This is a genomic window from Deinococcus roseus (assembly GCF_014646895.1).
GTDB classification, from domain to species: domain Bacteria; phylum Deinococcota; class Deinococci; order Deinococcales; family Deinococcaceae; genus Deinococcus_C; species Deinococcus_C roseus.
In genome coordinates this window covers 168,986-219,189 of the sequence record NZ_BMOD01000007.1, presented here as the reverse complement: position 1 = coordinate 219,189, position 50,204 = coordinate 168,986, and the positions used below count along the sequence as shown (strand labels likewise).

Annotated in this window: 51 protein-coding genes, 4 tRNA genes and 1 pseudogene (1 of these 56 cut by a window edge); 30 read left to right on the top strand and 26 right to left on the bottom strand. The window is 56.5% G+C overall.

The genetic code is table 11. From position 1 onward, the window contains the following. Positions 1-230: 230 nt before the first annotated feature. Positions 231-482, bottom strand: a complete 252-nt coding sequence (locus tag IEY52_RS11875) for a DUF6959 family protein (RefSeq protein WP_189002897.1) — start codon at positions 480-482, stop codon at positions 231-233. 10 nt (positions 483-492) lie between these two features. Continuing rightward, positions 493-1,251: a polymorphic toxin-type HINT domain-containing protein gene (locus IEY52_RS11870; RefSeq protein ID WP_229684752.1), complete on the bottom strand. Its 759-nt coding sequence runs from the start codon at positions 1,249-1,251 to the stop codon at positions 493-495. 12 nt (positions 1,252-1,263) lie between these two features. Between IEY52_RS11870 and IEY52_RS11865 the strand changes: the two genes are divergently transcribed. The 5 genes and pseudogenes from IEY52_RS11865 to IEY52_RS11855 all read left to right on the top strand — a co-directional run bounded on the left by IEY52_RS11865 (position 1,264) and on the right by IEY52_RS11855 (position 4,451). Continuing rightward, on the top strand, positions 1,264-1,863 hold the full coding sequence (locus IEY52_RS11865) for a PadR family transcriptional regulator (RefSeq protein WP_189002896.1): 600 nt from the start codon (positions 1,264-1,266) through the stop codon (positions 1,861-1,863). Beyond that, a complete protein-coding gene (locus IEY52_RS11860) occupies positions 1,860-3,068 on the top strand; it encodes an FAD-dependent oxidoreductase (protein ID WP_189002895.1) in 1,209 nt (402 codons plus the stop codon). The genes IEY52_RS11865 and IEY52_RS11860 overlap by 4 nt, the downstream gene beginning before the upstream one ends. A gap of 96 nt (positions 3,069-3,164) precedes the next feature. Then, positions 3,165-3,299 carry a hypothetical protein gene (locus IEY52_RS26955; RefSeq protein WP_268239724.1) on the top strand — a complete coding sequence of 45 codons (135 nt, stop codon included), beginning with the start codon at positions 3,165-3,167 and terminating at the stop codon, positions 3,297-3,299. A gap of 15 nt (positions 3,300-3,314) precedes the next feature. Then, positions 3,315-3,662: pseudogene (locus IEY52_RS26950) on the top strand (TerD family protein); the annotation flags it as partial. 78 nt (positions 3,663-3,740) lie between these two features. Beyond that, positions 3,741-4,451: a vWA domain-containing protein gene (locus IEY52_RS11855; protein WP_268239726.1), complete on the top strand. Its 711-nt coding sequence runs from the start codon at positions 3,741-3,743 to the stop codon at positions 4,449-4,451. A 17-nt stretch (positions 4,452-4,468) separates the two neighbouring features. Here the strand turns inward: IEY52_RS11855 and IEY52_RS11850 are convergent, their stop codons facing one another. Continuing rightward, positions 4,469-5,116: a hypothetical protein gene (locus tag IEY52_RS11850; RefSeq protein WP_189002893.1), complete on the bottom strand. Its 648-nt coding sequence runs from the start codon at positions 5,114-5,116 to the stop codon at positions 4,469-4,471. Between the two features lie 359 nt (positions 5,117-5,475). Here IEY52_RS11850 and IEY52_RS11845 point away from each other — a divergent pair. Together IEY52_RS11845 and IEY52_RS11840 are read left to right on the top strand one after the other, a co-directional pair. Next, positions 5,476-5,548, top strand: a tRNA-Met gene (locus IEY52_RS11845). Between the two features lies 1 nt (position 5,549). Next, a tRNA-Arg gene (locus IEY52_RS11840) sits at positions 5,550-5,618 on the top strand. Positions 5,619-5,709: 91 nt separating this feature from the next. Here IEY52_RS11840 and IEY52_RS11835 read toward each other — a convergent pair. Continuing rightward, positions 5,710-6,009, bottom strand: coding sequence for a hypothetical protein (locus IEY52_RS11835; RefSeq protein WP_189002892.1), 300 nt, complete (start codon positions 6,007-6,009; stop codon positions 5,710-5,712). Beyond that, a complete protein-coding gene (locus IEY52_RS11830; protein ID WP_189002891.1) occupies positions 6,009-6,965 on the bottom strand; it encodes a HEAT repeat domain-containing protein in 957 nt (318 codons plus the stop codon). The genes IEY52_RS11835 and IEY52_RS11830 overlap by 1 nt, the downstream gene beginning before the upstream one ends. A gap of 39 nt (positions 6,966-7,004) precedes the next feature. On the opposite strand from IEY52_RS11830, the gene IEY52_RS11825 reads away from it, so the two are divergent. The 4 genes from IEY52_RS11825 to IEY52_RS11810 all read left to right on the top strand — a co-directional run bounded on the left by IEY52_RS11825 (position 7,005) and on the right by IEY52_RS11810 (position 9,774). Continuing rightward, positions 7,005-7,075, top strand: a tRNA-Cys gene (locus tag IEY52_RS11825). 8 nt (positions 7,076-7,083) lie between these two features. Next, positions 7,084-7,158 (top strand) — tRNA-Ala (locus IEY52_RS11820). Positions 7,159-7,182: 24 nt separating this feature from the next. After that, complete coding sequence (locus IEY52_RS11815) at positions 7,183-8,577, top strand: SDR family NAD(P)-dependent oxidoreductase (protein WP_189002890.1); 1,395 nt, start codon at positions 7,183-7,185, stop codon at positions 8,575-8,577. Between the two features lie 36 nt (positions 8,578-8,613). After that, positions 8,614-9,774, top strand: coding sequence for a leucine-rich repeat domain-containing protein (locus tag IEY52_RS11810; RefSeq protein WP_189002889.1), 1,161 nt, complete (start codon positions 8,614-8,616; stop codon positions 9,772-9,774). Positions 9,775-9,798: 24 nt separating this feature from the next. On the opposite strand, the gene IEY52_RS11805 is transcribed toward IEY52_RS11810, so the two are convergent. Together IEY52_RS11805 and IEY52_RS11800 are read right to left on the bottom strand one after the other, a co-directional pair. Beyond that, positions 9,799-10,632, bottom strand: coding sequence for a hypothetical protein (locus tag IEY52_RS11805; protein WP_189002888.1), 834 nt, complete (start codon positions 10,630-10,632; stop codon positions 9,799-9,801). A 58-nt stretch (positions 10,633-10,690) separates the two neighbouring features. Further along, complete coding sequence (locus IEY52_RS11800; RefSeq protein ID WP_189002887.1) at positions 10,691-11,806, bottom strand: YaaC family protein; 1,116 nt, start codon at positions 11,804-11,806, stop codon at positions 10,691-10,693. 403 nt (positions 11,807-12,209) lie between these two features. Between IEY52_RS11800 and IEY52_RS11795 the strand changes: the two genes are divergently transcribed. Together IEY52_RS11795 and IEY52_RS11790 are read left to right on the top strand one after the other, a co-directional pair. Then, a complete protein-coding gene (locus IEY52_RS11795; protein WP_189002886.1) occupies positions 12,210-12,566 on the top strand; it encodes a hypothetical protein in 357 nt (118 codons plus the stop codon). Positions 12,567-12,747: 181 nt separating this feature from the next. Continuing rightward, complete coding sequence (locus tag IEY52_RS11790; RefSeq protein ID WP_189002885.1) at positions 12,748-13,758, top strand: helix-turn-helix transcriptional regulator; 1,011 nt, start codon at positions 12,748-12,750, stop codon at positions 13,756-13,758. Positions 13,759-13,909: 151 nt separating this feature from the next. Here IEY52_RS11790 and IEY52_RS11785 read toward each other — a convergent pair whose 3' ends face one another. After that, positions 13,910-14,617, bottom strand: coding sequence for an N-acyl homoserine lactonase family protein (locus tag IEY52_RS11785; RefSeq protein ID WP_189002884.1), 708 nt, complete (start codon positions 14,615-14,617; stop codon positions 13,910-13,912). A 132-nt stretch (positions 14,618-14,749) separates the two neighbouring features. Here IEY52_RS11785 and IEY52_RS11780 point away from each other — a divergent pair, with 132 nt between their 5' ends. Then, positions 14,750-15,391, top strand: a complete 642-nt coding sequence (locus tag IEY52_RS11780) for a LexA family protein (protein WP_189002883.1) — start codon at positions 14,750-14,752, stop codon at positions 15,389-15,391. 78 nt (positions 15,392-15,469) lie between these two features. Here the strand turns inward: IEY52_RS11780 and IEY52_RS11775 are convergent, their stop codons facing one another. Beyond that, a complete protein-coding gene (locus IEY52_RS11775) occupies positions 15,470-16,588 on the bottom strand; it encodes a serine hydrolase domain-containing protein (protein ID WP_189002882.1) in 1,119 nt (372 codons plus the stop codon). Positions 16,589-16,775: 187 nt separating this feature from the next. Between IEY52_RS11775 and IEY52_RS11770 the strand changes: the two genes are divergently transcribed. Then, the gene (locus IEY52_RS11770) at positions 16,776-17,870 is read left to right on the top strand and encodes an ROK family transcriptional regulator (RefSeq protein WP_189002881.1); all 1,095 of its coding nucleotides are present in this window, start codon (positions 16,776-16,778) and stop codon (positions 17,868-17,870) included. Positions 17,871-17,989: 119 nt separating this feature from the next. Further along, complete coding sequence (locus tag IEY52_RS11765; protein WP_189002880.1) at positions 17,990-18,205, top strand: hypothetical protein; 216 nt, start codon at positions 17,990-17,992, stop codon at positions 18,203-18,205. A gap of 107 nt (positions 18,206-18,312) precedes the next feature. Here the strand turns inward: IEY52_RS11765 and IEY52_RS11760 are convergent, their stop codons facing one another. The 4 genes from IEY52_RS11760 to IEY52_RS11745 all read right to left on the bottom strand — a co-directional run bounded on the left by IEY52_RS11760 (position 18,313) and on the right by IEY52_RS11745 (position 21,450). After that, on the bottom strand, positions 18,313-19,224 hold the full coding sequence (locus IEY52_RS11760; RefSeq protein WP_189002879.1) for a DMT family transporter: 912 nt from the start codon (positions 19,222-19,224) through the stop codon (positions 18,313-18,315). Between the two features lie 77 nt (positions 19,225-19,301). Next, positions 19,302-20,123 carry a GAF domain-containing protein gene (locus IEY52_RS11755; protein ID WP_189002878.1) on the bottom strand — a complete coding sequence of 274 codons (822 nt, stop codon included), beginning with the start codon at positions 20,121-20,123 and terminating at the stop codon, positions 19,302-19,304. 251 nt (positions 20,124-20,374) lie between these two features. Next, the gene (locus IEY52_RS11750; protein ID WP_189002877.1) at positions 20,375-20,731 is read right to left on the bottom strand and encodes a hypothetical protein; all 357 of its coding nucleotides are present in this window, start codon (positions 20,729-20,731) and stop codon (positions 20,375-20,377) included. A 206-nt stretch (positions 20,732-20,937) separates the two neighbouring features. Then, complete coding sequence (locus tag IEY52_RS11745; RefSeq protein WP_268239725.1) at positions 20,938-21,450, bottom strand: serine hydrolase domain-containing protein; 513 nt, start codon at positions 21,448-21,450, stop codon at positions 20,938-20,940. Positions 21,451-21,731: 281 nt separating this feature from the next. Between IEY52_RS11745 and IEY52_RS27090 the strand changes: the two genes are divergently transcribed. The 3 genes from IEY52_RS27090 (at position 21,732) to IEY52_RS11730 (ending at position 23,598) form a co-directional block, all read left to right on the top strand. Then, positions 21,732-21,962 (top strand): IS66 family transposase, encoded by a 231-nt coding sequence (locus IEY52_RS27090; protein WP_189002876.1) that lies wholly within the window; start codon positions 21,732-21,734, stop codon positions 21,960-21,962. Positions 21,963-22,280: 318 nt separating this feature from the next. Beyond that, positions 22,281-22,781, top strand: coding sequence for a GyrI-like domain-containing protein (locus IEY52_RS11735; protein WP_189002875.1), 501 nt, complete (start codon positions 22,281-22,283; stop codon positions 22,779-22,781). 28 nt (positions 22,782-22,809) lie between these two features. Continuing rightward, a complete protein-coding gene (locus IEY52_RS11730) occupies positions 22,810-23,598 on the top strand; it encodes an alpha/beta fold hydrolase (RefSeq protein ID WP_229684750.1) in 789 nt (262 codons plus the stop codon). Positions 23,599-23,653: 55 nt separating this feature from the next. Here the strand turns inward: IEY52_RS11730 and IEY52_RS11725 are convergent, their stop codons facing one another. Both IEY52_RS11725 and IEY52_RS11720 read right to left on the bottom strand, forming a co-directional pair. Then, positions 23,654-24,193, bottom strand: a complete 540-nt coding sequence (locus IEY52_RS11725) for an SRPBCC domain-containing protein (protein WP_189002874.1) — start codon at positions 24,191-24,193, stop codon at positions 23,654-23,656. A 24-nt stretch (positions 24,194-24,217) separates the two neighbouring features. Next, positions 24,218-24,649: an ArsR/SmtB family transcription factor gene (locus IEY52_RS11720; RefSeq protein ID WP_229684749.1), complete on the bottom strand. Its 432-nt coding sequence runs from the start codon at positions 24,647-24,649 to the stop codon at positions 24,218-24,220. Positions 24,650-24,955: 306 nt separating this feature from the next. On the opposite strand from IEY52_RS11720, the gene IEY52_RS11715 reads away from it, so the two are divergent. Further along, positions 24,956-25,627: a hypothetical protein gene (locus IEY52_RS11715; RefSeq protein ID WP_189002873.1), complete on the top strand. Its 672-nt coding sequence runs from the start codon at positions 24,956-24,958 to the stop codon at positions 25,625-25,627. A gap of 300 nt (positions 25,628-25,927) precedes the next feature. Here the strand turns inward: IEY52_RS11715 and IEY52_RS11710 are convergent, their stop codons facing one another. The 6 genes from IEY52_RS11710 to IEY52_RS26945 all read right to left on the bottom strand — a co-directional run bounded on the left by IEY52_RS11710 (position 25,928) and on the right by IEY52_RS26945 (position 33,534). Next, a complete protein-coding gene (locus IEY52_RS11710; protein WP_229684748.1) occupies positions 25,928-27,781 on the bottom strand; it encodes a glycogen debranching N-terminal domain-containing protein in 1,854 nt (617 codons plus the stop codon). A 57-nt stretch (positions 27,782-27,838) separates the two neighbouring features. Further along, positions 27,839-29,410 carry a carbohydrate ABC transporter permease gene (locus IEY52_RS11705; RefSeq protein WP_189002871.1) on the bottom strand — a complete coding sequence of 524 codons (1,572 nt, stop codon included), beginning with the start codon at positions 29,408-29,410 and terminating at the stop codon, positions 27,839-27,841. After that, positions 29,407-30,558: a carbohydrate ABC transporter permease gene (locus IEY52_RS11700; protein ID WP_189002870.1), complete on the bottom strand. Its 1,152-nt coding sequence runs from the start codon at positions 30,556-30,558 to the stop codon at positions 29,407-29,409. Before IEY52_RS11700 ends, IEY52_RS11705 begins: the two co-directional genes overlap by 4 nt. Positions 30,559-30,810: 252 nt before the next feature. Then, entirely contained in the window at positions 30,811-32,034 is a 1,224-nt protein-coding gene (locus tag IEY52_RS11695; protein ID WP_189002869.1) for an extracellular solute-binding protein, read from the bottom strand. A 44-nt stretch (positions 32,035-32,078) separates the two neighbouring features. After that, positions 32,079-33,050, bottom strand: coding sequence for a LacI family DNA-binding transcriptional regulator (locus IEY52_RS11690; RefSeq protein ID WP_189002868.1), 972 nt, complete (start codon positions 33,048-33,050; stop codon positions 32,079-32,081). A gap of 349 nt (positions 33,051-33,399) precedes the next feature. Then, positions 33,400-33,534, bottom strand: a complete 135-nt coding sequence (locus IEY52_RS26945; RefSeq protein WP_268239723.1) for a hypothetical protein — start codon at positions 33,532-33,534, stop codon at positions 33,400-33,402. A 560-nt stretch (positions 33,535-34,094) separates the two neighbouring features. Between IEY52_RS26945 and IEY52_RS11685 the strand changes: the two genes are divergently transcribed. Beyond that, positions 34,095-34,331, top strand: coding sequence for a hypothetical protein (locus IEY52_RS11685; protein ID WP_189002867.1), 237 nt, complete (start codon positions 34,095-34,097; stop codon positions 34,329-34,331). A gap of 63 nt (positions 34,332-34,394) precedes the next feature. Continuing rightward, positions 34,395-34,661 (top strand): hypothetical protein, encoded by a 267-nt coding sequence (locus IEY52_RS11680; RefSeq protein WP_189002866.1) that lies wholly within the window; start codon positions 34,395-34,397, stop codon positions 34,659-34,661. A gap of 48 nt (positions 34,662-34,709) precedes the next feature. On the opposite strand, the gene IEY52_RS11675 is transcribed toward IEY52_RS11680, so the two are convergent. Further along, a complete protein-coding gene (locus tag IEY52_RS11675) occupies positions 34,710-35,702 on the bottom strand; it encodes an aldo/keto reductase (RefSeq protein ID WP_189002865.1) in 993 nt (330 codons plus the stop codon). A gap of 375 nt (positions 35,703-36,077) precedes the next feature. Between IEY52_RS11675 and IEY52_RS11670 the strand changes: the two genes are divergently transcribed. Both IEY52_RS11670 and IEY52_RS11665 read left to right on the top strand, forming a co-directional pair. Next, positions 36,078-36,290, top strand: a complete 213-nt coding sequence (locus IEY52_RS11670) for a hypothetical protein (RefSeq protein WP_189002864.1) — start codon at positions 36,078-36,080, stop codon at positions 36,288-36,290. A 132-nt stretch (positions 36,291-36,422) separates the two neighbouring features. Beyond that, entirely contained in the window at positions 36,423-37,820 is a 1,398-nt protein-coding gene (locus IEY52_RS11665; protein WP_189002863.1) for a C1 family peptidase, read from the top strand. Between the two features lie 50 nt (positions 37,821-37,870). Here the strand turns inward: IEY52_RS11665 and IEY52_RS11660 are convergent, their stop codons facing one another. Then, positions 37,871-38,791 (bottom strand): LysR family transcriptional regulator, encoded by a 921-nt coding sequence (locus tag IEY52_RS11660; protein WP_189002862.1) that lies wholly within the window; start codon positions 38,789-38,791, stop codon positions 37,871-37,873. Between the two features lie 110 nt (positions 38,792-38,901). On the opposite strand from IEY52_RS11660, the gene IEY52_RS11655 reads away from it, so the two are divergent. Then, complete coding sequence (locus IEY52_RS11655) at positions 38,902-39,741, top strand: inositol monophosphatase family protein (RefSeq protein ID WP_189002861.1); 840 nt, start codon at positions 38,902-38,904, stop codon at positions 39,739-39,741. Continuing rightward, entirely contained in the window at positions 39,738-40,409 is a 672-nt protein-coding gene (locus IEY52_RS11650; protein WP_189002860.1) for an NADPH-dependent F420 reductase, read from the top strand. The genes IEY52_RS11655 and IEY52_RS11650 overlap by 4 nt, the downstream gene beginning before the upstream one ends. A gap of 79 nt (positions 40,410-40,488) precedes the next feature. Here IEY52_RS11650 and IEY52_RS11645 read toward each other — a convergent pair whose 3' ends face one another. The 3 genes from IEY52_RS11645 to IEY52_RS11635 all read right to left on the bottom strand — a co-directional run bounded on the left by IEY52_RS11645 (position 40,489) and on the right by IEY52_RS11635 (position 45,553). Then, positions 40,489-43,239, bottom strand: a complete 2,751-nt coding sequence (locus IEY52_RS11645) for an AbfB domain-containing protein (protein ID WP_189002859.1) — start codon at positions 43,237-43,239, stop codon at positions 40,489-40,491. Positions 43,240-43,394: 155 nt separating this feature from the next. Continuing rightward, positions 43,395-44,321 (bottom strand): glycosyltransferase family A protein, encoded by a 927-nt coding sequence (locus IEY52_RS11640; protein ID WP_189002858.1) that lies wholly within the window; start codon positions 44,319-44,321, stop codon positions 43,395-43,397. Between the two features lie 269 nt (positions 44,322-44,590). Beyond that, a complete protein-coding gene (locus IEY52_RS11635; protein WP_189002857.1) occupies positions 44,591-45,553 on the bottom strand; it encodes an ArsR/SmtB family transcription factor in 963 nt (320 codons plus the stop codon). Positions 45,554-45,948: 395 nt separating this feature from the next. Here IEY52_RS11635 and IEY52_RS11630 point away from each other — a divergent pair, with 395 nt between their 5' ends. From IEY52_RS11630 to IEY52_RS11615, 4 genes are all read left to right on the top strand, one after another. Beyond that, entirely contained in the window at positions 45,949-46,920 is a 972-nt protein-coding gene (locus IEY52_RS11630) for an ABC transporter substrate-binding protein (RefSeq protein WP_229684747.1), read from the top strand. A gap of 78 nt (positions 46,921-46,998) precedes the next feature. After that, positions 46,999-48,540, top strand: a complete 1,542-nt coding sequence (locus IEY52_RS11625) for a sugar ABC transporter ATP-binding protein (RefSeq protein WP_189002856.1) — start codon at positions 46,999-47,001, stop codon at positions 48,538-48,540. Further along, on the top strand, positions 48,527-49,525 hold the full coding sequence (locus tag IEY52_RS11620) for an ABC transporter permease (RefSeq protein ID WP_308425014.1): 999 nt from the start codon (positions 48,527-48,529) through the stop codon (positions 49,523-49,525). Before IEY52_RS11625 ends, IEY52_RS11620 begins: the two co-directional genes overlap by 14 nt. A gap of 1 nt (position 49,526) precedes the next feature. Continuing rightward, positions 49,527-50,204, top strand: partial view of an ABC transporter permease gene (locus IEY52_RS11615; protein ID WP_189002855.1) — the 5' portion only. It continues 312 nt past the right edge of the window; 678 of the gene's 990 nt are visible here — the first part of the coding sequence; it begins with the start codon at positions 49,527-49,529; its stop codon lies off the right edge, out of view.

The following is a 50,204-nucleotide window of genomic DNA, read 5'->3' as shown; positions in this document are numbered from 1 at the left end:
TCATCAGGCTTACCGACTCGAGGGGGCATGACAGGTCCATTCTCCCACCTGGGAGCCTGGCCTAACACACAATCATCTCAACAAACCACCCCTGGACTAGAATTATTGCAGAATCACTCCACGGGTCGGCTGAAGCTCATGCCACAGCTGGGAAGTCCCTCGACTGGAGGTCGGCTGGGTCTTCGGCTGGAAGCAAAGGGAAAGCCCTCCCGTTTGGGAGGGCCTTAACACTATTTCTCTTCACCAAATTGATTATATATGTCGTTTAAACGTCCCACAACATTATAAATGCGATCTATAAGATAGGATGCCTCATCAATATCAATATTATTAGCATCGATCATTTCCTTCAGCTCCTCAATATTAAAATATAGCAATGAGAGGGTATCACCTTGGAGTGCAATACTGGGGAATCTCCTAAGAGCCGACTTGAACACAATGCCATCTGATTCATGATACAGAATCTCAACTTCGGTCTTCATATCATCCTTTCTACTTCACTTTGGGGGTAAAGACAATGTGCGGCCTATCATCAATGCTCCAGCCTTTCTTCTGGAACTGTTCGGTTGACCACGCATCTATGCCCGATTCTCTTCCATTTTCTATTTGCCCTCCCCCAGTACCCCTAGGTAGCTTGTAAGGAGATTGTCTATCAAGAGCTTTCTTTCTGTCAGCACTGTTTGAGCCTGGCAAGTAGTAATCAAAATCCGATTTGGCACTTACTGGATCTCCAGTGGTGTAGGACTTACCACTAGCTTTGCTGCCAAATAGATAAACAGGTTTACCTGTTTTATCAGCATAAGCTTGGATCCGCTTTATCTCTTCTTCTGTAAGATGCTCTAGAGTGGCACCATTAGCGGTTTTGGGTCCGCAGTTATGCACCAACCAGCCCTGGGTTCCAACGAAGAAGGTGTGGGCCTCCTCAACCTCCAGATTGTACATCGTCCTGGTTTCCTGGATGGTGTTGACGTAACGGACTTCCCCCAGGGTGCCATCGGCCTGTTTGAGTTTGTCTCCCACGCTCAGGTGTCCTGCCCCCACCCACTTGTCGCTCAGGTCCGGGTGGCCTTCGGGTTTGGGTCTGGGTTCACTGTCTGAACGCTCCGTGACGTAGAAGGGGTGTTCTGGGAAGGTGATGATAAATCCCATCTGAACCGGAAGAAGACAGATTGACTGCAATCCGCCAGCGTGATCAAAGCCCTTCCCAAAATAGTTGATATCGAGTATTTGATTTCGTATATTTAAAATCAATCAAGGAGGCGTATGCCCCAGAAACGCAAAGTCAGCAACCTGCTGGCGCTGGCCGTGCTGTCTTACCTCAGCCGCCAGCCCATGCATCCCTACGAACTCAGCCGCACGCTCAAACAGCACCAGGACGACCGCAGCATCAAATTCAACCCTGGATCCCTTTACATGGTGGTCGAGCAACTGCACAAAGCAGGCTTCGTGCAGGAACTGGGAACCGACCGGGCCGGGAACCGACCGGAGCGCACCACCTACCAGATCAGCGACAGTGGACGCACAGAACTCTACAGCTGGCTGAAAGAAATCATCGAAACGCCTCAGCCCGAATACCCCCAGTTCATGACGGCTCTGGCCCTGATTGCTGCCCTGCCGCCTGCAGAAGTGCTGGACTTGCTGGGAAAACGCCTGATTCACCTGCAGGAGCAACACCAGCAGACTGTTCAGTACAGAACCCAGACCCTGCAATCCGGGGTGCATCCCCTCTTCCTGATTGAGGAGGATTACCGTCTGGTCCTGCTTGAAGCCGAAATCCAGTTCGTGAGGCAATTCATCCCCCAGGTCAGAGAATGGCAACACCCCTGGGAACAACTGCAATCTGAGAACAGGGAGAAACCATGAAACCAGACACCCTCATCATCGTGGTGGGCGCAGGTATTGCTGGACCCACCCTGGGCATGGCTTTGCAGCAGGCAGGTTTTCAGCCCACCCTTTATGAATCCTCTGCAGAAACCGCAGAGGGCATCGGGGCTTTCCTGACGCTCAGCACCAACGGGATTCAGGCGCTCAGGGTCATTCGGGCAGACCTTCCGGTGCTGAAAAGAGGTTTTGCCACCCCGGAGCTGACTTTGCGCAGCCACACCGGAAAGTTTCTGGGAAAAACCAGCACAGGGACCCCACTTCCAGACGGCACCTCCAGCCACACCCTCAAACGCGCAGATCTGTATGAGGCCCTTTATCAGGAAGCCTTGCGGCGAGGCGTTCGCTTTGTGCACGGCAAGCACCTTGTCGATGCCACCGAAACCCCGGAAGGGGTCACAGCCCACTTCTCAGATGGCAGCACCGCCACAGGAGACCTTCTGATCGGCAGCGATGGGGTGCATTCGGTGCTCAGAAGTGTGATTGATCTTCACGCGCCCAGACCGACCTATTCGGGTCTGCTCACCACGGGTGGTTATGTCCAGAACGTGAAAGTGGATGTTCCAGTGGGCAGCTATGAAATGATTTACGGCCAGAAGGGCTTTTTTGGATATGCCCCTGCACCCAATGGCGAGGTGTGGTGGTTTGCCAACGTGCCCTGGCCCAGAGAACCCGCCAGGGGAGAGGTGGAATGCCTGGGCAGCGAACACTGGAAACAGCACCTGCTGCAGTTGCACGCAAAAGACCAGGGGCCCATCCTGGATGTGCTGCACCACACCGATCACCTGATGACCATGAAAGCCATCCACATGCTGCCCCACCTGCCCCACTGGCAGAAAGGCCGCATGCTGGTGATCGGAGACGCTGCCCATGCCCCATCCCCCAGCTCTGGACAGGGTGCCGCACTGGCCATCGAGGATGCCGTGGTGCTGGCCCAGTGCCTGCGCGACGCAGAGACCGCAGAGCAGGCCTTTGCCCTCTTTGAAAAAACCCGCCGCCAGCGCATCGAACGCATCATCCGCTGGGCCGCCCGCATCAACAACAGCAAAGCTGCAGGCCCCCTGGGAAGCTGGTTTCGGGATTTGCTCATGCCCACCGCCATGAAATGGCTGGAAAAATCAGACAGCCAGCGCTTCATTTTTGACCACCAGATCCACTGGGACACCCGCATGAACCCCACCGTCTGATGTGACCTCAGGCCACCCCGGTCCTGCTCTGGTTGCGTACAATCAAACATGCTCCAAAAGGCATAAATTGAATTTGCGTTTTCCAGAGAGGACCCCATGCAAAACTTCAGCAGAGGACAGAAAATCCCCCTGTCACAGCTCACTTCCAGCCAGGAATTGACGGTGACCCTGGTTTTCCAGAACCCCCAGAACCTGACCCTGGATGCCACCCTGTTCGGGGTGGACGCCTAGGACCAGCTTTCAGACGATGCCTACTTCTGTTTCTTCAACCAGCCGGAAAGCCCAGCAGGTGCGCTGAAACTCCTGCCCGGTCAGATGGGAGAGCTGCAACGCTTTGCAGTGAACCTTGCCCGTTTGCCAGCCAGCATCAAAAAACTGGTGTTCACCGTCAGCATCGATGGTGCAGGCACCATGCGGGATGTGCCAGAAGGCACCTTCACCCTGAAGGCTGGAAACCAGGACATCCTGAAATTCAGGGTTTCTGGAACGGACTTCCAGCAGGAAAAAGCCCTGATTTTTCTGGAAATCTACCTGAAAGACCAGTGGCGGGTGGGGGCGGTGGGACAGGGTTTCTCGGGAGGCCTGGGGGAACTGCTCAGGCATTACGGCGGAGAAGAAATCGAAGCACCACCTGCCCCCACTCCTCCTGCTCCCCCTCCATCCAGCAAAGGGGTGGACCTGGAGAAAAAAGTGCTGGCCCACCCGGAAGGACAGCGCCTGATCAGCCTGGTGAAAACCGTCAATGTCACCCTGCAGAAAAAAGGCGTGGCAGACGTGCATGCCCAGGTGGTGCTGGTGATGGACGCCACCGGCAGCATGAAAAACGCCTACCGCAGTGGCACCGTGCAGGCGGTGGTGGACCGGGTGGGGGTGCTGGCCATGCGCCTCGATGACGACGGCAAACTGGAAACCTGGTTTTACGCCCACGACTTCCACCACACCGCAGACGTCACATTGCAGAACATCAGCGGTTACGTGGGACGCACGGTGCTGGACAGATCCGGTGGGTTCCTGCTGGGTCTGGGCCGCGCCAACAACGAGCCCCCCGTCCTGAGCGCACTGGTGGAACGGCACAGAAACAGCCGCGTTCCCGTGCTGATCCTGTTCATTTCAGATGGCGGGGTCAGCCAGAACGCCGAAATCAAACGCATCGTCAGCGAAGCCGCGCACTTCCCGATGTTCTTCCAGTTCATCGGTCTGGGAGGCAGAAATTACGGGGTGCTGGAGAAACTGGACACCCTGACGGGACGGGTGGTGGACAACGCCAGTTTCTTTGCCATCGATGACCTCTCCAGCATCAGTGACGAGGAGCTGTACAGCCGCATGCTGGCAGAATTTCCCCTCTGGCTCAAAGCGGTGCGGGAAAAGGGCATCCTCAGGTAGAGTGGGCCTGCACCCAATCAATCCAGCAGCAAGCGCCTCAGAACCGCCACGTCGGGCAGCCAGTACAGGTTCAAAAGGTGCTGCAGGCGCACCTGTACGCCTCTGGTCTGCAATGAGGGGTCGTCTGCAGGAACGGCTTTCAGCAAGGTCAGGGCATCCTGTCGGCAACGGGTGCTGCAGGCGCAGATTTCCAGCAGCAATTCCAGAGATGGGCTTGCAGGAGGGATGCCGGCAAGGGCCTGCACTGCAAATTGCAGGTCTGGCAGGCGGTCATCTGCAGGCAGGAAAACCCATTTCCCATCTTGTGTTTCCATAAAACGCTCTGCAGGCAGGACTTCACGCAGCACCCTGGGGATTTTGTTGGCCAGATGCTGCACGGCTTTGAGGTTGCGTTTCGCCACCACATACCGGGCCGTTTCGATCCTGCGCTCTGGACGCCAGCCCAGTTTTTTCAGCAGCCTTGCCCCCCCTTCACGCACCAGAGGGTCTCTGGATTGCAGCAAGGGAACCAGCTTCTCACGGTGTTCTTCTTTCAGCTTCTCCTGCAAAGTCAAACTGAACAGGTGAGCCACCCCAGTCCAGGGGCTTCCTGGCAGCACATCCCACCAGCGGGGCAGGTCCAGCAAACGCACCAGATCAGCATGCAAGCGTTCAGGCTGCTCCATGCCCCACTCCCTTAAAACATGTAGGGTTCTGAGGGCCACATGCGGGTCTTCCAGGTCTTTCAGTGAAACCGAGAGTTCATCCCAGCGCCTTGGATCACTCCAGGGCCTGTATTGCAGAAGGCCCCGGATGGCATACGCACTCTGAAGGGCTGCTTTGCTGAGGGGAGGAGCTGGTTTTTGGGGTTGAAAGGGGAAGATGGTCTGGCTGACCTGTGCTTGCTGGACCTGAAGGTTTGTTTGTAACCCAGCAGACTGGGGCACAACTTTCGGTTGCTGCCCCTTTTGAAAAAGGTGTTTGAGGGCATTCAGTCGCTTCTTTATGCTCCCACTATACGGGGACCAGATGCTATGGTAAAGGCGGAACCGTGGTCCAACTGGAAAGACGGGTGGACTCATAATCCCCAGTTGCAGGTTCAAGTCCTGCCGGTTCTGTGGGCGCTGGTGCAATGGAAGCACGCCATTCTACGGGAATGGCCCTGTGGGTTCGAGTCCCACCCGCCCTGCCTGCTTCTGGTTGGACAGGTGTAAATGGATGCATGTGGCCCTGTCAAGGCCAAGGCGGGGTTCGATCCCCCATCCACCAGGATCAGGTTTCAAATCTTGTGACGGTCCAGCAGCATTCTGGCGCGTTCATGGTGTTTTCCATGCAGGCTGGCAATGCGTTCCACCATCCATCGGTCAAACAAGGCTGGCACCTTCTCCATGACCTGCAGCAAATACAGGATGTCTGGCTGATCGTAACGTTTCCGCAATCCTGCCCAACAGCGGTCCTCCTGAGGGGGCGTCACAATCACTTGCAGGGCCACCCGCATTTTGTCCTGCAAATGTTTCACGGCTTTCAGTTTGCGTTTTGCCACCAGATAAGCCGCAGTTTCGCTCAGGTGTTTTTGCATCAATTTGAATTCTGCTGTTCCAGCAATGTTCTGGCCCTCTGGCCGTATTTGCTGCTGTAACGGGCAATCAGGGCCACCTTTTCCCAGGATTTCTGGGGGATGTTTTCCATCACGGCCACAAAGAAACCCATTTCTGGGGCATTGAAGGCCTCAAAATCTGCTGCGGTGTACAGGCTCTTTGGGTTGGGAAACCGCACCACCGAAATGGCGTGCTGCATTTTGCTGGCCAGATGGGGAATGGCTTTTTCGTTGCGCAGGGCCACCGCCATGCGGGCTTGCTGCGACCGGGTTGCGGGTTTCCAGCCCAGGTTCAGCAGGGTGCGGGCGGCCTGTTCCCGAACCTCCCCGTCTGGGGCTTGTAGAAAATTTTGCAGGTAACGCAGGCATTCAGGGTGCTGGATGGGCTGCGCTGCCACCACCCAGAATTCAGCCTGCTTGCGGACAGATCCATAAGACTTCCACCGGCTCCAGTCTGGATGGTTGAGGGCTGCCAAAAGCGCATCTGGATGGTGCTGCAGGCCCCACTGGTACCACACCGGGAAGATGCAGGCTGCCCCTTCATCCGGGATGTAATGCTGCAGGTGGTTGAGCAGGGCCAGCCACACCCCCTGGTGAAAAGGGCGTGCAAAGGTGAGGGCCTGCAGCAGAAAAATCCGGGTCTTTTCGCGCTGTTCCTCAGGAAGCTCACGGATCCAGTTGTGCAGGGTGTCCGAGTCTACCGGGGCCAGAGAAGCCATCAGGGCCAGTTGCACCAGTCCCTGTTCCATCGGTGAAAAATCGTGCTTGTGACGCTGGTAAGGCTCAATGTAATGGGGGAACCTGTCGTGTTGCCGGACCACTCTGGCAAGGTGTTCTTGCAGGGTGGTTTCTGTGGGCAGCCTCATTCCTGCTTCCAGATGGTATGTGATCAGGTTCTCATTGAGGAACCAGAGGTTCAATGGGTTTTTCAAAGTCATGCAGCCATGATATAAAACCACATGCTAGAATTCTGGTCAGGCAGTCTGGTGTAAAGAAGCATGGTGCCCTGCACAGGCACACGGTGCAGGTTCAAGTCCTGCTGCTGCCCCAAAACATGCAGGTTCTGGTCCAATGGAAAGGCGCGCTGCTTTGCAAGCAGTGAGATGTGGGTTCAAGTCCCACTGGCCTGCATGTTTTTGACTTTGGTGACCTGACATGGACCAGAAGCTCCCTTTTACAGAAGAAGAATGGAAGGCCTGCATCCGGGTCCTGAAGGTGCTGGCCCGCGATCCTTTTTGCAGCCCGGACAACCAGACTTTAAAAACCCTGGTCAGCAAGATTTACAAGGCAGCCAAAAAAGAAATCCGCAACCAGAACCAGCAGCAGATCCGGGAGCATGACCGTTTGCTGCAAGAAAAAACCGTGGTGTTTCAGGTGAATGACGCCTCGGTTCCCCTGACCCTCCAGGCCCTCCCTGCCACACCTGCCACTGACACGGTGGGGGAGCGCATCCAGCCTGAGCGCTGTTACGTGTGCAAGAAACCCTACCGCGAAGTGCACTTTTTTTACCACCTGCTCTGTCCAGCGTGCGCCCGCCTGAACCACCAGAAAAGGCTGCAGCGGGCAGATCTCACGGGCCGCATAGCACTGATCACGGGTGGACGCATCAAAATCGGGTACCAGCTGTGCCTGAGGTTGCTTCGGGATGGCGCGCGGGTGATCGTCACCACCCGGTTTCCGCAGGACGCCGTGAAGCGTTTCGCTGCAGAGGAGGATTTTGCGGTGTGGGCAGACCGCCTGGAGGTGCATGGGCTGGATTTCCGCAACCTGATCCAGCTGGAGGCCTTCATTGCAGACCTCAAAAAACGCCTGCCCCACCTGGACATCCTGATCAACAATGCCGCCCAGACGGTGCGCCGCCCATCTGAGTTCTATGCGCATTTGCAACCTCTGGAAAACCTGCCCCGTGCGTCTTTGCCAGAAAGCTGGCAACAGGTGTTGCGGTTTGCAGAAACTGGACCTGCAGCGCTGGAATTTCGGTCTGCAGCAGCGCTTCCGCAGGTGCTCAGCCCTTACTTTCCAGCAGGAGAGCTGGACCAGGACGGTCAGCAGCTGGATTTCCGACCCCAGAACAGCTGGACCCACACTGCCGATCAGGTGGGCACCCTGGAGATGCTGGAGGTGCAACTGGTCAGCAACGTGGCCCCCTTCATGCTGGTGTCGCAGTTGCGCTCCCTGCTGAAAAAATCCCCTTTTGAGCGGCGTTTCATTGTGAATGTCAGTGCCATGGAAGGGCAGTTTGCCCGGGAAAGCAAAACCGAATTCCACCCGCACACCAACATGGCCAAGGCCGCGCTGAACATGCTGACCCGCACCTCTGCCCAGGATTATGTGCGGGACCAGATTTACATGACCTCCGTGGACACCGGATGGATCACCGAGGAGAACCCCCACCCCAAGAAATCCCGCCTGCGCGAAGGGGGATTTGTGACCCCGCTGGACGTGCTGGACGGCATGGCCCGCGTGTACGACCCGATTGTGCAGGGTTTGCAGGGGGCCATGCCTTTCTCGGGTTGTTTTCTGAAAGATTACCAGCCGTATCCCTGGTGAAAGGGCAAAATGGTGAAAGGCAAAGAGGGTGAACCCATGGAAGAATTCCCGATTCACTGTCCGGTTCAGGACACTGCACACGACCTGCCTTACCCGGCTGCAGAATTGCAGCCCCTGCTCAATCACCTGCTGGGGAATCACGCTGCGCCCCAGCGTTTCCCAAGAGGCACCGTCACCGAAGATGGACGGCTGGACCTCTGCAAACAGGATTTGGGTGTGGAGGGCTGCAGGCACATCAAAGAAGCTTTGCTGGCAAACAACGTGATTCACACGCTTTTGCTGGGCACGGATGCCATCGGGGATGAGGGGGTGGCCATGGTGGCCGAACTGGTTGCGCAGAATTCCACCCTGCACACCCTGTACCTGGGGTGCAACCACATCACGGAAGCAGGCATGCACACCCTCGGTGAGGCCATTGCTGCCCAGGACCACATCGAGGCCCTGTGGCTGAAACGCAACCCCATTGGTGAGGGGGGCGCAAAAGCGGTGGCCAGCATGCTGCAAAAGACCCCTTCTTTAAAAGTGCTGGATCTGGTGCAGGCCCTTCCGGACCGCAAAGGCCTCACTGACATCCTGGAGGTGTTGATCCAGCAAAACCGCACGGTGGAACGCCTGCACCTGGGCGGCAACCACCTGGGACCCGCAGAGGCCGAACAACTGGCCCAGGTGCTGAAAGCCAACCCGACCCTGCGTTCCCTGATGCTGGGGGTGGGTCAACTGGGAGACGAAGGGGCCATCGTGCTGGCAGAAGCCCTGCAACACAACACCACCCTGCAAGAACTGGGGCTGGCCAGCAACGGCATCGGAAAAGATGGAGCGAGAGTGCTGTTGCAGACCCTCAAAAATCATCCCTCGCTGGAGGTGCTGGACCTGGGTTACGCCCCATCCACACGGGTGCTGAATGCCCAGGGCAATGTGCTTGGTGACCGGCTGGCACCAGAGCTGGGCCAGTTGCTGCAGCACAACACCACCCTCAGAAGGCTGGATGTGACCCGCACAGGACTGACCTTGCAGAGCCTCCCCACCTTGCAGGCCGCTTTGCAGGAGAACCACACTTTGCTGGAATTGCAGGTGGAAAAAGCCCTGCTGCGACCCCTGATGCCTCTGCTGGAACGCAACAGAGCACAGGCTGAACCCTGGGAAGTCCCCGCAGAGCTGCAACGCATCCGCAGTGTGTACCGCACCAGGGTGCTCTGAAGGCCCTTCTGGCTGGGGCGTTTTTCAGGGACGGTAAAGGATGTTGCGGCTCTCCTGGTAAATGGAGCCGTCTTTCAGGCGCACCGTCCGCAGAACCCAGTTGTTTCGGGTGTCCAGCACATAATCCACCTGTTCAAATCCGGCAGGCACCTGCAAGCCCTGCTGGTCGTAGCGGTAGCTTTCTGCATACAGGGCTCCGCTTTCAGATGTTTCGGTCCATTCCACCAGTCGGCCTGCCGGGTCATAACGGTAGGTGTTCTCGTGGGCAAACACGAACTGCTGCTGATCAAAGAACCACAGGGTGCGCTGCACCAGCCGCCCGTTCTGGTAAACATGCTCTGCTTTCCAGAGGGCTTCTTGCACCCTGGGATGGTCCTTGAGCGGGTGGCTGTACACTTCGGTCATGGTGTTCGCTCCATAAAAACAGCGGTCCGACACCCTGCCCCCTGCCCCGTAATACCTGGAGGGCAATTGCGTGGTGTCCACCTGTGTGACCCTGCCTTGCACATCGTAGAGGGGTTTGCTTTCGCTGCTCAGCTCCCCGTGCGAGTAAAAACGGGAGTTCACCAGCCTGTCCCGGTCATATTGGTACTCCTGGCGAAACACCTCTGCTCCATCTGGCAGGTGGCGCAGAAAAAAAGCCTTCACCTGTCCGTTCTCGAACACCCAGTTTTTGCTCTCTGCAGCCGCCCTGAGGGTGCCGTCGGCATCGGTGACGTTCAACCGGTGGTCTGAAATGGCCTGCACGTCTGGCACGGCTTTCAAACCCTGCAAGGCCAGGTCTTCAAGGGGCAGGGTCAGGCACTGGGCAAATCCAGCAGACGACAGGGCCAGCAGCACCACCACGAGGCATTTCATGCTTTGATTTTCCCACAACCTGCTGCACCTGGGGAACTGCCGTGTTGCGGTGAACCTTTCAGTTTCCAGACTGACCCGGTGCAATGATGTTGAGCCTCACCTGCCCGATTTTTTCCAGGGCAATCTGCGGCACCACCCGCAGGAACACCCCCTGGTAGTACTTGATCAGGGCAAAGTAATCGTCCAGTGCACCCTCACTGATCTCCCGCCACAAACTGGGACGGTAACGCACCAGGATGCTGAGCTGATACATCAGGCAGTAATGCATGGCCAGCACATCGTTGATGGACTCCAGCAGGGGTTGCACGTAATGCGGCAGGGCCATGGCCGAGCGGTACAGGTTCTGGCCCTGCAAGGTTTCGCCCTGGGCATCCACCAGTTCGGTCAGGGAGAGGTTCTTGCTGAGGGGTTGCAGCAGCTGGAAGGTGCTGAGAAACCCGTCCTGCTGCCTGATCAGGTTGACCTGACCCTGCTGGCCCGGCTGATCCTGCTTGAAATCGGGCTGCACCCCCTGCCATCCAGCACTGAGCGGAGGTGTGACCCCGGAAGGCCGCGCTGCAGTGGACAGGGGTGTTTTGCCTGTCACCTCCTGATAGAATTCTCCAAGCTCCACAATGCTGGCCAGCAAAGTGTCCAGGGAAATCAGCTGGCTGCACTGCTCGGGGGTGAGGGAACGCAACTCACGCACCCGCCCGGTGATGGCCAGTTTGCGGGGGTTCAGGCCCAGCCAGGACAGGTAACGCACCAGCAAACCATCTTCGGTGATGTAGATTTTCTGGCCTTCCGGGAAATTCAAGAGGGGGTCGTCGATGTTGTTGAGGCCGTGCCCCATCTTGGTGGCCTCCTCGAATTTGCCCAGGTCGTAAGGGCTTCTGGGGTCGGCAATCAAAACCGCACCCACCAGGGCCATCAGGCCGTAATAGCCGTTCAAGACGCGCTTGCTCCAGGATGACCCCGGTTCATGCAAATATTCCCTTGCGTTCCTGAGGCAGTAAGCCACCCCTCTGGCCTTGTTGCGCAGGCGCTGCTGGCTGTCTGCCGAATGGTGCTCAAGTCCGGATTGCTGGGCGCGTTCTTCAATGAGTTTGTAAGCCAGGGTGGTGCTTTCCCACTTCATCAGGTGCAGCCACACCTGCTCGATGGGGTTTTCCGACATGATGTTGATCTGGCGCATGGCTGGGTTCATGGTACTGGAAAAGGGTGAGAAACCACAGTCCTGGGTTGATGTGTTTTCAGCGGCCCAAAAGGTCCTTGTGGATGTGGAGAATTTGATTTGCTGATCTCAGTAAAAATCGTTTAAACCCATTCCAATGTCCTGACCTTTTCCAATGTCCTGACCTTTTCCAATGTCCTGACCTTTTCCAATGTCCTGACCTTTTCCAATGTCCTGACCTTCATGCTCGCTTTGCTCGGCAAAAGTCTGTCAACCAGATTTTTGCTGAAAGCGACAGACTGGCTCAAGTCCTTTTGTTTTCAATTCATTTCATGTTGAAGGTGTTTGCTTTCAACAGAAGGACAGGAGAATTGTATGAATCGCACCCAAATGAAAGCCCCTTTTTCCTTGCGTTCTGGCGGACTTGCCCTTATCTGTCGGAACCACCTTCAGCGCCACCATCACCCTGACCAATGGCAAGTCTGCTGTGATGTCCCTGCAGAAAGACCCTGAGAAAGTGGCTGCCAACAAAGTGGCCCAGAACCTCCTGATTGCCATGGGTGCTGTGGAAACCAGCAATGGTGCTTCCAGTGGTGCAGATGCCACCTGCATTTATGACAGTGGGCAGCAAAAAGTGTTTGTGCAGTCAGGACCTGAATCCAGTGAGGTGTCTGCTCCCGCTCCGGTGAACAGTGTTTCTTGCAGCAGTTCCCTGACCCAGTTTGATGCCACCGTCACCACTTCAGGCGGGGTTTCCGTCACACGCTCCCTGATAAAGTGAAGTTCAGAGGATTCAAGGGCCAGTGCATCTGGCCCTTTTTGCTGTTCAGAGAGAGGGTTTGTGGTGCATCGGTGAAATGCCTGCTCTGCCATTTTCTTTTCGCCCTGCGTCAAAAGCTGTCGCGCCTGCTGTTTACACTGAACCCACCCAACCACTCCAAACCTGCTGGGAGGAAAACACTGTGAATTTGTCTGGTCGCACCATCCACAAAAGCGAACGCCTCATGCGCATCCTGGAGATCCTCAAGCACACCGCCCTCAGCAGCCATGAACTCAGAAAGCGCCTGGGGCTTCCTGAAACCCAGATCCGCACCCTGCAACGCGACCTGGAACTGCTGCTCGAACGGGATGATCTGGTGCGGCGCACGGATGGCCGCTACACAGCCAGAGACCGCAAGCCTGCCCCCCTCAACCCTGCAGAGGCGCTGGCGGCTTACTCTGCAGCAAGGCTTTTGTTTCACCACGCCTCGGAGTACAACGAGCATTACCTGACCACCCTGGAAAAACTCACCTGCAATTTGCCTGAACCGGTGCGCAAGGTGGCAGAGCAGATGAACCAGCAGTTCAGCGAACGCCCCAACCGCAGGCAAAGCCGCAGCCTGGAACACTGCTCGATGGCCTGGCTGGAAAGCCGCTGGCTGAAATTTGATTACCATGCCCCCTCTACGGGCAAGAACCGCACAGTGGAACTCGCCATTTGCTTCATTGAGATCAACCCACACAACCGCTCTGCTTACGCCATTGGATTCGAGCGCACCAGCAAGAAGCCCTCCATCCGGGTGTTCAAGGTCTCTCGCATGCGCAGCACCCTGGTGCTGAATGAACCCTGCGAGATCCCCGAGGATTTCAGTGCGATGGGCTTCATGCAGCATGCCTGGGGGGTGAGTGTGGGAGATCCGCAAAAGCTGGTGTTGCGCTTCAGACCAGAAGCCCGTGAGCGCCTGCTGGAAGAAAACCTGGAGGCCCGATCAGACCGCTTTGAACTGCTGGAAGACGGTCACACCTGTGTGGAACTGACGGTGGCCAACGTGTGGGAGGTGGTGCCCTGGATCAAAGGCTGGGGGGCCTGGGTACGCCTGGAGGAACCGGCATTTTTGCGGGACGAATTGATCAAACAGTTGCAGGAAGCCCTGCAGTATTACAGCGGTTTTGAGCCGCAAATTCAGGTTCTTTCTGAAGTTCGGGGCGTTTGACAGAAGGAGAAGGACAGGGGGCTCTCTTCTGGTTGTATGTTTCTGGAACAGAAGGATTCTTTTAAAGCCTCCCATTCCAAACAACATCAACCCTGGCAGTCACCTCTTGTTCTTCTGTCAAAGGCTCTGAAGTTCCTGCAGCTGGCTTTTCTCAGTCGTAATGCTCTGGCAGCTGCTTCAGGTTTTGCCACTGCGCCTGGTCATGCCCGAAAATCACCAGCGGGATCTGTTCCCGTTCTGCCAGGTCCAGCAGTTTGAGGGTGCTGGCCTGGGCCTTTTCAGGGTCTGGTTGCCTTTCATCGGGCGGCACATCACGGGTGAAGCCCTCCGCAAAATTCACAGCGTCCACCGTCAGCAAAACCAGGCCTGTTTTGGGCAGCCGGAGCAGCACCGACTGGTGTCCTTTCACGTGCCCACTGGTCTCGATCAGGTGCAGTCCGGGCAAAAGTTCCGTGTCCCCATCAATCAGACGAATGCGCTCCAGGGGCTGATCCCACTCGGGCTGCAGGGGAGCAAACCGGGGGTTGCCCGCCACAGCATCCTGATGGTGTGCGCGCTGAACCACATACTCTGCCCTGGTGAATGCTGCGTGCCTTCCAGCATGATCGATGTCGTAGTGCGTGGAAACCACCATGTCAATGTCCCCGGGTGTCAGGCCGATGCTGGCCAGTTGCTGGATCACGTCTTTGCCGTTCTCAAAATCGGTTTCCTCTGCAGGCATGGTTTCCGGGAGGCCCGTGTCTATCAGGATGTTCTTGCCGTTTTCTGTTTGCACCAGATAGCACACAATGGGAATGTGGTATTCGGGCATGTCTCCCACTTGCATCAGATAAAGACGGTTTACAGCAGTCTCGCTCATGTTTCCCCCTCAGGTGGAATGTGCATTTTTGGTGATGCACCCCTCCATGCATCTCATGTGCAATGGCCATTTTTTGGCGTATCAACCCTGACTATACTTGACGACCTGACACGTATCAAGTAGTTTCGGTTCATGCCCCCCAGAATCACCGAGATTCGCAAAAAAGTCCTCACCTGCTTGCTGAAACTCTCCCGGAAAGGGCCCGTCACCTCCGCTGAACTCGCCCGTCACCTGAACGTCACCCCCCAGGCCATGCACCAGCACGTGAGGGCGCTGGAAGAACTGGGTTTCGTGCAGGTGCACCGACTCACCAGTCGCAGCGCCACCCTCACCCTGTCTGAAAAAGCGGAGCTTGAACTGGGTTTGGGGGGATTGCCCATTGCCGGTCCCATCGCCGCAGGTTTTCCCCTCATGCCCAGCGACCACCCCCAGGGCTTCATGGACCGCCTTTCAGACTTTTTTGATGTCCGGGAGGGAGATTTCCTGCTGAAGGTCGAGGGCAGCAGCATGGTTGGCGTGGGGATTTTCCCCGGAGACTTGGTGGTGGTGCGTCCAGCAAAAGACATTGCAGAAGGCGAAATTGCAGTGGTGCTGATCAAAAGTGAAAACCTGGTCACCTTGAAGCGCTGGTATCTGGAAGGGGATGGCATCGTGCTGGTCAGTGAGAATCCACAGGTGGACCCCATGCTTTACCACAAAGAAGACATCGAGCTGCAGGGACACCTCATCGGTCGTCTGGGGGGGAAGCTTCCCCGCAAAAACCGCCACAGCTGAAGGATCACCCCAGCGTTTTTACACCCCCGGATCCAGCAGCACCAGGGGACGCCCCGGCCCGAACCGACACACCGGCTTTCACTTCAGCAGGGCGTCAAAGGCCAGATTCACACCCTGGTGCACGGCTTCTGCAGCCACCTCTCCGATGTTGCTGGTCACCACCACCCCAAGGCGTTTTTCGGGAAGAATCCACATGCTGGCGTAATTCAGGGTGTTGCTGCCATCGTGGGTGAAAAAAGTGCCCCGCTGGTCTTTGTAGACGTTCCAGCCGTAAGCGTATTTGTCTCCGTGGTGGTCTTTGTGCAATTCCTGAAAGGTGGAGGCTTTCAGGATGCTGTCCTGGCCATTTTGACCGTTCATGTGGGCCTGCAGGTACTTTGCCAGATCGGGCAGGGAGCAGCGCACATTGTCTGCCCCATTGATCGCTTCGGTGTTGCCCGCCAGCACCTTGCCATTGGCTGCCGTTGGGAACACAGGAAGCACAGCAACGGCCTTCCCGCCGTCCATTTTGTGGGGCCAGGGCTGGCTGACGGTGCGGGTGTCCCAGGTGAAACCCACACTGCATGAATTCATGTGCAGGGGGCCAAAAATGTGTTGTTGCAAAAGCTGGCTGTAGGTCTGCCCGGTGGCTTTTTCAGCAGCCATGGCCGCCAGTGCATAACCCACATTGGAATACAGAAAAACCGTGCCGGGTTTTCTGAAGGGTGGGGTGCCCAGCACGGTTTTCAGCACATCGTCCCGGCGTTCTTGCAAGGGGATGGTGTTGTCCCACCAGTCCATGTTGTCGGGCAGGTTGGCCATCAGGCCCGAGCGGTGGGACAGCAACTGGTCCAGGGTGATGTTCTGCAGATCAGGATGGATGGTCAGCTTCGGGAACAATTCTTTGAGGGTGCTCTGGAAACCCAGCTTCTTTTGTTCCACCAGCACCCCCAGCAGGGTTGCAGTAAAGGATTTGCTGATGGATCCGAGGTGATGAACGTCTGTGACCGTGACTTTTTCAGGCGTGCCGATTTTGCGCACCCCACCGACCCCTTGCCCCAGCACTTTCTGGTCATCGAACAGCACCACACTGAGAGAAGGCAAGTTGTGCTGGGTGACCAGCCTGGACATCTGGGTGTTCCATGGATTGGCAAACTGGGCGTGAACCACAGGACCGAACAGTGCAACCGTCAAAGGCAGGAAAAAAACGCTTTTCATGCCTCACTGTACGGTTCAGCAGGCAGGGGCGTTCCCAGTGTGCGGTTTGAGGCCGTCCTGAAGCTTCACGGATACAGGCAGAAACTGATTTGAGCAGAAACGGATTTGATAAGTGAACTTTGTTAAAACTCACATCCTGGGTACAATGGAGGCAGCAGAACCACAGCAGTGGCCCTGAATCCGTGAGGTGACTTTGAATATCTCTGCTCCATCCACATCTGCCCGTGAACGGGTGTATCAGGCCCTCAAGCAGGGTTCGGCCACCCGTCCTGAACTCGCAAAACGCACGGGCCTCAGTGGCGTTGCCGTGATCACCGCTGTGGAGGAATTGCAGCAGGCCAGACTGGCTGCGCTGGAAGACACCCCCCTTCCTGGCAGCAGGGGACGCCCGGCCACGCAGGTGCGTTTGTTGCTGGAAGAAGCCCGCATCACCGCTCTGGATCTGGGAGGGGCGCAGGTCAGCACCGGAGCCTTCAATTTGCTGGGAGAGCGCCTGGGTTCCGCGCTGCATGGACCCCCTCAGCAGCAGATTTCTGAGGATCCCGCGCAGAATGTGGCATGGCTGGCAGATCTGTTGCAACGCCAGGGGCAGGCACACCAGTCGGTGATCGGGGTGCTGGGCCGGGTGGATCCTGAAACCCGCAGGGTGACCAGCCGTCCCCTGAAACTGCAGGATCATCCACTGGAACAGGAACTGTCTGAGCGGCTGGGCTGGCCGGTGCGGGTGGAGAACGACGCCAATCTGTCGGCGTGGCACCACTGGAAAGTGCTGAACCTGCGCCCGTCAGATCCGCTGGTGTTTTTGAATTTCAGCTTTAACATCGGGCTGGGCATGGTGCTGGGCGGGCAGGTGTATTCCGGGGCCAGAGGGGCTGCCGGAGAAATCCAGTACGCTGCAGATCCCAACCGCACCAACCCTACAGAAATGATGGGATTGCGCTTGCTGGGTCACCTTCAATGGCTCTCTCCCAACGGTTCCACAGCAGATGTGGCCCTGATGGGGCACCAGGGCCACCGGGCTGCCCAGCGGGCTTTGCAGCGTTTCAATCAGGATCTGGCGGTGCACCTCACCTCGGTGATGGCGGTGCTGGCCCCCAGGGTGCTGGTGCTGCAAGATGTGCCGCTGGCTTCTGAACTCCTCAGGGATGAGGTGCGTTTCACATTTGCAGAACTGGGTTTTGACACCCGGGTGATGATCAGTCCGCTGGGACCGATGGCAGGTCTGGTGTCTGCAGGGGTGTACGGGGTGAAGGTGCTGGAACGCACACGGCTGGGTCTCTGAACAGCAGGACATTTGTCTTTCTGGCAAGAAAAGTGCTGTTTCAGATGATGTTTTTAAGATTTGATTTGCACACCATAATTTGATAAGCTGACTTCATAAAAGAAAGGCAGGCAGATGCCATGGACCTCAATTCCTGGACCCCAAAAGACATTTCCCGCAGGCTCGGCATCATGGTGGGCTTCTTTGCAGGGGCCTTCACCAGCATGATCCTGATGACCGATGGGGGCTGGAATCCGTGGCTTGCCATCCTGGCTTGCATCCCACTGGGGCTTTTCGCTGGCTGGCTGACCCGTGTGCTGTCCCTGCAGCATTACCGCAGCAAAGGCAAGACCTGAACGCGCAGCAGGACATCAGATGGCCCAGCAGGCCCGCAACTTCGGCCTGCAGCAGGGATTGCTGAACCTCAACGGATCCAGCTTTCAAACGCAGGCGCGCCACAGCGTCAGGTCTGCTGGTGCACTGTTTTTTGGGCTGGATCTGGCTGCAGCGACACCCTGGCCCCCAGCACCATCAGGGCTCCTGCCAGGATTTGCCCTGCGTTCAGGGTTTCTCCAGCCAGCAGGTTTCCCAGCAGCACAGCAATCAGCGGCGTGATGAAGGTGTAACTGGCCACCCTGGAAGCGGCCCACACCTGCAAAAGCAACTGGTGGAGCACAAAGCCCATCAGGGAACCCACGCTCACCAGATACAGCAAACTGCCTGCTACATCCGGGTGCATCAGGGCCTCCCAGCGCACCTGCTGCCAGGACTCCACAACACAGCTCAGGACCAGCAACAGCAGGCCTCCCAGCAGCATCTGCAGGGCGGAAACCTCCAGCACAGAGAATTGCTGCACCACTTTGCGCCCCTGCACACTGCCCCAGGCGTACCCCAGAGACCCCAGGCACATCAAGAAGGCAGCACCCTGCTGCTGGGCAGGCAGACCTGCAGGACTGAACAGCAGCAAGAGGCCCACACAACCCAGTCCCACCCCCAGCCCTTTGCGAAAAGAAGGGTTTTCCTGTTTCAGCAGCACCCCAAAAAGCAGGGTTCCCAGCGAAATCGGAACGGTGCTGACCACAGCAGCCATGCCACTGGAAATGAACCTTGCCCCCCAGGCCATCAGGCCGTAACTGCCCACCACCATCATGCAGGCCAAAGGCAAAATCTGTCTCCAGGCCTTCAAGATGCGCAGCTGTTTTTTGCTCCACAGCCAGAACAGCAGCACCCCTCCTGCCAGCACAAAACGCAATCCCATCAGCAGCAGGGGAGGAAGGACCTGCAAACCCACTTTCAGGGCCAGAAAAGTGGACCCCCAGCTCAGGCACAGCAGCACAAAAGCCAGCGCAGGGAAAGCGCGGATCACGGGCGTCATCTGCCCCGAGTGTAAAAGCACAGCCCACCCGCTTCAATCCAGGTGGGCCAATCTCAGGCATTGGCTTTTCTGATGGGTCAGTCTGCCTCTCCAGCCACATGCTGGGTCTGAAAGTACAGCTGGTACTGGATCTGGTCGGTGGTGTCCTCCAGCACCAGCAGGTTGCGGTTTCCAGCCAGGGGAATGTGCTGCACCGTGAACCAGCCTTGCTGGTTTGCTGCCTGATACACAGGTTTCAGCGCACTGGCCTGGGGGTCCACCGTCAGGCCCTGCCACTCAAAACGCTCGCCCGGGGTCCAGGAGAGGCCCGTGATCTGCTGCGCAGCTGGATTGGCCGAAATGATTTTCTGCTGGGCATCCAGCACCACAAAACCCGTGGGGGAGGCCTGCAGCACCTGCTGGTATTCGTTGTGCAGCAGGCGTTGCTGCAATTCCTCGATGGTGCGGCGCGCCATGCCCTGCAGGGCTTTCCGGTCCCAGTCTGAAAAAGTGCGGGGTTGATAATCCACAGCGCACAATGTCCCAATGCGGAACCCTTCAGGGCTGATGATGGAAACCCCCAGGTAAGCCCGAATGAAGGGATCTCCCAGCACAGCAGGATGCTCTCTGAACATCGGGTGGGTGGTGGCGTTCTCCACCACCATCGGTTCATTCGAGAGGATGGTGTACTGGCAGAAGGTTTCCTTCCGGACGGCGTCATCTTTGCTGAACTGGATGCAGGCCTTGAACCACTGGCGTTCCCGGTCCATGAAAGACACCATCACCGAGGGGACCTGCAGCAGAAATGCGGTGTCCTCGGCAATGCGGGTGAAAGCCACTTCATCTTCGGTGTCCAGAATCCCGTAACTGTACAGGTTCTCCAGACGGAGTTCTTCATTTGGGTCCAAAAGCTGGGTCATGGGCCTCCTGGGGGTTCAGTTTCAACGGAATGATGCAGAGCAACAGCTGTAAATGCGGTCAATGCAGGTCTGTGATGTGCTGGGTTTCATCGGAACAGGGGATGCAGGGGGTCAACCCTCCAGCAGCGTTTTTGCTGGGACACATTTTACCGCACAGGGGTGCTCCTGAAGACAGGCTGGTTTCAGCATAATCTGCAGGTTCTGTCAAAATGTTTACTTTCTGTTGCTGCCGGATTGCAGGCTTTTTGCTTTCAATTCAGGACCATGCCCCAGACCACAGAGAGGGCGGGTTTGACCAGCAACTTCAGGGTGCGCAAGGGCAAAGCTGGATCAAAATCCACTTCCAGGTATTCCTGATGGTCTTTTTGAATGAATCTGGTGGAGACAATCTGCGCCAGATGAAGCTTGACCAGAACGTTCCCTTCCTGTTCCAGCACAAGGGTCATGTTTCCCAGATATGGGGTCATGCTGCAATGAAGGGTCAGACCCTGACGGATCAGGGTGAAATGAAGGGTGGTGAACTCCCAGTATTCTTCAGGATCATCCAGAACAGGTTCTGATTCAAACAGCCACAGCAGTTCATGTTCTTGCGGGAATTCGCGTTTCATGGGTTGTTTTCAGTCTAACGTACAACTGCAGCGAATGAAAAAACCAGTCCTGAAGTAAATTCAGGCTGGTTTTCGGGAGCAGGTTTGAGGATGGAATTCAGGGATTCAGGCGTTTGCCCTGCAGCACCATTCCTGGCTGAATGAATTGCAAGGTGCCGTCTGGCAGGAATACCACCTCGGCGTCTCCAACAGCCAGATACAGGTGGTCAGGGCTTGCGGCCTGCAGGTAGAGGGGGTGCCTCCGGTGGGCAACAGGGAGAGGTTTCCGTTTTCCTGCTGGATGATGAAGCTGAATTCTGTTCCCTCAAGCTGGTAGTGCCTTCTGTTTTTTTGAATTGTTCGGGGGTCAGGGTGAGGGAAGGGCGCACTGCTGGCAGGGTCACTGCTTCTCCCAGAGCGGCATGGGCCAGATTCAGGGCCAGTTCATCTGCAGGGAAATATCCCACGTTGCCCAGCACCACCACACTGAGTTTCTGCTCGGGGAAATACATCATGCTGGACTGAAAACCACTGACCGAACCTCCGTGCTGGATCAGAGGTTTCCCCTCATCCTGGCCCACGGTGAGACCGTAGCTGTACGGCTGGTCGTGGTATGCAAGAACCTGCGGGGTGGAGAGGGCTTTTTTGCTCTCTTTTGAGAGCAGGGAACCTTCAAACACGGCTGGCAACCAGCGGGCCAGTTCGGGTGCAGTGGAATTCAGGCCCCCGGCACCGGTAATGCGGCAAGGAAGACTTCCAAAAATGGCCTAACCTGAAGAGAAATCGACAGAAACCGGCTACTGGAGGGACTTTCATGGGAAAATAACGCAAAAATCCATACACCCCCATTGATTGATGGCTCGTAACAGCTCAGCAGGGGGATTGAATTTCGAAAACTGTTACAGTAGAAGGACCGTGGAAGAACCCTGTCCCAACTGTTCAAAGAGGTGTTTGAATCCCTGGTGGAGCAAGGTCTGACCTCAATCCTCCGAACGAAAACTTGAAAGGTCAAAAGGGTCGAGTGAAACAGAGTGCAGGGCGCAATCTAGCCCTGAGACTACAAAAATACCAGGTGGCGGTGCTGAGATTTCTGGACGAGCCCCAGATGCCGTTTGACAACAATCAAACGGAAAGGGACCTTCGGATGATGTGTGTGAAACGCAAGGTGTATGGGGGTTTCGTTCTGAGGGGGGTGGGGAGGGGTTCTGCAGGATTCGCAGCTGCCTGTCGACCCTTCGCAAGCAGGGCTTAAAGGTTTTCGAGGGATTGACCAGCATCTTCCAGGGGCGTCTTTTGCTCCCTCAATTCTCGTGCTGAGCAGTTACCTGTACCAGTCTGGCTTTTTTATGTCTCAATCAAATTGTCGGGTACTGAGGTTGCTGCGCAAACAAAGCAGCTTGAAGAGCGCGATTGGGCATTGTTCCCATGTTCAAGAGCCCAGATTCTGCGTTGATCAGTGAAATGGAAGGATTCACCAGAATCCTTCCATTTCAAAAAGCACCCCTCAGAGAGCAAACCTCTTATTCTTTTGTCAAAGGCTCTAAAATATGCCTCAAAAAGGAGCCTTCCCATGTCTGAAACCCCGCCCGAAACCCCTGTGCTGGTTCAACTTCAGCAGCAACCCACCCTCAGCATCCACAGAAAGATCCCCATTGCAGACATCTCCACCAGCCACGGTGAATGTTTTCAGCTTCTGCATGACCACCTGAAAGCGCAGCAGATTGTGGCTGCTGGCCCCCCTTTTGTCCGGTACCACACTTTTGAAAAAGAGCACACCGATGTGGAGGTGGGGGTGCCCCTCCAGCAAGATGCACCCGCTTCCGCGGAAATTCAGGCCGGGCACCTGCCAGAAGGTCCAGCCCTGGTCACAGAGCATGTCGGGCCACACCAGAAACTGGGCGAAGCCTACCGCCGTTTGCATCAGGCCATGAAATCTTCCAGCCATGAACCAGAGGGAGCCATCTGGGAAATCTACCACTGGATGGACCTCACAAAAGACCCAGCAGAGGAATCCACAAACACCCCGCAAGACTGGCACACCACGCTGGTGCAGCCCCTGAAAAAGCAATGACTTTCTTTTCCACACAACAGGAGCATCTGTGCCTTACGCAGAATTAAACGGATTGCAGCTGCATTACGACATCCACCCCTCTTCTCGGAACCAGCATCCTCCCGTGGTCTTGCTGCATGGAGCCATGGAAGCAGGAACCTCCATGGAAGGCCTGCGTGATGTGCTGGCCCCCAGAACCATCATTCTGGTGGATTTGCAGGCCCATGGTCGCACTGCAGACATGGACCGCACCATGCGCCTGGAAACCCTGGCAGACGACATTGCTGCCCTGCTGGACCACTTGAACTTCCCAGAAGTGGATGTGGTCGGGTACTCCATGGGAGGCGGTGTGGCCCTCCGTCTGGCCATTCAGCATCCTGAGAGGGTGCGCAAAATGGCCGTCATGTCTTTCCCATTCAAGAGCAGTGGGCGGCATCCAGAAATCGCGGCTGGTCTGAAACATCTGGGGCCACAAGTGGCGAAAGGGCTGATGGGCAGCCCTCCTCACCGCCTCTACACCGCACTGGCCCCCCGTCCCGAGGACTGGCCACAACTGGTCACCCGCCTTGGAGAGGCCATGGGAGCAGATTTTGACTGGACCGAAGAGGTTAAAGCCCTCCAGAGCCAGGTGCTGCTGGTTTCTGGCGATGCAGACATGTTCCCCCCAGCGCATGCAGCAGAATTTTTTGCACTGCTGGGCGGAGGAAAACGCAGTGCCAACCCGGATGGTTCTGGCAAGAGCCCTCACCGTCTGCTGATCCTTCCCAGTGCTGCCCACCATGAGGTTTTGCAGTCTCCCGTGTTGAAAGTGGCCTTGCAGGACTTTCTGAAAGATTGACAGCCGCACATGAAAAAGAGCCTGAAATTCAGGCTCTTTTTCCGGGTCGAGGGTTTTACTTTTGCAGCTCCTGCAGGTGCTCGTCCAGGCGGTCCCAGGTGTCAGACACGCCCTGCAGCATGCCCATGTCCAGCACGGTTTTCAGGGCTTCTTCGGTGTCGTAGGCTGCGCGGGTGATGAGCCTTGTGCCCCCATCAACCTCCTCGAAGACCACGGTGGAGAGTGTGGTGGGCATGTTCTCGTTGACCTTGCCTTCTGCATCGGAGAAATAATCGGTGTACACAAGGCGCTCTGGAGCGTCAATCTCCTTGTAGATGCCCAGACCCCAGGATTCCATGCCGTAGAACTGGCCCTGGTTGGGGTCCACGCACTTCATGCAGTAGTGCCATTTGCCCCCCTCACGGAAATCCACGGTGCAGTAAGGGACTTCCCAGCCTTTTGGAGCCCACCACTTGCTGAGGTGTTCGGCTCTGGAGAAGGCCTCGAAGACCAGGGCACGGAGGGCTTTGAAGGTGCGCTCCAGAACGAGCACTTTGCCGGATTCGATGCTGGATGTGATGGCAGGGTTGACAGATTGAACGGTGGTCTGGGTCATGGTGGTGCCTCCTTGGGGTGTGAATCAGTTCTGGGGTTTGTCTTGCGGGTCTGTGGATGGGGGAATCTGGGGCTTTTCTGGTTCTGGGGTTTCTTTTTGCAACTGCTGCAGGTAATCTTCCAGTTTGTCGTAGCGTTCTTCCCAGAGCTGGCGGTAGCGGTGCAGCCAGCCGTCCAGCTCCTGAAAAGGCTGGGCGCGCAGGGTGCAGATGCGGCGGTTGGCCACGGCCTGCACTTCGATGAGTCCAGCGTCGGTCAGAACGCGCAGGTGCTTGGAGGCCTGGGGTTGCCGGATCTGCAACCTGGTGGCAATTTCTCCGACGGTGAGGGGTTGCTGGATCAGCAACTCAACGATTTGCAAGCGGTGCTCTTCGGCCAGGGCGTTGAAGGTGAGGGCGTTGATGGGAACACCTCCTTTCCCGGTGGTGTTTGTTCTTTGATGACTATAGTATGCCATATCAGGAATATTCCTGTCAAGGAATATTGGTCTTCATGAAGAGAGAACTGGGAAGGTTGCAGGATGTTGCTGGTTTGACCCTGAGGGACCGAGCAGCCTTCAAGGATTCTGTGTGAGGCTGGAAATTGCCCTCCAACAGGAAGAAAGCCAGGGGGAGGCACTCATGTGTATTGGAATGAAGCTGGAAATTTGGATTGCGGGGAGCAGAAGCACAAGCAACCCCTGTAACACAGAACAGATCAATTTTTGATCTGTCCCAGGATTCTCTGCTCTTCGCAAATGAAAATTCTCGTGTATCATGATCACATGGGAAAAATATTGATGATGGGGATTTTGCTCATGAGCCTGGCTTCGTGCCAGAAATCATCTACAAATTTTGAAAGTCTAGGATCCACTTCCTGGAAGAGCTTTAGATTGCATGGAAAAGTAAAAACCATGACTTTATGTCAAAAAGGCGGCCAATGCTTCACCTTCAATTTCAATGTTTATGGAATTGAGCAAGGAAGTTTAAAAGATCGGAAGCTGGTCAGCAACGCGGGGGATACAATGGTGTTTGAGCGCCCAGACGGCTTTCAAGATGGAAGTCTGGTGCGAGAAACATTTAAAAATGGTTTGTTGTTTGAATCTGACTGGCTTGACCATAAAAAACAACCAACAATTATTGAAATATATTCATATGATAGAGATGGTATGCCAATAAAAATTGAAAACTACCATCAGTCCGAAGAAATGCGAGAAATACATAAAATCACTACATTTTTCTATAAAAATAATGCTCTTGTTTCCTCGCGTGAGACTGCATCTGATGGATCTTATGATATTCTGCAAACTTACGATGCCTATGAAAATCTGGTATCGGTGAAAGATGGAAAATCTTCTGAATACACCTACAAATATAAAATTGATTCTTATGACAACTGGATTGAGAGCTATTCTCCGTCTGATTTGCTTTTCACGCGTAAAATCACATATTATTGAAGAGTAATATGTGAGTGAATTTACCTGGATGTGCTGGTGACATCTATGATTGTTCTTCCATGGTGTTGCATTGGTTTTTTTGTACGTGCTTGTTCACAATTTTATGGATGATGAAGATAAAAAATCACCTGTGATCCGTGCGTTGCCTTTGAACAGTGTGACTTTCAGGACTGTCAAAGGGGCCATCTGATGGTTTTATATCGAAAATCAATTGTTCTCAAAACAGAAAAAGGAGCAGGAAATTCCTCCCTGCCCCTCAACATCAAACCCTGCTGTGTTTATTCAGTGAAATGGCTCACATCACACCCTGGTGATTTCTTCCAATGTGCGCCCTGAATGCTCCAGAATGTGCCTCAGGGCCAGCGGAATCACTGCGTCCCAGCCCTGCGGATGGCAGGCAGCAGGGAAGGGAACAGGTGGTGCATTCTTGCGGGTGTACCCTGCAAAAAGCTCTGACAGCCTGCGGTCCTGGGCCTGCAGTGCAGCATCGAACAAAGCGCGGGTGATCTGGTGGGCTTCCTGTTTTAAACCGTAATTCCACATTCCCAGTGCGGCCAGTGCGGTGTCGTGGGGCCACACACTGCCGTTGTGATAGGACACCGGGTTGTACCGCACGCTGCCTTCTGCCAGGGTGCGGATGCCCCACCCACTCCACAGCCCCGAATTGAACACCGTGCGGGCCACCTCGATGGCGTACTGCTCGGGGATGATGCCCGTCCAGAGGGTGTGGGCAGCATTGCTGACCAGCACCTTCATGGGTTTCTTGTCTCCATCCAGACCGTGCACATAGTAATTCGCCTCGGGCCAGTAGAAATGCTGCTGGAACTTCTGCTGCAAATCATGTGCGAGGGCACGGTACACCTGGGCCTGCGCGGTGTTTCCCAGTGCTGCATAAATCTGCTCTGCAGCACGGTAGGCTGCGTAAGCATAGCCCTGCACTTCCACAATGGCGATGGGTTTTTCCGGATCGGGTTCCTCACCGTCCTCGAAGAACACGCTGTCTCCAGAGTCCTTCCAGACCTGGTTTTTGATGCCTCCAACCGGGTGGGGGATGTACTCCAGAAAACCGTCCCCGTCCGGGTCGGCATCGTGCTGCATCCAGTGCAGGGCGGCTTCAATCCCAGGCAAGAGGTCTGCAATGAAAGCCTGATCTCCTGTGGTTTTCAGGTACTCCCCACACAGCCACACAAAAAGAGGGGTGGCATCCACGGTCCCGTAATAAGGGCGGTGGGGGGTGTTTCCAGTTCGCGTGAATTCCCCGATGCGCTCCTCGTGCAGGATTTTGCCGGGTTCTTCCAGGGTTTCTGCATCCAGTTTCTGGCCCTGGTGGTCTGCCAGGTACTTCAGGATGCCTTTTGAGATCTCCGGGTAATCCCTGACCGTCATGTGCCCGATGATCAGCGAATCCCGCCCGAAAGGGGCCACAAACCAGGGAATCCCTGCTGCAGGAAAGATCCCGGATCGGGTTTCAAAAAGCAGAGACCGGAAATCCTGCACCCCCCGGAACAGCACTTCCTGGTCTTTTTCGTTCTGCAGGGTGACTTTTGGTTGCCAGTGCTGGTCGTACTCTGAGCGGAGTGCAGCAAAGTCCATTTCCTGCGCGCTTTCTCCGTCCAGCAGGGCATGAATCTGGATCTGGATTTCAGTGTTTCCCCGTGCCTGCCAGTTCAGTGCTTCGCCATCCCACACGGCAGCAGGATCGCAGGAAATTTCGGTGTGGCGCGTGACGCCGTCCTGCCCTGCATAACGGAAACGCACCCCGGTCTGGGTGGCCTCTGCCTGCACGCTGCGTTCCCATCCGCCATATCCCCGCACCTGAAACATGTCCGAGAAATCTGCATTCACTTTCAGGCGAATCTGGTAAGACGCGTCCTGATAAGACTGCACATTCAGCGTGTCCTGCACTCCGTTTTTGTGCAGCATCAGGGTGCGTTCCACCCCCAGTTTCATCAGGTAACCCAGGTCATCATTCGAGGAGACCTGATGCAGTTCAAAGGGGTAGGCGAGGTGTTGCATCAGGGTGTTGAGGGGCGCACCATCCAGTTCCCAGCGGTATTCGCTGAGGAAGCGGGTGTCCCTGCGGTACAGGCCACTCTCGCCGGATTGAATGCGGAATTCATCATCCCCCACCCAGTAAAGTTCGTTTTCTTTCAAAACAGCACGGTATTTCAAGGTCTTGACCCTTTCTCGGGAGAGGTTACAAAGCTGCGGTCAGCCTTTGACGGCACTGCCCACAGAACTTTCCACAAAGTAACGCTGGAAGAACAGGAACAGCAGGATGATGGGAATGGCACTGATCACAGCTCCGGCCAGAATCAGGCCGTAATCCCCCTGGCCTGCGTAAGCCTGCCGGAAGTTGGCGAGGCCCACGGGCAAAGTCAAATTGCTGGCCGGGTTCTGCACCACCACCGAGGGCCAGAAAAAATCATTCCAGGACCCCTGAAAAGTGGTGATCGCCAGGGTGGCAATGGCGGGCAGGGTCTGGGGCAACGTCACGTACCAGAAGCTCTGGAAGGCACTTGCTCCGTCAATCGCGGCAGCTTCATCCAGTTCCCTGGGCAGGCTCTCAAAGAACTGCTTCATCAGGAACACCTGCGCACTGCCCACCAGACCGCTGACAATCAGGCCCCAGGGGTTGAAGAAGTTGGGCAGACCAAAGAGTTTTGACAGGCCCCACAGACCATCGCGCAGCAGCAGGAAGTTGCTTAAAAAAGTGACCTGCATGGGCACCATCATGGTGAACAGCACCAGCACGAACAGCAGGTTTTTTCCAGGGAATTGCAGTCTGGCAAAGGCGTACCCTGCCATCGAGGCGAAGGCAATGCTGGTCAGCACCTTCACGATGGCAATCAGGAAGCTGTTTCCCACCCAGCGCAGAAATATGGAGTTGCCCGTTTCCAGATCCACCGATTCCCGGAAGGCCCTGAGGTAATTGTTGAAGGTGAACCCCATGATGCCAGGGGTGATGTTGTTGAAGAAGTTCGCCCGTCCGAACCGCTCCACTTTGGTGGGGGGCAGGGTGGAGTCGGTGAGTTGCTGGCCCCGGTCCAGTTCCACGTTCAGTGGGGTGCGGTCCAGGATGATGGGACCATCCAGGTAATACTGCCCGTCTTTTTTGATCAGGGACACCACAGTGTCTGCAGGGACGTTGGTGCGCTGCTGCTGGGCCTCTGGGGTGTCCAGATTGACTTTCACGACCTGCCCACCCACCACAGCTTCCAGGTCTTCGGTGAAGGTTTTTGGGGTTCTGGCCCTCACCTTTTCACCCTGTTGCTGGGTCAGGTGGGGATAAACCACCTTCAGGGTGTAGCGGGTGATGGTGCCGTCCTGCAGCTTGCCTTCCCGGTCTGGTCTCTGTGCAGAAACAGTCTGGCCTGCCTTCAGATCCTGGACGGTGGCAAAATCTGCTGCGTAAACCGGATCCCGCACTGCCCCGATGCCTGCACCGGGTTGCAACCTCAGCACCTGCACCACGGGTGGCACAACGTCCTGACCTGCTGGCGTGAAGATGCTCACTTCAAAAGGCACTTCTGCACCAGGCTGGAGTTCCCCAAAGAATCCCCCTCCACCTCCGGCCACGCCCAGGCGGTAAGCGGCCCCCATGTTGCCGGGGTCCAGTTTGGGCAGACTCAGGGTGGGTGGGTATTCCAGCGGGTTGTCCTTGAAACTGGTCAGGGTGCCCAGCAAAAACGGCCCCAGCACCACCAGCGAAAACGCAATCAGAATGGTGTACACCCACACTGCGCGGGCCACCAGACGTGAACGGTAATGAGCGGGATTCATCTGTTCACCTCGTCTTTGAAGAACTGGCGCTGCAACAGCACCACCAGCAAGGTCAAAGCGGCCAGAATCATGGCGGCAGCGCTGGCCATGCCTGCCAGAGAACTCCCTCCCCTGAACGAATAATTGTAGATGTAGTAAGACAGGGTGATGATGGAATCCAGTGGAGCCGCGTCTCCAATCACTTTCACCTGATCGAACATCTGCAAGGTCCCAATCAGGCTGATGGTCACCGCATAAAAGGTCACGGGTTGCAACTGGGGCACCGTCACATAACGGAATTTCTGCCAGGGGGTGGCTCCATCGAGTTCTGCCGCTTCATACAGGCTGCTGGAAATGCCCTGCAAGCCTGCCAGAAAGAACAGCATCAGGGTCGGAATGGTGGTGAAGGTGTTCATCAGGATGATGAACAAAAGCGGAATGGGCAGCAGGCCAAAGAGTTTGTCGGTGTTGTACACCCAGTCGAAATCAAAGGAAGCCACATCACGCGGCTGAATCCAGCCCATGAAACTCGCGACCAGCACTGCAATCCCCCCGATGGCCACACTGATCCACAGCAGCAAGGGATCAAACCAGGAGATCTGGAAGCTGCTTTTTGCCTGCCGGATTTTTGCTTTTTCCAGCAGCACCTGCAAAATCTGGGCCAGCACCGTCACGCCCACAAAAAGCAGGATGTGCGGGGTGTACTGCGTGAACTGGGTGGTCAGGTAATTGGCGATGCCTTTCTTCTGAAACAGCCACAGAAACACCAGCGTGATCACCACCGAACTGGTGATGGACGGCATGTAATACGCAGATCGGAAGAACATCAGGCCGCGGATGCGCTGGTTCAAAACCACGGCCAGCAAAAGGGCTCCAGCGGTCTGCAAAGCGGTGGTCAGAAAACTGAACAGCAGGGTGTTGATGAGGGCGATTCTGAATTTGTCGTCCTGGAAAATGTTCAGATAAGACCTGAATCCCATCCACTTCGGAGGGTTGAAGAGGTCGTAATCGGTGAAACTGAAGTACACGGCCCGCACAAATCCGTAAAAGAAAAAAACCAGCAAGGTCAGCAGAAAAGGGGCCAGAAACAGGTAGGCCGTAAACGTGTCCTTGCCGGTTTGCTTTTTCCCGGACGGGTTGGGTGTGTCTTTGGTTCGGGTTTTTAACATGGAAACCTCACCACAGGGGGAGGGTGCTTTTGGCACCCTCCGGGTTGTTCCTCACCGCAACCTTCGGTTGGTTCTCTCCTGCTGGGAGAGGAAAGGTCCTCATCGCAACCTTCGGTTGGTCCTCTCCTGCTGGGAGAGGAAAGTGCCTCACCGCAACCTTCGGTTGGTCCTCTCCTGCTGGGAGAGGAAAGTGCAGCGAGGAGAGGTTGTTGATCCTCTCCTCTTAGGAGAGGAAAGCGTAGCGAGGAGAGGTTACCGCTTCATCACCGAATTCAGGTCGGACTGGGCTTTTTTCAGCGCTTCGTCGGTGGTGGCTTTGCCACTCATCACGGCCTGCAGGGCAGCGTTCACCGGGGTCATCCAGTCGCCGCCGTACTGCTTGAAGCTGTAGCCGTACACGTAACCGTCGCTGGCCCCTTCAAAGACCACTTTGGCGTTCATGGCCTCCTGGGTGGTTTTGTTGAAGTAGCTGTTGCTTTGCAGGCTGGTGCGGCTGGGAATGGCCAGACCTTCGGTGAGGATGAACTGCTGGGTTTTCTCGCTGGTGAGCTGGTCCAGCACCTTGAGCGCTGCGGCCTGCACTTTGGAGTCCTTGTTCACGGCCCAGCCCACGGTGAAAATGAAGTTCCCGCGTTTTTTGGTTTTGTCGTTCCTGGGGATGGGTGCGGTGCCGTATTTCAGGTTGGGAGCGTTGTCGCGCAGGAAGCCCGAGATCCAGGCCCCTTCGATGGCAGCGGCCACTTTGCCTCCCCCGAAGCACCCTCCCGACCAGCCCTGTGAGAGGTCCGAGGGCAGGATGGCGGTTTTGTCTTTGACCAGTCCGGTGTAGAAGTTGAAGGCTTCCTTGAAGCGGGAGTCCAGCAGGTTGCTGTTCCCTTTGCTGTCAAAAGTTTTCCATCCGGTGGCAAATGCGAAGGCACCAAAGCGGGCGAAATCTGCGGGCAGGCAGATGCCATAATAATCGTTCCCCAGCGCTTTCTTGACCTTGCGCAGCTTGTCTGCAAAGGTGCTCCAGGTGTCGTTCTCGTTGGGGTAGGCCACGTCCGCCTCATCGAAGAGGTCTTTGTTGTAGGTGATGGCCAGAGAGTTGAAGTCCTTGGCAATGGCGTACACCTTGCCGGTGTCGGTGAAGGCTTTCACCAGGGAGGGCACGAAAGGTTTGGTGCTCACCTTGCCGTTGAGAGGCAGCAGTTTCCCGGTCTTGATGAACCCCGGAGCCACGAAGATGTCGATGTACATGAGATCTCCGGCGGTTCCGCTGGACAGGGCGTTGGTGAGTGCTGCGTTGAAATCCCCCTGGAGGGGTTCAAACACTGCCCGGATGCCGTCTTTGGCAAGAGCCGGGTTCACGATCTTGTTGAGCAGGTCGTTCACAATGGCGACATCGGCTCCGGCAAAACCATTGAGCTTCACGACGGTCTCGGCACTGGCAGCACCGGCCAGCAGGGCAGCAGCAAGCAACAAACTTCTTTTCATGGTCTCTCTCCTTTTATTGGTTCAAACCCTCTCGGGCTGAGCAATCAGTGGGAAACATCCGGGGGCGCTGCGGTGGTGGCCCCCTTCTGGAGTTGCACAGGCACATAAACCCCCTGAGGGTCCTCACCCTCGATCCCTGACAGTGCCAGTTGCACGGCAGCATGGGCGATGCGGGAAATGTCCTGCAAAATGGTGGTGAGCTGTGTGTTGGGGAAGGGAAAGCCGTCAAATCCCACCACGGAAACCTGTTGTGGCACCTGGACATCCAGGTCCTGCAGGGCTCCAATGGCCCCCAGCGCCATTTCATCGCTGGCAGCGAAGAGGGCGGTGAAGCGGTGTCCAGCTTCCCAGGCTTTGCGAATGGCCCGGTAAGCATCCAGTGTATTGAAGTGGCCTTCCAGATCGTGCTCGTCCTGCACGGAAAAACCGGCTTTCTGCAGGGTGTCCACAAAACCGTTTCTGCGGTCTTCTGCGGCCTGACTGGGAATCCTGGTGCCCAGGAAAGCGAATTGCTGGTGCCCCAGGGAAATCAGATGTTCTGCAGCCAGCTGTCCACCTCTGTGGTCGTCTGGAACCACAAAAGCATGTCCGGGTTCATGCCCGATCACCACAGCAGGGATGTTCTGGCTTTTCAGGTAATCCAGGCGCTTGTGGGTGTGCTGGGCGCTGAACAGCAGCACGGCGTTGGGAAGTCGAATGTAACTGGGAAGGTCTTCATGAAGCTCAATGAACTGGATGCCCAGTTCCTGGGTTTCGCGGGCCAGGGCCCGCCAGATCAGGGCGAAATAAGGGCTGATGCGGCTGTCTCTCTGACCGATGGAAATGCCGATGGTGTGTTTGGAGCGCATGCTCAGTTCCCGTGCGGCAGGGTCGGGAACGAAGCCCAGGCTGTTCATCACCTCCAGGACTTTTTCTCTGGTGGCGGCGGCGACGGTGGTTTTTCCGTTGATGACCCGGCTGACGGTGCCTTTGGAGACCCCGGACACCCGTGCAATTTCGTCAATGGTGATTTTCACCCTTCCACCTTAGCCTTTGTTACCGGTTACAAAACATGGAAACAGGGTTTGCCGCACCTCTGGAAAGGGAGACACATCTTGTAACCGGTTACAACATATTCATATCACCATCTTTTCGGCGCGTCAAGTGGGAAGTCCCACAAAGAAATTCTGCCCATGCTCCTCTGCCCACAAAAGGAGCAAGTCAAGAAAAGCCAGCAAAACAGCCCGAAAACATGTTGCAGGCTGCTGAAAAACAGGTTCTGGGTTTTGTTCTGGAGTGATGGAGGCGTTTGATGGGTTTTGCTCAGATGCAAATGGGGATTTTTATTCTCTGGATCGACCAGAATTCACTCCCACCCCTGGCGGTTCAGCCCCGGTGACGCAGGCAGTCCAGGGTCACGGCCAGCACGATCAGGCAGCCAATCACCACTTCGTTCAGCAGGGGATTCACCGAAAAGTGCACCAGGGCGTTGTTCACCACCGCCATGATGAGGACCCCCACCAGTGAACCCCACACCTAACCCAGACCTCCGGCCAGGGACGTGCCTCCGATCACCACCCCGGTGATGGAAGTCAGTGTGAAAATGCCAGAATCCAGCCGGGAAATCAGGATCATGCCGGACAGTGTTTGAAATCGCTGCTGCACCATATCCTCATGAAGAGAATATAAATCACAGGACAGATTTTTAAAAGAAAGCCCTTGTGAATTTTGTGATGACCTGCTAGACTGAGATCCTTCCAGAGACGCCAAATGAACCCGGCTCATGTTTTTGAGCTGGGTTCTTGTTTTTGAGAGAAAAAACATGACTTTGAAAAAGTCAAAGCCCCAATGCAGAAGAAAACTCCGGGCAGATGTTTTTGCAGGGTTTCAAGCCCTGAACACCCCAGCTTTCAAAACCTTTCACCTTGAAGCTGGCCAGCCTGGAAAAATCATCCAGCCCTGCAACGGTGACCAGGGTTGCTTCTGAAGGTCCTTTTTCTTGCTCCCACCGCACTTCTGAGCAAGGGGCATCGTCCTCACAGCAGCTTTGCTGTTGAGGGGACAGACAGGAAGGGCATCACATGACTGCATATGGTTTCACCCTGAAGTTCTCCTCTCATGAGCGCTACACCCCGAACCTGCAAAAATGGATTGAAACCCTCACCGGACAGACCGTGACCTTGCATTTCACGCACCAGATGGGTTGGTGGCCTCACCAGCAATGCGAGGTGCACCTGATGGCTTCCCGCAGCGATGCCATCGCCTTTTACAACCTGATGCTGCAACATTACCGCATCGAGACCCTGCAAACCCTCTGAACACCAAATGAGCAACAGGCCTGAAAATTTCCTCTGAATGGGCCTGCTTTGCAACCTCCTATCATGCATTCACCTGAAAACCTGCATGTTGAATTGGAGAAGCTGGAAAGGCGCAGTGTGTTTTTCGTCTGGCGGGATGCCAACGGGGCAGGGGTGCATCCGTCCAGACGGGTGCATCCAGGCATCAAAGTGGGAGATGCGGTGACCTGTGAGGTGTGGAACGAGGATGTGCGTCTGCTGGGTCTCTCCAGGTTTGCCTTTGACGATGGAATTGGAGGGCTGATCCATCAGGTGGTGGAGCAGGCCCGGCTCAAATTGACGCAGGCCTGAACAGTCCTGCCTGAACAGTCCTGCCTGAAGGTTCAGGCACACAAAACCTCAGCGGTCTGTGAGGCGTTCCATGGCCTCAGAATATCGGGCCCCCACCACCTCAATCTGGTTCAGGGCCACTGCAATTTGCTGCAAATCCTCTGAAGTCAACTTCATGTTTGCTGCGCCCAGGTTTTCCTGCAGGCGCTCGATTTTGCGGGTGCCCGGAATCGGCACAATCCAGGGTTTCTGGGCCAGAATCCAGGCCAGGGCAATTTGCGCAGGAGTGGCGGTTTTTCGGGTCGCCAGGTTTTGCAGCAAACCGATGAGCTTCTGGTTGGCTTCCCGGTGTTCCAGGTTGAACCTGGGAATGGTGTTGCGGATGTCTCCCTCGGCAAAATCGGTTGAGGCATCGATTTTGCCGGTCAGGAAACCCTTCCCCAGCGGGCTGAAGGGCACAAAACCAATGCCCAGTTCTTCCAGCACAGGCAGAATTTCTTTTTCCACGGTGCGGGTCCACATGGAGTATTCGCTTTGCAGGGCCGTGACGGGCTGCACTTTATGTGCGCGGCGGATGGTGTCTGCTCCGGCTTCAGAAAGGCCAAAATGCTTCACCAGACCCTGCTGGATGAGTTCCTTGACAGTTCCAGCCACCTCTTCAATGGGCACTTCCGGGTCCACCCGGTGCTGGTAAAAGAGGTCAATGGCCTCTACCCGCAGGCGTTTCAAAGATGCCTCTGCCACCTGGCGGATGCGTTCAGGACGGCTGTTCAGGCCAGTGAATCCTGTAGAGCCGTCTGAATGCAATTGAAAACCGAACTTGGTGGCGATTTTCACCTGATTGCGGTATGGATAAAGTGCCTCTCCCACCAGTTCTTCATTGGTGAAAGGCCCATACACCTCTGCCGTGTCAAAAAAAGTCACACCCTGTTCCACAGCGGCCTGCAGCACCCGAATGCTTTCTTCCTTGCTGCCAGAAGGCCCGTAAGACTGGGTGATGCCCATGCAGCCATATCCAAGGGCAGAAACTTCCAGATCCTCACCAAGAACGCGTTTTTGCATGATCCCTCCAGATCAAACCAGTATAAGACGAGGCTTCTGGCAGAGGTTGCCCATTCCTGCGGACTTGCTGCTTCAATCACTGCAACAATAAAGGCAGAGTGGCCGAAGCGGCTTTCTGGGGTGCCCTGTTTTGAGCTGGACCTTCCGCTTGCCTGAAACCAGAGCCCTGCAATTCACTTTGGAAATGGGATCGAGATGTTGACTGAAACTGAAGCTTACACAGGAATGATGGCCTATGCTGCAACCGGAGCAGGACTTTTTTACTGGGGGGTGTTGAATCTGCTGAAGCAACCACACCTGTTGATGCTGGACCCACTTTCAAGATCTTATGTGCAATGGTGCATGCTGGGAGCTGCGGTCATCAGTGGTTGTTTCATGTTCGGATCCAATTTGATTCATCCCCTGATTGGAACCTCCTACAAAACCCAACTGGTGCCCCTGACAGCTGGAGCCCTCCTGATGGGTGTGTTTCATCTGGTCTCTCGAAAGGGTCTGTACGGGTTTGTGACTGCACTTCTTGGATTGTGGAGCGCCTCCTTCTTGCTGGCAGGCCTGTTGTTTTTTGTTCTGATTTTGAAACTGAACTGATCAGGTTTGCACCCTTGTCCTCCCTGCGCTGGAAAAATACAATGAAAATCCAACCCCCTTGATCCTTTCAGAGAGGTCAGCATGCAGGAGCCACACATCCTGCAGACACCGCGGGGGAGGGCTGGAGAGACCATGGCTGTAAAATGGACAGAAGCAGACGGCACAGAAAGAATCCTCCAGGGCTACCTGCGTTCGGCCCCTCCCAAAGGGACCAAGACCTACGACAAGAAAAAAAGCAAGGTGAGCAGGCTTCCGGCCAAGGTGGACCTGCGGCCACACATGACCCGCATTGAGGACCAGGGCCAGACCAGTTCCTGCACGGCCAATGCCACTGCCGGGGCCTACGAGTACCTGCTGAAACGCCACCAGGGTGAGGCCAGAGACGTCAGTCGCCTGTACATGTACTACAACGGCCGTTACATGCGGGACCCCAACAACATCCAGGATTCAGGGGTGATGATCTCGGACGTGATCCAGGGCCTCAAGGAATACGGGGCCTGCACCGAGAAAACCTGGGATTTCAACATCAAAAACATCAACAAAGAACCCTACCAGAAAGCCTATGACGAGGGGGCCACTTTCCTGATCGAGGAAACCCGCATGGTTCCGGTGGATCTGGAGGCCTGGAAGTCTGCGCTGGCAGAGGGAAACCCCATCATTTTTGGGCTGGCCCTCTTCCGTTCTTTTTACAACCACAAAAAACCTGGTGTGGTGCCCCACCCCACCAGAAACGAAATGAGCCTGGCGAAGCACTCCGGCCATGCCATGCTGTGCGTGGGGTACTCGGATCCAGACCAGATGTTCATTGTCCGCAACTCCTGGGGCACCAACTGGGGAGACAGGGGCTACTGTTACATCCCCTACGCCTACATCATGAACCCCAATTACAACTACGGGGACAGCTGGATCATCGAGCGCCTGGAGGTGCTGGAACCCGACGAGGAAAGCTGGTCAGAAGACCAGGAGTCGGTGTTGCCCGAAGTGGCCACCGTGCTCTCCGAAATGGACGATGAAACCTACGAGGCCCTGCTGGAAGGCATGGGCGAGGTGCCTTTCGAGCAGCGTCTGGCCCTGATCTTCCTGACCGCCGTGGGCATGGATGGGGAGATGAGCGAGGAGGAACTGGAGATCATCAAAACCCACCTGGCCCCGGTGCTTGAGGTGACCGGGGGAAGCCCCAACACCGCTGGGGTTTTGCGTGCCGCCAAAAAACGGCTGGGTGATGACGACCTGCTGAACGAATCCATCGACCTGATCTGGGAGTATTTTGATTATGACGTGCTGGCCCGCATCACCCAGCAGGTCGAGGAAGCCGCCGCTGCAGACGGCATGGCCCGCAAGGAACGCAAGTTCATTGATGCATTGATCGCAAAGTGGCAGGAGGGCCTGGAAGAAGCCGGAGAGGAAGAACACGAAGAAGAACCCGAAGAGGCACAGGAAGCTGCTGAAGGGGAGGACTTTGTGGAAACCCTGGTGGACGCCGCTTTTGATTTTTTCTTCGGGGAGGATGACGGCAAGGGCAGAAAATAGCCTGAAGCTCTGAAACGGAGCAGGCTGAGCTGTCCAGAAGGATGGGTGGTTCAGCCTGCTGTGGTTTGCAGATCTCCCAGAGCGGCCCTCACGGTTTCTCGCACATTCTCCCGCAGCCACACATGGGCCAGATCTCCCTGCATGCGCCCATGCCAGATCAGCACCAGAGGGGTGGGCTGGATGGGGAAGGGCAAAGGGCGAGACATCAGGCCCAGTTGTTGAATCAGGGCCTGTCCCATTTTTACGGGTGCCAGAACCACCATTTCACTGTGCTGGATGAATTGCAAAGCCGCCATGCTGCTGGGCACGGTGGTGACCACCTGCCTTTGCAGGCCCAGGGTTTCCAGCAGGTCATCCATGGGGTCCCGCAAGCGTCCCCTTCTGGACACACTCACATGCCGTGCTGCAGCGTAACGTTCAGGGGTCAAATCTCCCACAGCCAGCGGGTGATCGGAGCGCATCACCACCTCCAGGTGGTCTTCTCCCAGGGTTTCATGCCTGAATTCGGGAAGATTGGGGGTGCTGGAGCCCATTTCCAGGTCAATGTGACCGTGGCGCAACTCCGGGGTGTCGGTGCTGCTTTCTGCCAGGAACCGCAGCCGCACCTGAGGGGCCTGCTTTGCAATGCGGGCCAGCAGGTCCGGTCCAATGCGGGACAGGATGGCTTCATTGCTGCGCAGGGTGAAGGTTCTGCTGAGGGTGAGCGGATCCAGCTCCTTTTGCGGGGCCAGCAAAAGCCGGGCCTGCTGCACCAGCAAATGCACTTCATCCCGGATGCGCTGTGCATAAGGGGTGGGGGTCATGGTGTGTCCGGTGCGCACCAGAATGGCATCTCCGGTCACCTTCCTGATGCGGGAGAGGGTGCGGCTCATGGCGGGTTCCGAGAGGTTGAGGCGAAACGCGGCCCCTCCCACACTGTTTTCTTCCAGCAGCACATCCAGTGCCCTCAGGAGGTTCAGGTCCAGTTGCATACAGGTAATATTCTAGTTTACAAAATTGCATTTGTAGTCAGATGGCAACCCTGTTACCCTTCATTCAGAAGGTGTTCGTGGCTGAAAGTGCAGCCAGGAAAGGAAAAACCATGACTTCAAATTTGGATCAAACCACCACAGATCAAACCACCACAGATCAAATGCTGCTTGCCCAGATGGTGAGCGCTGCCCAGACGGCAGGAGGTGCACTGCTGGCCCGTTTCTCCAGGCAATCCCGCATCCGCACGCCAGAAGAATTGCAACTGGCCCTGCAAACCAACGATGAGGTGTCCCTCTCCATCCTGCAACCGCTGCTCACTGCAGCCAGACCCCAGGCAGGCTGGGTCAAAGAAGAAATGGAAACCGGGCTTTTGCCAGTCGGAGAATGGTGGATGCTGGACCCGGTGGAAGGCAACATCAACCACATCCATGGCCTGCCGGAATGGTGCCTGACCATCACCCTGATCCGGGACAACCGGGCGGTGCTGACCGTGGTGCATGTGCCCCTCAGCGGTGACACCTACGCTGCACAGCAAGGTGGAGGCGCAACCCTCAATGGCCAGCCCCTTTCCACCTCCCAGAAAACCGATTTCAGCATTGCCATGGTCAGCACTGGACAGTCCGAGCCTTTTGAAAGCGAAGCCACCCGGCAACGCATGGGGGAATCCATTTCTGCCATGACTGGAGAGTGGCGGGTCTTGCGGGCCTCGGTGCCCACCAGTTTTCACCTGATGCAGGTGGCTGCAGGTCACACCGATGTGTTCTGGGAATACAGCCAGGTGCGCAGTGGTTTGATGCCCGGCCTTCTACTGGTCACCGAAGCTGGTGGACTGGTCACCGACACCCACGGCAACCCCTGGACCCCAGAGAGCCCGGATTTTCTGGCGGCGGCCCCCGGTGTGCATGGTTGGGCGGTGCAGGTGCTGTCTGGCATCGGGAGCCTGGCATGATCCTGGAAAATGCCCCTCTGCTGGACTTTGCCCGCCCCACACCCATGGCCATTCTGGGGACTGGACGGGTCGGACAGAACCTCGCACAGAAACTGGCAGAACGCGGACATCCTGTGTTGATGGGGTCCCGTGATCCTGAGGCCTGTGCAGAGCGCTGGAATGCCCCTGGAATTGTTTTTCTTGATCCAGCCGCAGCCATCCGGCAGGCTGAACTGGTGATCAACGCCCTGCCTGGAGAGCACAGCCTGGAAGTCCTCAGGGGCCTGCAGTCAGAACTGGCTGGCAAAATTCTGGTGGATGTGGCCAATGCTGTGCAGCGCAGTGCAGGCCAGATGGAACCCCTTTATCCAGACAGCAGCCTGGGGGAGAGATTGCAGGAAGCCCTGCCAGAAACGGAAGTGGTCAAGACCCTCAACACCATGATGTTCAAAGTCATGACCGATCCGCATGCCCTGCAAACCCCTCCCACTGCTTTTCTTTCAGGAGACAGCAGCAGGGCCAGGGCCACCGTGCAGGCTTTGCTGAAAGAGCTGGGCTGGCCTGCAGACTGGACGCTGGACCTGGGAGACATTTCATCTGCACGTGGCACCGAAGCCCTGTTTCTGCTGGTGCCCCATCTGGTTCGCAGCCTGGGGTTTGTGCCTTTTGCGCTGGGGATTGCCCGCTGACCTGTTTGAACACCTGATCCACAGAAAAACCGGAAAGGGGAGAATGCCCCTTTACGGTTCTGGTCGAGATGATGAAAGCTCAGGGAGCCCAGGGGTTGTCGATGGCCCAGCTCACGTCGTCGTTGAAGCCGTTGGGGTTGTCCCAGGCGTTTCCTTCGGTGCTGCTGGTGATGTAGAGCTTGGAGTCGTAGTGGCGGATGTAGCGGTTGGGGAAGTTGATGGACTGGAAGGCCACACCCTGACCGTTCAGGCCTGCGTGGGCACAGAAGGTGGCGTCGTTCTTGAACAGGGTGCTGTTGTCGTTGGGGTCCAGACGGATTCTGGAGTCGGCGTGGCGCAGGAACTGTCCGGGGAAGTTTCTGGCCTCGAAGGAGTAACAGGTGGGGTCTGCCAGACCGGTCACGATCTTGAAGGTGGCGTCCTGTTTCAGGGTGGTGGTGCTGCCAGCGTCCACAATTTCGGTGTAGCCCAGGCTGTTCATGTGACGGGCGTAGCGGTTGGTGAAACCGGGGGTGGTCACACGGAGGGATTTGTAAGCGTTGACAGGCAAAGCCACGGAGCTCTTCCACCAGGCAGCCATGGGGTTCCAGGAGGCATCCTGTTTGAAGAGGGTGGTGTTCTGCAGCTGGTCCAGCCACAGTTCACTGGCCCGGTGGCGGATGTAATACCCGGGCAGGTTCTTGGATTCCAGGGAGATCCCACCCACCCCGTCCAGGGCTTTTCTGGGGCAGAAGGTGGCGTCGTTTTTGAAGACAGCACTGTTGTCGTTGGTGTTGAACTGCAACCTGAAGTTGTAGTGCCGCATGAAGTTGCCAGGGTTGCTGACCGATTCAAAAGAGTAGCAGTTGTTGTCTGCCAGACCAGAGACCACTTTGAAGGAGGTTTCGCGTTTCAGGGCGTCGGTGCTGCCTCCACTCACCACTTCGGTGGTGCCCAGGGGTGCGGCGTTGCGCATGTAGCGGTTGACATTGGGGGTGGAGGTCAGGAAGGACACGTTGGTGCCCGTCTGCAGGTAGGGCAGTCCCTGAATCAGGGCTTCGTTGGCGGCTTTCACCCGTGCGAAGTCCATTTTGGGCAGCTGGCGGTCGTAGGTCCAGAAGCCGTTCAGTTCGTATTCCACATCGGTGATCTCGGTGTACACGTCTGCACTGAGGCCCTTGCTGTACACCAGGGGGCGGGTGCGGTTGATCAAATCCACGTAGGCGTTGGTGAGGCTGGTGGCATCCGGGTACCACTGGTAAGCGAAAGTCTGGTTGGGGTCCCACATGTGCCCAGCAATCTTCACACCGAAGCCGCCGTTTTCACCGAGCACGGCCACGCGGGTGGCGCTGGGGTTGGGGCTTTCGGGTCCAGGGTAGGAGTGCAGATCCAGGAAATCTCCGTTTCCAGCATCTCCAGGAGCAAAGTTCACACCAGAGTGGGGGTTCACCCATCTGGAGGGGTCCCAGCCTTTGACTGTGGTGGCTGTGCTGGCCAGGTTGTAGGCCCCCCAGCCTTCGTTGAAGGGCACCCAGGTGACGATGGCAGGGCTGTTGCGGTGCTCGTCCACCAGTTCACGCAGTTCGGTTTCGTAGCGGGTGCGGGTGGCGGTGTCGCCGGAGTTCCAGATGTTGGGCATGTCCTGCCAGACCATCAAACCCAGCCTGTCCGCCCAGTAGTACCAGCGCTGCATTTCCACCTTGATGTGCTTGCGGGTCATGTTGAAACCGAGCGCCTTGGTTTGCTCCAGGTCGAACTTCATGGCGGCATCGGTGGGTGGGGTGTAGATGCCGTCGGGCCAGAAGCCCTGGTCCAGGGGGCCGTGCATGAACACGAACTGGCCGTTCAGCATGGGACGGGTCACGCCGTTGGTGGTGCTGAGGGTCAAAGAGCGCATCCCGAAGTAGCTGCCCACTTCGTCCACCACGGTGCTGCCACTTTTCAGCTGGATTTTCAGGTCATAAAGGAAGGGATCGCTGGGAGACCACAGGTGAGGGCTGGGAACGGGCACATAGAACACGGTTTCCGGGGTGCCGGTGGCGGTGCCGATGGTGGTTCCTGCAGTAGACGCTGTGGCTGTCACGGTCTGGCCGTTGATCCCGCTGCCGTGCACAATCACTTTCAGGCGGCTGTTGGGCACATCAGGGGTGATTTCAAGCCTGGTGATGTTGGCACTGGCCACGGGTTCCAGCCACACGGTCTGCCAGATGCCGGAGGTGCCGGTGTAGAAAATGCCGTTGGGGTTGGGGGTCTGTTTGCCCACCGGGCCGTTGCCGTCGGTGGTGTCGTAGGCTCCGACCACCAGGTCGTTGCTGCCTGCACGCAGGTAGGGGGTGATGTCGAAGGAAAAGGCGTCATAGCCGCCTTTGTGGGTGCCCACCTTGGTGCCGTTGACGTACACGGTGGCGTCGCGGTCCACGGCGTCAAAGTTCAGTTTGACACGCTTGCCAGACCAGGCGGTGGTGGTGGGCACGGTGAAGGTGCGCTTGTACCAGACATTGATTTCCTGTCTGCGCTGGATGCCGGACAGGTAGGACTCGGGGGGGAAAGGCACCAGGATCTGCTCGGGGTTGGCCGGGAAGCTGGGGGCCGTGGCAGGGGTGTTGAGGGCACTGGGTGCAGCAGATCCACCCCAGTAGCTCCACTTGCCGTTCAGGTTCAGCCAGTCGGTGCGGGTCATCTGGGGACGGGGGTATTCGGGCCAGGGCAGTGTCTGGGACACCTGACTGGTCCAGGGGGTGGTCAGCACGGCAGTGGCCTGCTTCTGGGGGGTGGTTGGGCTGCTGTTTTGCATGCAGCCCGTCGCTGCCAGCATCAGGGTGATGAGGGGGAACAGATGGCTTTGTTTCATGAAAACTCCTTTGGAAGGGGGATGAACTTGAATGGACTTGAATGGACTTGAATGGGATGCCAGCACATGACTGTTTCTTTAAGAAACAACCTTGAACGGTAAATATTTGCGGCACAAAGGGGCACATTGCACCAGAAAAAGAGGGTCAAACAAAATCAGGCAGGACGGGCGGATTCCACCTCCACGGCAAAGGCCATGCCGCCATCTCCAAAAGTCACTTCGGGCAGGGGCAGGTGGTGCTCGATGAGCAGGTGCTTGAGGTGCTGGCGCTGCTGGATGAGTTGCTGCTCTTTGCAGAGGAGCACGTCCAGCAGGTGTTTCTGGTAGGTGTGCTGGTGAAGCTCAATGATGGGACGCAGGTGGTCCAGCCGCACAGGATGGTTGGTCATGTTGGCCGAAGCATTGCGGGTGCGGTACATCAGGTAAGGATGGGGCAGAATGTGAATGCGTTCGCCCAGTTCGGTGATGGACAGGTACAAATCCCAGTCTTCAAAGTGACCCTTGAGCTGTTCTTTGTACCCTCCGGCTTTCTGCCAGCTGCTGCGGCGAATGAGTGCAGAGCCAGGGCAGTTGTTTTTGTGCAGAAAGTCCACCACGGTGCCGCCTTCAGGTTTGACCAGCCAGCGTCCCACCCCGAAGGTCTGGATCCAGCTGCTGACCACGCCCACCTCTGGCTGGCTGTCGAGCACCTCGACTGCTGATTGCAGAAAATCAGGGTGGATCAGGTCGTCTGCGTCCAGCACCAGCAGGTACTCGGAACGGGTGTGGCGGATGCCATGGTTGCGGCATCCCGCAATGTGGCGGTGGGGTTCAAAATGCACGGTGACATTGGGGCAGGTGAGGCTGCGGAGTTTGTGGCGGGCGCGGGGATCGGTGGATCCATCATCGACAACCACCACTTCGTACTGGGTGTACGTCTGTTCCAGGATGCTGTTGAGGGTGTCCTCAATGAAATCCTGGTGGTTGAAGTGTGGAATGATGATGGAGACTTTTGCCATTTTGGGTTCCTCGGGGCATGCAGCCACGACCACCAGATGGGGGGTGGGAGGGCGTTCTTTCAGCAGCGTCCAGCCTGTGAGCATGAACGGGCAGGGTTGAAGAAAGCCAGAGGCTTTCAGGGAAACGGTTGGATGAATCTGTACCCGTATGCTAACAACAAATACGGGTTAATGTCAAATAAATCTGATATTTATTGACCCAGAGGGAAAAACAAACCATTCTTTTTGAGGAGAATGGTGGCTGGAACGCCAAAACCTTCAAGTTTATTGGAAGGTTTATGGAACAAGCCGAACCAAAAGAGAGCACAAAAAAAAGCACCGTTCTGAAAAACGGTGCTGTCTGGCAAAGGAAATCACTTGATTTTGTAGGGCCGTTCGCCTTCCTGAAACGCATAGCGGGTGCGCATCACGATGTCCTGCTCATAATTCCCAAAACGTTTGCCGAAAAGGTTCATGCCTCCGGGATGGCGGGCATCGGGTTTGACGCCCAGTTTCACCTCGATGTGGGCCGCGTCCTGGATGTTCACATCGCGGATGCTGACCGGAGAAAGCCGCTCCCCATCAATGAAAGACCCTTCCTGGGTGATGCGCCAGCGTTTCAGCAGGCCGTGGGTGGTCTGGTCCAGCGACCACCAGGACGGGGTGAGTTTGGCTTTCACGCCCCCAAAATCCCCCGGAGAAGTCCAGGTGCCGACTTCAATGCCATTGACCCACAGGGTGATGTCCGAGGGCCAGTCCAGTTCGTATTCTGGCGCTTCAGAGCAGATTTCCATGCTGAGTTCGATTTCGGTGGCCACCGAGCCGTAAGGCAGGTTGTTGGGAAAGTCGTACTCCACATACCCCGAACGGAACCACATGATCTGGGCGTAAACGTGCTCTGGTTCGTAAAAACTTCTGGGGTCGTCAATCAGTCCAATGAACTTGGTGTCTGAAGCCAGGCCGCAGGTGGGTTTGGCCTGAAAGCGCTTGTAATTCCCAATGGGCATGGACACCTCCACAATGTCCAGCTCGGCTTCAATGTTCACGCCAGGGAGTTTCAGCAGGATCTCGTCGTAGTTCTTGGAGATCATTTTCTGCTTGCCCCGGGTGCCTGGAATGTACTGCACCCGCAGCAGGCCAGCATCCTCAAGTTGCTTGAGGTTGAAGGCAACGGTAGAATGGGGCTGTCCGAGGGCCTCGGTGAGTGCGGACATGTTCATGGCACGGTGCGACAGCAAACTGAGCATCAGCAATCTGGTGTCTGAGTTGAGGGCAGAGAGGACTTTTTGTGCGTCATCTCCGTCAATGACCAGGGTTTTGTTGCGGGCAATGATCACGGGGCCTCCTAGGTGATTGCTACAACTTTACAACTTTTTTTGATGTTACGGGAGATGCAAGTCGCATTTCAAATGTGATCGATCAATTGCTGTCCTGGATGGTGTTCTTGTCTCCATGTGTTTGGGGGTCGCTGAAGCTTTACTGAATGCCTGAGAAAAACTTGACAGTAATGCCATTTCAAACAAAATGGAAAAACCCGTTCTAAATGAATAAAACCACTTGTTCTGCAAATATAACATCCAAAAGGCTTGACATAAAGAGGGGCGCGGCGTACAGTTGCTTTAGGTCAACACAACCTGATCCATTTCCAGGGCAAACACCCCTTTGCACCTTCTCTTGTTCTGGGAAGCCATTTTGATTTCCATTCCACAAGGGATGGAAAGGGGAGAGAATCATGAAACAAGCAAAATTGATGGTTTTGGCTGCTGCACTCACTGTTACCGCTGTCGCTCTGGCTGCAGACACCGGTTTGCCCAAACTGGCCAAAAAAGCCACCTACAAAGTGGGTTTCGCCCAGACCGAAAGCAACAACCCCTGGCGCATCGCCCAGACCCAGAGCATGCAGGATGAAGCCAAAAAGCTCGGCTGGCAACTGGTTTACACCGACGCCCAGGGCAGCGCTGCCAAACAGGTGGCAGACGTGCGCAGCATGATCGCCCAGAAAGTCGACGCCATCTTCCTGTCTCCCCGTGAAGAAAAACCCCTGGCTCCCGTGATCCTGGAAGCCAAAAAAGCCGGCATCCCCGTGTTCCTGATTGACCGCAACGTGGACCAGAGCCTCGCCAAAGCAGGCAACGACTACGTGACCTTCATTGGTTCCAACTTCATCCAGGAAGGCCAGCGCGTCGGTCAATGGATTGCCAAGAAAACCAACGGCAAGGCCAACATCATTGAGCTGGAGGGCACCACCGGCTCCAGCCCTGCCAACGACCGCAAAAAAGGCTTCGATGACGTGATTGCCAAGAACCCCGGCATGAAAATCCTGGCCTCCCAGACTGGTGACTTCTCCCGTGACAAGGGCCGCCAGGTGATGGAAACCCTGCTGCAAGCCCACCCCGAAGTGGACGTGGTCTACGCCCACAACGATGAAATGGCCATCGGTGCCATTGCTGCTCTGGAAGCCGCAGGCCGCAAACCTGGCAAAGACGTGCTGGTGCTCTCCATCGACGGTGGCCGTGAAGCCGTGCAACTGGTGGTGGATGGCAAGATCGCCTACGTGGTCGAGTGCAACCCCAAATTCGGCCCCAAAGCCTACTCCACCCTCAAGGATTACGCTGCAGGCAAGAAGATCAACGCCAAGATCATCAACCCTGACCGCGAGTTCCACTCTGCCAACGCAGCCAAACTGCTCCCCTCCGCTTACTGATCCCTGCTTCCTTTCCTCATGGGGACCCACCACCTGTCACGGGGGTGGGTCCCCCTTCCCACTGAAAGGGAACCAGACATGACCACAACATCCCCTCAAATCCTGCTGTCCATGGAACACATCACCAAGAGCTTCGCGGGCACCCCCGCCCTGCGTGACAGCTCCCTGGTGGTCCGGGAAGGTGAAGTGCACGCCCTGATCGGGCAGAACGGGGCAGGCAAATCCACACTCCTCAAGATCCTCACTGGAGCCTACCGCAAGGACACCGGAAGCATTGCTTTTGCTGGACGGGAAGTGAATTTTAAAACCCCCCTGGAATCCCAGCAGGGTGGCATCGCCACCATCTACCAGGAAGTCAACCTGGTGTTGAAGCGCTCGGTCAGCGAAAACATTCTGCTGGGCCGTGAACCCAAAAAATTCGGAATGATCGACTGGAAAGAGATGCACCGCCAGGCCAGTCAGATTTTGCAGGACATGGGCATTGCGCTTGACGTGACCCGCCCTCTTCAGGACTACAGCATTGCCACCCAGCAGATGGTCTCCATTGCCCGGGCCATTTCCATGAAAGCCAGGCTGGTGGTGATGGACGAACCCACCAGTTCCCTGGATGAACAGGAAGTGGAAACCCTTTTTGCAGTGATCCGCAAACTGAAACAGGAAAACGTTGGGGTGATTTTTGTCTCCCATTACCTGGACGAGCTGTACGCCATTTCAGACCACATCACGGTGATGCGGGACGGCAAAACCGTGCACTCTGGACCCATCCGCAGCATCAGCAAATTTGAACTGGTGGCCAAGATGCTGGGCCGGGAAATTGGCGAGGTGGAACGCCAGGGTCGCACCGGCTTTCACAAGAAGAACACCACCGGGCAAGAAGAACTGCTCACGGTGAAAGACCTCAAACGCGGCAACAAACTCAAAGGCGTGAACCTCACCGTCAAAAAAGGAGAAATCCTGGGGGTGGCGGGTTTGCTGGGCTCTGGCCGCACCGAAACCGCCCGTGCCCTCTTTGGAGCAGATCCCACCGATGCAGGGGCCCTCAGCTGGAAGCGCCAGCCCATCCGCCTGCGTTCCCCCCGTGAAGCCATCCGTCTGGGCATGGGTTTTTGTTCTGAAGACCGCAAAGAAGAGGGCATCATCCCCCACCTGAGCGTGCGGGAAAACCTCACACTGGCACTGCTTCCCCGCATTTCCAGACTGGGCGTGATTGATCCCCAGGCCCAGCAGAAGATCATCGACAAATTCATCCAGCGTCTGGGCATCAAGTGCTCTTCCCCGGAGCAGCCCATCCGGGAACTGTCTGGAGGCAATCAGCAAAAAGTGCTGCTGGCGAGATGGCTGTGCATGAACCCCGACCTCTTGATTCTGGATGAACCCACCCGTGGCATCGATGTGGGGGCCAAAGCCGAAATTCAGAACCTGATCAGCGAGCTGGCCGAAGACGGCCTCACCGTGCTGATGATCTCCTCGGAACTGGAAGAACTCACTGAGGGTTGCCAGCGGGTGATGGTGCTCAGGGACGGGGAAACCGTGGGAGAACTTTCGGGCAAGAACCTCTCCGAGAAACGCATCATGCACGCCATGGCAGGCACAGAAGGAGCCGCCCATGCTGGACAGTAAAACCATGAAACCCAAAAACACCCCCCCCAAACCCAAAATGGACTGGAAGCTGTTCTTGCAGCAGTACGGGGGCCTGCTGGCCCTGCTGGTGCTGTTTGTGTTCAACGCCATTTTCACCCCCAACTTCCTGTCGATGCAGACCCTGAACATCAACCTGACGCAGGTGGCGACCATTGTGATTGTGGGGGTGGGCATGACCCTGGTGATTGCCACGGGTGGCATTGACCTCTCCGTGGGCTCCCTGATGGCCATTGCTGGAGCACTCGCGCCCATGATCTTCATGTCAGACGGCCTGAAAGACAATCCGTTGGGCATCCTGCTGGCCTTCGTGCTGCCTGTGCTGGCTGCGGCTGCACTGGGCCTCTTCAATGGCCTGCTGGTCAGCAAATTTGAATTGCAGCCCATCATTGCCACACTGGTGCTGTTCATTGCGGGGCGCGGAATTGCCCAGGTGCTCACCAACGGCAACCTGCAGACCTTCAGCAACCCCTCCTTTCAATACATCGGTCTGGGCAAAGTGCTGGGATTGCCCTTCCAGGTGATCCTGATGGTGCTGATCGTGGCCCTGGCCGCCTGGGTGATGCGCCGCACCGTGCTGGGCCGCAGCATCCTCTCCGTGGGGGGCAACGAGAAAGCCGCCCGACTGAGCGGCATTCCTGCCCAGCGGGTCAAATACGCCGTGTACGCCATCAGTGGGCTGCTGGCGGGCATCGCGGGCCTGATCACCATTGCCATCAACTCTGCCAGCGACGCCAACCAGGTCGGGCAGAACATGGAACTGGACGCCATTGCTGCAGTTGCGGTGGGCGGAACCCTGCTGGAAGGCGGAAAAGCCACCATCGTGGGAACATTGATCGGTGCCCTGATCATCCAGCTGATTCGCTTCACCCTGCTGGCCAAAGGGGTGCCGGACTCGGTGGCCCTGATTGTGAAAGCCGGAATCATCGTGGGCGCTGTGGCCCTGCAACGCAGCCGGAGGGCCTGAGATGACCACCATGCCAAGCAAAACCACAGATCCAGGCCGCATCTGGAAACAGCTCAGCCAGCAAGGGGTGCTGATTGCCCTGGTGCTCCTGATGGTCTTCGGAGGCCTGCGTTACGAGGGCTTCATCACCGAGTACAACCTGGAAAGCTTTTTAAGGTACAACGCCATGTTCGGGCTGATTGCGCTGGGCATGACCTTTGTGATCATCACCGGCGGGATTGACCTTTCGGTGGGCAGCGTGGTGGCCCTGGCCAGCGTGGTGGCTGCCAAAGTCAGCGGACAGGGGGCCTTGCTGGGTTTCCTGATCCCGGTGCTGGTCGGTGCAGGTGTTGGGGCCATCAATGCCGGACTGATCACCAGGGGCCGCATTGCCCCCTTCATCGTGACCCTGGCGACCCTGCTGGGGGCCAGAGGTCTGGCGCTGCTGGTCTCCGGCAACCAGTCGGTCAGTGCTGAATACACCGGAAACTTCATCCAGATTGGACAGGGCGACTTCCTGGGCTTTCCCATCCCTGCCTGGATGATGGTCGTGGCCTTCCTGATCGGGATTTTCGTGCTCTCCAGCACCCAGTTTGGACGCTACACCCTCTCGATTGGGGACAACGAAGACGCTGCAAGACTCATGGGCCTGCCCGTGGACCGCACCAAATTCTGGGTTTACGTGCTGTCCGGCGCACTT

Coding starts and splice junctions, on each gene's coding strand:
- IEY52_RS11700 (WP_189002870.1), bottom strand. CDS start 30,558: ATGTTAAAAACCCGAACCAAAGACACACCCAACCCGTCCGGGAAAAAG.
- IEY52_RS11720 (WP_229684749.1), bottom strand. CDS start 24,649: ATGGCATACTATAGTCATCAAAGAACAAACACCACCGGGAAAGGAGGT.
- IEY52_RS11685 (WP_189002867.1), top strand. CDS start 34,095: ATGACTGCATATGGTTTCACCCTGAAGTTCTCCTCTCATGAGCGCTAC.
- IEY52_RS11775 (WP_189002882.1), bottom strand. CDS start 16,588: ATGAAAAGCGTTTTTTTCCTGCCTTTGACGGTTGCACTGTTCGGTCCT.
- IEY52_RS11650 (WP_189002860.1), top strand. CDS start 39,738: ATGATCCTGGAAAATGCCCCTCTGCTGGACTTTGCCCGCCCCACACCC.
- IEY52_RS11645 (WP_189002859.1), bottom strand. CDS start 43,239: ATGAAACAAAGCCATCTGTTCCCCCTCATCACCCTGATGCTGGCAGCG.
- IEY52_RS11835 (WP_189002892.1), bottom strand. CDS start 6,009: ATGCAAAAACACCTGAGCGAAACTGCGGCTTATCTGGTGGCAAAACGC.
- IEY52_RS11655 (WP_189002861.1), top strand. CDS start 38,902: ATGACTTCAAATTTGGATCAAACCACCACAGATCAAACCACCACAGAT.
- IEY52_RS11850 (WP_189002893.1), bottom strand. CDS start 5,116: ATGGAGCAGCCTGAACGCTTGCATGCTGATCTGGTGCGTTTGCTGGAC.
- IEY52_RS11670 (WP_189002864.1), top strand. CDS start 36,078: ATGTTCGGATCCAATTTGATTCATCCCCTGATTGGAACCTCCTACAAA.
- IEY52_RS11665 (WP_189002863.1), top strand. CDS start 36,423: ATGGCTGTAAAATGGACAGAAGCAGACGGCACAGAAAGAATCCTCCAG.
- IEY52_RS11735 (WP_189002875.1), top strand. CDS start 22,281: ATGTCTGAAACCCCGCCCGAAACCCCTGTGCTGGTTCAACTTCAGCAG.
- IEY52_RS11780 (WP_189002883.1), top strand. CDS start 14,750: ATGCCCCCCAGAATCACCGAGATTCGCAAAAAAGTCCTCACCTGCTTG.
- IEY52_RS11785 (WP_189002884.1), bottom strand. CDS start 14,617: ATGAGCGAGACTGCTGTAAACCGTCTTTATCTGATGCAAGTGGGAGAC.
- IEY52_RS11760 (WP_189002879.1), bottom strand. CDS start 19,224: ATGACGCCCGTGATCCGCGCTTTCCCTGCGCTGGCTTTTGTGCTGCTG.
- IEY52_RS11630 (WP_229684747.1), top strand. CDS start 45,949: ATGAAACAAGCAAAATTGATGGTTTTGGCTGCTGCACTCACTGTTACC.
- IEY52_RS11755 (WP_189002878.1), bottom strand. CDS start 20,123: ATGACCCAGCTTTTGGACCCAAATGAAGAACTCCGTCTGGAGAACCTG.
- IEY52_RS11810 (WP_189002889.1), top strand. CDS start 8,614: ATGGAAGAATTCCCGATTCACTGTCCGGTTCAGGACACTGCACACGAC.
- IEY52_RS11865 (WP_189002896.1), top strand. CDS start 1,264: ATGCCCCAGAAACGCAAAGTCAGCAACCTGCTGGCGCTGGCCGTGCTG.
- IEY52_RS11765 (WP_189002880.1), top strand. CDS start 17,990: ATGGACCTCAATTCCTGGACCCCAAAAGACATTTCCCGCAGGCTCGGC.
- IEY52_RS11750 (WP_189002877.1), bottom strand. CDS start 20,731: ATGAAACGCGAATTCCCGCAAGAACATGAACTGCTGTGGCTGTTTGAA.
- IEY52_RS11705 (WP_189002871.1), bottom strand. CDS start 29,410: ATGAATCCCGCTCATTACCGTTCACGTCTGGTGGCCCGCGCAGTGTGG.
- IEY52_RS11695 (WP_189002869.1), bottom strand. CDS start 32,034: ATGAAAAGAAGTTTGTTGCTTGCTGCTGCCCTGCTGGCCGGTGCTGCC.
- IEY52_RS11830 (WP_189002891.1), bottom strand. CDS start 6,965: ATGACTTTGAAAAACCCATTGAACCTCTGGTTCCTCAATGAGAACCTG.
- IEY52_RS11675 (WP_189002865.1), bottom strand. CDS start 35,702: ATGCAAAAACGCGTTCTTGGTGAGGATCTGGAAGTTTCTGCCCTTGGA.
- IEY52_RS11725 (WP_189002874.1), bottom strand. CDS start 24,193: ATGACCCAGACCACCGTTCAATCTGTCAACCCTGCCATCACATCCAGC.
- IEY52_RS11860 (WP_189002895.1), top strand. CDS start 1,860: ATGAAACCAGACACCCTCATCATCGTGGTGGGCGCAGGTATTGCTGGA.
- IEY52_RS11620 (WP_308425014.1), top strand. CDS start 48,527: ATGCTGGACAGTAAAACCATGAAACCCAAAAACACCCCCCCCAAACCC.
- IEY52_RS11660 (WP_189002862.1), bottom strand. CDS start 38,791: ATGCAACTGGACCTGAACCTCCTGAGGGCACTGGATGTGCTGCTGGAA.
- IEY52_RS11680 (WP_189002866.1), top strand. CDS start 34,395: ATGCATTCACCTGAAAACCTGCATGTTGAATTGGAGAAGCTGGAAAGG.
- IEY52_RS26955 (WP_268239724.1), top strand. CDS start 3,165: ATGCAAAACTTCAGCAGAGGACAGAAAATCCCCCTGTCACAGCTCACT.
- IEY52_RS11875 (WP_189002897.1), bottom strand. CDS start 482: ATGAAGACCGAAGTTGAGATTCTGTATCATGAATCAGATGGCATTGTG.
- IEY52_RS11815 (WP_189002890.1), top strand. CDS start 7,183: ATGGACCAGAAGCTCCCTTTTACAGAAGAAGAATGGAAGGCCTGCATC.
- IEY52_RS11800 (WP_189002887.1), bottom strand. CDS start 11,806: ATGCGCCAGATCAACATCATGTCGGAAAACCCCATCGAGCAGGTGTGG.
- IEY52_RS11805 (WP_189002888.1), bottom strand. CDS start 10,632: ATGAAATGCCTCGTGGTGGTGCTGCTGGCCCTGTCGTCTGCTGGATTT.
- IEY52_RS11625 (WP_189002856.1), top strand. CDS start 46,999: ATGACCACAACATCCCCTCAAATCCTGCTGTCCATGGAACACATCACC.
- IEY52_RS11715 (WP_189002873.1), top strand. CDS start 24,956: ATGGGAAAAATATTGATGATGGGGATTTTGCTCATGAGCCTGGCTTCG.
- IEY52_RS11640 (WP_189002858.1), bottom strand. CDS start 44,321: ATGCTCACAGGCTGGACGCTGCTGAAAGAACGCCCTCCCACCCCCCAT.